Here is a 56,413-nt window from a genome sequence, read left to right on the forward strand (position 1 = left end):
CCGGTATCCCGCGCGGGGCGGAACTCATCCGGCACACCGGATACGACCGGACCTGGGCGCGCTCCGCCGTCATGGAGCTGATGAGCTCACCCGACCGGCCCACCGCGCTGTTCGCCACCGACGACGTGGCCACGCTCGGGACCCTCGACGCCCTGCTCGACCTCGGAGCCCGCATCCCCGACGACGTCTCCGTCATCGGCTTCGACGACGCGGAGTGGGCCACCCTCGTCCGGCCCCGGCTGAGCGTGGTCAGCCAACCGGTCCAGGACCTGGGCGGGCTGGCGGCCGACATCCTGGTCCGCCGCATCAATGGCTCCACGGCCCGGACCCGCCGCCACACCCTCCACACCGCCTATGTCCCGCGCGAGTCGACCGGCCCCGCTCCCGCCCGGGTAAGGAGGTTCCGGATGCCGGGGGAGTGACGTCGAGCGGCGCACCGGGGCGTCCCTCGCGGCCTGGGGTGCGGTGGGTCTGTTCTCGTTTCGGTCGTCCCTCGCGGCCTGGGTGGGGTGCGGTCGGTCTGTTCTCGTTTCGGCCGTCCCCCGCGACCCGGCCCCGCTCGGTCCGCTCCCGCCCCGGCCGCGTGGCGGTCCGGGTCATGTCCGGCCGGCCTCCGGGCCCTAGGAGGGCGCTCCCGTCCGCAGGCCGGCCATGACGAGGTCCAGGAGGCGGGTGACCCGCGGCTGCCACTCGCCGCCCGGATCGATCATCCAGAGGCCGGCGATGAGCAGGAGGAAGTCCTCGCCGGTCACTCCCGGGCGGATGGTGCCGGCTTCCTCGCCGGCCCGCAGCAGGGCCTCGGCCGCGTCGGCCACGGGGGTGGGGGCCGGTTTCTCCGGGCTCCCCGGGGCGCCGGTGACCTGGCGGATGGCGTCCGCGAGGCCGGCCTTGGCCATGGCGAACCGGGCGAGGTGGTCCATCCACTCCCGCAGGGCGCGGTCCGGCTCCCGGGTCTGGAGCAGCTGGGCCGCGGAGTCGGCGACCTGCTGCATCTCGTGGCGGTAGATCTCCAGGACCAGGGCCTCGCGGTTGGGGAAGTTGCGGTAGAACGTGCCCTGTCCGACGCCCGCCTTCTTGGCTATCAGGCTCAACGGGGCGTCCGCGCAACGCGTCAGTTCGGCCAGGGCCACTTCCAGGATGCGCTCGCGGTTGCGCTGCGCATCCGAGCGCAGGGGCGCGTCCTTGTTCTGCCGCACTCGTCCTCCTCGTCAGCCCGGTTCCGCGAACCGGCCTTGCTGAGCGGACAGTTGTCCGCTACGTTTCTCATTAACGGACAACTGTCCGTTTGAGTCCAGTTCAGGGGCGGACGCGATCCGGGCCGGACGGCCGCCCCGGGGTTCCTTCCCCGTGTCCGCATGATGACAAGCCGGCACCGCCCCGTACAGCGCCACCCCGCCCAGGTTCACGCCCGCCGGACCGTCCCGCCGACGCGCTCCGGACATGCGAAAGAAGGCTGATCATGGCCCCGCCCACCACGTCGACGTACAGCGCCGTCACCCTGAACGTCAACGGCGAGAAGCACGCGCTCTCCGTCGACCACCGCACCACCCTGCTCGACGCGCTGCGCGAGCGCCTCGACCTGACCGGCACCAAGAAGGGCTGCGACCAGGGACAGTGCGGCGCCTGCACGGTACTGATCGACGGCCGCCGGGCCGTCTCCTGTTTACAGCTCGCGGTGGCGGCCGAGGGCCGGGAGATCACCACCATCGAAGGGGTCGCCGACGGCGACCGGCTGCACCCCGTGCAGCAGACGTTCCTCGACCTGGACGGCTACCAGTGCGGCTACTGCACGCCGGGCCAGATCTGTTCGGCCATCGCCGTGATCGAGGAGCACGCCGCGGGCTGGCCGAGCGCCGCCACCGGCGACGTCCGCCCCGAGGCCGGGCCGCCACCGCTGACCGACGACGAGATCCGCGAGCGGATGAGCGGCAACCTGTGCCGCTGCGGCGCGTACGTGTCGATCGTCCGGGCGGTCGCCCGGGCGGCCGCGGCCGACGAGCGCGTCGCGACCGGTGAGCGCGTCGCGGCCGGTGAGCGCGTCGCGGCCGGTGAGGAGAGCGCGGCATGAGGGAGTTCGGCTACCAGCGCGCGTACGACGTCGCCGGCGCGGTGGCGCTGCTCGACGCCGATCCGGACGCGCGGTACGTCGGCGGCGGCACCAACCTCGTCGACCTGATGAAGACCGGCGTGGAGCGGCCCGGCCGCCTCGTCGACATCCGCGAACTGCCGCTGGACGACATCGAGCCGGCGCGGGACGGCGGGCTGCGCATCGGCGCCACCGTCACCAACAGCGACCTCGCCGCCCACCCCGAGGTCCGGCGCCGCTACCCGGCGCTGGCGCAGGCCGTGCTCGCCGGTGCCTCCGGGCAGCTGCGCAACATGGCCACGGTCGGCGGGAACCTGCTCCAGCGCACCCGCTGCGGCTACTTCACCGACACCACCAAGCCGTGCAACAAGCGCGTCCCCGGCAGCGGCTGCCCCGCCGTCAGGGGCGAGCACCACAACCACGCCGTCCTGGGCGCCTCCGAGCACTGCGTGGCCGTGCACCCCTCGGACCTGGGCGTGGCACTGACCGCCTTCGACGCCGTCGTCACCTACGAGACCGCCGACGGGCCCGGCGAGACGCCGATCGGCGCGTTCTACCTGCCCGTGGGCGACACCCCGCACCGGGAGACCGCCCTGCCGCCGGGGGCGCTGATCACCGGCGTGACGCTGCCGCCCGCCCCCGTGGCCGCGCACTCGCGTTACCGCAAGGTGCGCGAGCGCGCCAGCTACGCGTTCGCCGTCGGCTCGGTCGCCGCCGCGCTCGACGTCCGGGACGGCGTCGTACGGGAGGCGCGCCTGGCCCTCGGGGCGGTCGCGTCCCGGCCCTGGCGCGCCACGGCCGCCGAGCGCGTTCTCACCGGCGCACCGGCCGACGCCGCGACCTTCGCCGCCGCCGCGGACGCCGAACTGGCCGCCGCCCGGCCGCTGCCCCACAACGCGTACAAGGTGACCCTGATGCGCAACCTCGTGGTCGCCGTGCTCAGCGAACTCACCGAGGAGGCCGCCCGATGACCACCACCACCGCGGCCGCGACCGCGCACCCTGCCGTCGGCACCGCGCACACCCGGGTGGAGGGCCGGGACAAGGTCACCGGAGCCGCCCGCTACGCGGGCGAGATCCCCTTCGCCGGGCTCGCCCACGGCTGGCTGGTGCTCTCCACCGTCGCCCGCGGCCGGATCCGCTCCGTGGAGGACGGCCCCGTCCTGCGCATGCCCGGGGTCCTCACCGTCCTGCACCACGGCAACGCCCCCCGCGTCGACATCGACTTCGTCAGCATGCTGGGGACCCGGCCGGACCCCACCGCCGCCCTCTTCCAGCACGACCGCGTGCCGCACGCGGGCTGGCCGGTGGCCCTGGTCGTCGCGGAGACGCCCGAACAGGCCAGGGAGGCGGCGGAGACGCTGGTCGTGCACTACGAACAGCAGCCGCACGACGTCGCCTTCACCGGAGACCACCCGGACGCCCACCCGGTGGACGGTCACATGCCGGCGGTGACGGAGAAGGGGGACCTGGAGGCACAGCTCGCCGCGTCCGCCGTCGTCCTGGACGCCGAGTACACCACGCCGGAGGAACACCACAACCCGATGGAGCCGCACGGGGCGACCGCCCTGTGGGACGGCGGCCGGCTCGAGGTCGTCGACTCCAACCAGGGCACCACCTGGGTCCAGAACGAGCTGGCCCGGATGTTCTCGCTCGACCCCTCCTCGGTGCGGGTGCGCTCCGAGCACGTCGGCGGCGGCTTCGGCAGCAAGGGCGTACGCGCGCACCAGGTGGGCGCGGTGATGGCCGCGACCGTCCTGCGGCGCCCGGTGCGGCTCGTCATGACGCGCCGCCAGATGTTCTCCCTGGCCGGCTACCGCAGCCCCACCGTGCAGCGGGTCAGGCTCGGCGCCGACGCGGACGGACGGCTGCGCGCCCTGGAGCACACCTCGCTCAGCGTCACCTCCACGGTGCACGAGTTCGTCGAGCCGAGCGCCGGGGTGGCCCGGGTGATGTACGACGCCGACGCCCACCACACCGCCAACCGGGTCGTACGCCTCGACGTGCCGACCCCCACGTGGATGCGCGCGCCGGGCGAGGCGCCGGGTTCGTACGCGCTGGAGGCCGCGCTCGACGAACTCGCCGAGAAGTGCGGCGTCGACCCGATCGAACTGCGCCTGCGCAACGAGCCCGACAAGGGCCCCGTCTCCGGACTGCCGTTCGGCAGCCGCAACCTGGTCGCCTGCTTCCGGGAGGGCGCCCGCCGCTTCGGCTGGGCGGGCCGGGACCCGCGCCCCGGCCTGCGCCGGGACGGACGCTGGCTGCTCGGCACCGGTACCGCGGCGGCCTCCTTCGGCGCGGGGGCCGCACCCTCCACGGCGGCCGTGACCGCCGAGGCCGACGGCACCTTCACCGTGCGGATCGCCGCCGCGGACATCGGCACCGGCGCGCGCACCGCGCTCACCCTGATCGCAGCCGACGCCCTGGCCACCACGCGGGACCGCGTCCGGGTGCGGATCGGCGACAGCGACTTCGGCCCGGCGATGATCGCGGGCGGCTCCATGGGCACCCGCTCCTGGGCGTGGGCGGTCGAGGCCGCCGCACGCGACCTGCGGGAGCGGCTCGTCCCGGGCGGCACCGTGCCGCCCGAGGGCATCACGGCGCGCTCGGACACCTCCGCCGCCGTCGGCGCGCTGCCGCCCGTGGAACGGCACTCCTACGGGGCGCAGTTCGCCGAGGTCGCCGTGGACGTCACGACCGGCGAGGTGCGCGTACGGCGCATGCTCGGCATCTTCGCGGCCGGACGTATCGTCAACCCGCTCACGGCACGCAACCAGCTCGTCGGCGGCATGATCTGGGGCATCTCCATGGCCCTGCACGAGGAGGCCGTCCGCGACGGCGACCTGGGCGCCCACGTCGGCGCCGACCTCGCCGGCTACCACTTCGCCGCGCACGCCGACGTGACCCGCGTCGAGGCCGACTGGGTGGACGACGTCGACCCGGACGACCCGGTCGGCATCAAGGGCGTCGGCGAGATCGGCGTCGTGGGCGCCGCGGCCGCCGTCGCCAACGCCGTCTGGCACGCGACCGGCATCCGCCACCGGAACCTGCCCATCCGGCCCGACCGCGTCCTGCGGCCCGACCGCGTCCTGCGGGCCGCCGGCGGAGCGCCGGATGCTTGACCTCGCCGAGGAACTGGAACGCTGGGTCGCTCAGGGCAGGGACTTCGCGGTGGCCACCGTCGTCACCGTCGACGGCAGCGCGCCGCGCGGCCCCGGCGCCGCCCTCGCCGTAGACCGCGACGGCACGGTGATCGGCTCGGTCTCCGGCGGCTGCGTGGAGGGAGCGGTGTACGACCTGTGCCGCCAGGCGCTGGGGGACGGCCGCACGGTGACCGAACGGTTCGGCTACAGCGACGAGGACGCCTTCGCGGTCGGACTGACCTGCGGCGGGACCGTCGAGGTGATGGTCACCCCGGTCGCCGCGCAGGCACCCGTCAGGGCGGTGTTCGCCGCGGCGCTGGCGTCCGCCGCCCGGGGCCGGCCGGCGGCCCTGGCCCGGGTGGTGCGGGGCCCGGCCGGCCTCCTGGGCCGCGCCCTGCTCGTGCGCCCCGACGGCTCGTACGAGGGCGCGCTGGGCGGTCACCCGCACCTGGACCGCACCGCGGCGGCCGAGGCGCACGCCCTGCTGGAGGCCGGGCGCACCGGTACGGTCGGCCTCTCGGAGGACGGATCGCACTGCCCCGGCGGTCTCACCCTGCTGGTCGAGTCGAGCGTGCCGCCGCCGCGCATGATCGTGTTCGGCGCGGTGGACTTCGCCGCGGCGCTCGTCCGCGCGGGGAAGTTCCTGGGATACCGGGTGACCGTGTGCGACGCCCGGCCGGTCTTCGCCACCCCGGCCCGCTTCCCCGAGGCGGACGACGTCGTGGTCGACTGGCCGCACCGCTACCTGCGGAGCACGCCGACCGACGCGCGCACCGTGCTGTGCGTGCTCACCCACGACGCCAAGTTCGACGTGCCCCTGCTGGAGACGGCCCTGCGGCTGCCGGTGGCGTTCGTCGGCGCGATGGGTTCGCGCCGCACGCACGAGGACCGCGACCGGCGGCTGCGCGACGTGGGCCTGACCGAGTCGGAGCTGGCCCGGCTGCACTCGCCGATCGGGCTCGACCTCGGCGCCCGCACGCCGGAGGAGACCGCGCTGTCCATCGCGGCGGAGATCGTCGCGGTCCGGCGGGGCGGCACGGGGCTGCCGCTGACCGGATCGGGCACGCCGATCCACCGGGACGGGGCGGAGCGGACGGCCGCGGCGGCGGCCTGAGACCCGAACCCCGTGGTGGCCCTGCCCGGAACCGTCCCTGCCCCGCTCCGGGCAGGGACGGCAACCGGCCAGGTTCGTCGTTCTCCGAGGAGACCGCCCCCGCCGTGCGCCACGCCGCGCCCACCATCTTGGAGGGCCGCGGCGGGCGACGGCGGGGGCGTACCGGGATGCGTCAGAGCGCGGTCATGACGTGCTTGATCCGGGTGTAGTCCTCGAAGCCGTAGGCGGAGAGGTCCTTGCCGTAGCCGGACTTCTTGTAGCCGCCGTGCGGCATCTCCGAGACCAGCGTCATGTGGGTGTTGATCCACACGCACCCGAAGTCCAGGGCCCGGGACATCCGCATCGCGCGGGCGTGGTCGCGGGTCCAGACCGAGGAGGCCAGCGCGTACTCCACGCCGTTGGCGCAGGCGAGGGCCTCCTCCTCGTCGGTGAAGGACTGCACGGTGACGACGGGACCGAACACCTCGTTCTGCACGATCTCGTCGTCCTGGCGCACCCCGGTCACCACGGTCGGGGCGTAGAAGTAACCGCGCCCGCCCACCCGGTGGCCGCCGGTCGCGACGGTGGCGTGCCCCGGCAGCCGCTCGACGAACCCGGCCACCCGGGCCAGCTGGTCCGCGTTGTTCAGCGGACCGAAGAACATGTCCTCGTCGTCCGTGCCGCCCCCGGTGCGCAGGGCCTCGGCGGCCTTGGTCAGCTCGGTGACGAACGCGTCGTGCACCGAGGCGTGCACCAGCACCCGGGTCGCGGCGGTGCAGTCCTGGCCGGCGTTGAAGTAGCCGCCCGCGGCGATGCCCTCGGCGGCCGCGGTGAGGTCGGCGTCCGCGAAGACCAGCGCCGGCGCCTTCCCGCCCAGCTCCAGGTGGACCCGCTTGACGTCCCGGGCCGCCGAGGCGGCGACCTCCATGCCGGCCCGCACCGAGCCGGTGATCGCGGCCATGGCGGGCACCGGGTGCTCCACCATCAGACGGCCGGTGTCCCGGTCGCCGCACACCACGTTGAACACCCCGGCCGGCAGGTCCAGCTCGCGCAGCACCTCGCCGACGATCCCGGCCAGCAGCACGGTGGAGGCGGGGGTGGTGTCGGACGGCTTCAGCACCACGGTGTTGCCGGCCGCGATCGCCGGCGCGAACTTCCACACCGCCATCATCAGCGGGTAGTTCCACGGCGCCACCTGCGCGCACACCCCGACCGGCTCCCGCCGGACGATCGAGGTCATGCCCTCGGTGTACTCGCCGGCCGAGCGGCCCTCCAGCATCCGGGCCGCGCCCGCGAAGAAGCGGATGGTGTCGACGGCCGGGGCGATCTCCTCGGTGAGGGTCAGCGCGCGCGGCTTGCCGGTGTCGCGGCACTCGGCGTCGGCGAGGTCGCCGGCCCGGGCCTCCACCGCGTCGGCGATCCGCAGCAGCAGCCGCTGCCGGGTCGCGGGGGTGGCGTCCCGCCAGACGGGGAAGGCGCGCGCCGCCGCGGCCATCGCCGCGTCCACGTCCGCCGCGCCGGACAGCGACGCCTGGGCGTACACCTCGCCGGTGACCGGATCGACCACGTCGAGACGGCGGCCGTCGGCCGCGTCCACGGACGCGCCGTCGATGTGGTTGCGCAGCGCAAGAAGCTCGCTCATGACCTGTTTCCTCTTTCGTCCGCCCCCGGCGGGTGACACGGCCGGTGCGGGGTGTTCCTTCGCCCCGGCCCTGGTGGTGCGGGGGCCGGGGTGGTGGGGTGTTTCTTGCTCGCGGTGCGCCGGGGCCTCAGGGCCTGTCGTTCGGATCACGCCGCAGACGCGGGGTCCGGCACGCGCATCTGCGGCGTTGTCGTCGGTTGCCGATGCTCCGCATCGACGCCCTCCGCCGTGCAGCTGCACGCACCAGCCCCCCGCTCACCGGCGCTCACAGGGCGCTGTCAGGTCCCTGCGACCTGATCCGAACGACAGGCCTGGGCGCCGGAGGGCGTCAGGCCGCCGCGGCGGGCGACAGATGCTCGTGGACGGCCAGCCAGCGGCCCTGCCCGGCGCGGCGGAAGACGATCGTCTCCCGCTCGGAGAGGGACTCGGTGCCGGCCGTGGTGCTCACCGTGGTCGCCACGTCGTGGCTGAAGACGGCGGTGTCGCCGAAGCACTGGACGACCTGGCCGGAGGAGACGCAGTCCACGATCCGGAAGCCGTCCTCGGCGACCCACCGCTCCCACAGCGCGCGGTAGTCGGCCGTGGAGGCGATCCGCTCCGGGGCGGTGTGGAAGACGAAGGTGGCGTCCGGGTCGAAGGCGGCGAAGTAGTCGTCCAGCCGGCCCTCGGCGAAGGCGGCCACCAGTTCGTCGGCGGCGCGCAGGACCTCTTCGGTCATGGGGGGGCTCCTTTGCCCGGTGTCGTACACGTGTGAGGACCCCGGCGGCGGGGCGGCGGGCGCTCCCGCCGCCGGGGAAGCGGGTCAGACCGATGCCCGTGCGGCGACCGGGGCCGACGGGTCGCCGCCGGTGATCGGCGGGACCGGGGTGTCGGAGCTGCGCACCAGGCGCGGCCCGTCCGGCCCGTAGACGGCCCGGGGCTCCGGGAACAGCAGCAGCAGCGCCAGGTAGAGCACGGCGGCCAGCACCAGGCCGACCGGCAGGGAGACGTCGACGCCGCCGGCCACGTCGCCGAGCGGGCCGACGAACTGGCCCGGCAGGTTGACGAAGAGCAGGGCGAGGATCGCCGAGGCGAACCAGGTGCCCATGCCGCGCCAGTTCCAGCCGTGGGCGAACCAGTAGCGGCCGCCGCGCTGGCGCCGGTTGAACACCTGGAGGGAGTCGGCGTCGTACCAGCCGCGACGGGTCAGCCAGCCCAGCATCATGATCACCATCCAGGGCGCGGTGCAGGTGATGATCAGCGTGGCGAAGGTGGAGATCGACTGCGTCAGGTTCATCGCGAACCGGCCGAAGAAGATGAACGCGATCGACAGCACACCGATGAACACGGTCGCCTGCACCCGGCTGAACCGGGTGAACACGCTGGAGAAGTCCAGACCGGTGCCGTACAGGGCGGTGGTGCCGGTGGCCAGGCCGCCGATCAGCGCCAGCAGGCAGACCGGCAGGAAGTACCAGGTGGGGGCGGTGGCGAGCAGGCCGCCGACGTAGTTGGGCGCCGCCGGGTCCATGTAGGCCGCCGCCTTGGTGGCGATGATCGACGCGGTGACCAGGCCGAACAGGAACGGCAGCAGCGTCGCGATCTGCGAGGCGAACGCCGCGCCGACCACCCGCACCCGCGGCGTCTCGGCCGGGATGTAGCGCGCCCAGTCGCCCAGGAAGGCACCGAAGGACACCGGGTTGGACAGCACGATCAGCGCCGAGCCGATGAACGAGGGCCAGAAGCCCGGCGTCGACACCGACGGGAAAGCACCCTGGTAACCGAAGTCGAAGTCGCCGGCGAAGGCGATGAAACCCAGCACGAACAGCGCCGAGGCCGCGATCACCGCGATTTTGTTCACGAACAGCATGAACCGGAAGCCGTACACGCACACGACCAGCACCAGCACCGCGAAGACGCCGTAGGCCAGGGCGAAGGTGACGTCGTTCTGCGGCAGGTGGACCAGCCGGTGGGCGCCGCCCACCAGCGCGTCGCCCGAGGACCACACCGAGATCGAGAAGAACGCGACCGCGGTCAGCAGCGACAGGAACGAGCCGACGATACGGCCGTGCACGCCGAGGTGAGCGGAGGAGGACACCGCGTTGTTGACGCCGTTGCGCGGGCCGAACACGGCCAGCGGCGCCAGGATCAGCGAGCCGACCACCAGGCCCAGCACGGTCGCCACCAGGGCCTGTCGGAACGACAGTCCGAACAGGATCGGGAAGGCGCCCAGGACACAGGTGGCGAAGGTGTTGGCGCCGCCGAACGCCAGCCGGAACAGGTCCAGGGGCCTGGCCGTGCGGTCGGCGTCGGGGATGCGCTCGATGCCGAACTGCTCGACCTCGTTCAGCGCGGGGGCCTTGCCGCTCATCCGGAGGCCTCCAGCGCCAGCAGGCTGACCAGGTCGTAGGCCACGTGCGAGGCGGCCACCGCGGTGATCTCGGCGTGGTCGTAGGCCGGGGCGACCTCCACCACGTCGGCGCCGACCAGGTTGCAGCCGGCCAGGCCCCGCAGGATCTCCAGCAGCTCGCGGGAGGTCATGCCGCCCGCCTCGGGGGTGCCGGTTCCGGGCGCGTGCGCCGGGTCCAGGCAGTCGATGTCGATGGAGACGTACAGCGGGCGGTCGCCTATGCGCTGGCGGAGCTGGTCGGCGACCTCGTCGGCGCCGCGCCGGTAGACGTCGGCGGAGGTGACGATGCCGAAGCCCAGCTTCTCGTCCTCGGTCAGGTCCTGCTTGCCGTACAGCGGGCCGCGGGTGCCGACGTGGGAGAGCGCGGAGGTGTCGACGATGCCCTCCTCGACCGCCCGGCGGAACGGGGTGCCGTGCGTGTACTCGGCCCCGAAGTAGGTGTCCCAGGTGTCCAGGTGCGCGTCGAAGTGGAGCACCGCGACCGGGCCGTGCCGCTCGGCGACGGCGCGCAGCAGCGGCAGCGCGACGGTGTGGTCGCCGCCGAGGGTGACCAGCCGGGTGCCGTCGGCCTGGAGCGAGGAGGCCGCCTCCTGGATGGTCTCGATCGCCTCGTCGATGTTGAACGGGTTGCAGGCGATGTCACCGGCGTCCGCGACCTGCTGGGTGGCGAACGGCGACACGTCCAGCGCCGGGTTGTAGGGGCGCAGCAGACGGCTGGCCTCACGGACGGCGGTGGCGCCGAAGCGGGCGCCCGGCCGGTAGGAGACTCCGGCGTCGAAGGGGATCCCGACGACGGCCACGTCGGCCCGCTCGACCTCGTCCAGGCGCGGCAGCCGGGCGAAGGTCGCCGGTCCCGCGAAACGCGGCACCCGGGAGGAGTCGACGGGTCCGCGGGGAGTTAGGGGCCCACGTGGGTCGGTCATGGCCTGCTGCCTTCCTGCTCGCTGCGCTCGACTGCGCCGGGCACCTGCTCCGGCGGAGCGCGCCGGGGTACCGGCAGGGCCGAGTCTGGGCGCCGCCCCCTCCGGGAGACAATCGTGACAGGCACAAAGAGCTGAGGTGAATTTGTGGAAGGCGACAAACGACGTCCGGAAGGCGACAAGAAGCGCGGGGTCAGCGTCCGGGAAGTGCTGTCCTACCCGGCGCTCCAGCTGCGGCTGCTGGCCGGCGGCGCGGGCCTGGACCGGTCGGTGTCCTGGGCCCACGCGAGCGAACTGGAGGACCCCACCCCCTGGCTGCTCGGCGCCGAAATGATCATGACCACGGGCCTCGCCCTGCCCCGGTCGGCCGCCGCGCAGCGCGCCTACCTGGAACGGCTGGACGACGCCGGGGTGTCGGCGCTCGCGGTCTCGGTGCAGCTGCACATGCCACCGCTGCGGCGCGCCTTCTTCGACACCGCCGAGGAGCGCGGCATGCCGGTCCTGGAAGTGCCGCTCGCCGTGCCGTTCATCGTGGTCGCGCAGGAGGTCGCGGCGGCGGTGCAGGAGGACGCCCGGCACCGGCTGGGCGCCCAGCTCCAGGTGTTCGGCGCGCTGCGCTGGCTCGCCGCCGAGCAACTGGACACCGCGACGCTCTTCCGCCGCCTGGAGAACCTCTCCGGGTACGACATCCGGCTGTGCAGCCCGCAGGGCCGGCCCCTGCTGCCGGGCGTGCCGGTGCCCGCCCCGGCGCTGGTCCCCGCTTCGGCGGACGCCCCGCCCACCATCCCGGGCGGTTTCGTGCTGCCGGTGCCCTCGCCGGTCGGCGCGGCCGGTTTCCTGATCGCCCTGGAGCGCGACGGCGCCCGCCCGGCCGGCCTCGCCGTGGTCCAGCACATCGCCACGGTGGCCGCGCTCCAGCTCGCGGTGATCCGCACCGAACGCGAGACCCTGCGCCGCGAGGGCACCGAGATCCTCGCCGAGATGCTCCAGGGCACCCTGGACCAGGAGGCCGCCGCCCGCCGGCTGGTCCGTCACTCCCTGACGGGCACCGTCGAGCTCACCGTGGTCCGGGGCGTCACCGAACAGGACCTGCTGCGCGCCCTGGACGACGAGCCCTTCCTGCTGCTCAACCGCGGCGAGGAGCGGTATCTGCTCGGCGCGCCCGACGTGGCCGAGACGGTCGCCGGCCTGCCCGGCGCGGCCGCCGGCACCAGCCGGCCGCTGCCCTGCGGGGCGTCCCTGCGCATCGCGCGGCGCGAGGCCCTCTGGGCGGCCTCGCACGCCGCCGCCTCGGGCCGGCCCCTGGTCCGCTACGGCAGCGACCCGGTCGGCCGCTGGCTCCCCGACGACCCGGCCGCGCTGGACGCCCTGGTCGAGCAGACCATCGGCGCGGCCCTGCGCTACGACGCCGAGCACGACGCCCGGCTGGTGCAGTCGGTGCGCACCTGGATGGAGCGCGACCGGCGCACCGACGAGGCGGCGGCCGCCCTGCACATCCACCCCAACACCCTCACCTACCGGCTGCGCCGCTTCAGCGCCCTCACCGGCCGCGACCTGCTCTCGACCGGGGCGTTCACCGAGGTGTGGATGGCACTGCGCTCGGCCTGGGAGCTGGGGCTGCTGGACTGAACGCCTCCCGCCCGGCCGGGCTGGACCGGACGCTCCCGCCCGGCCGGTGCCGCCCCCACGGCCCCGCCGCACAGGTCGAAGATCAAGCTAACGGAGCACCTGCGTTCCCATGACGGACAGCAGTTGCAGCTTCTCGTGGCTCTCACTGCCGGGAACGGCGGTGTAGACGAGCAGCGCGTGCGACTGGTTCGGGTCGAGCAGTGTCTGGCAGGTCAGCTCCAGCGCGCCGAGCACGGGGTGGGTGAAGTGCTTCACCTCTCTGGGGCGGATGCCGACCTCATGGTCGTTCCACACCTTCCGGAACTCCTCGCTCCGAGTGAGCAGCAGGTCGGCGAGGTGCGCCGCCCGGGAACCGGGACCGCGCAGTGTGACCACCCCGCGCAGGCCCGAGGCGAACATGCGGGTGAGGAACGGGTGCTCGTCGGGAGCGTAGAGCCGTCGCGTGGCGGGGTCGGTGAACCATCGGTAGCCGATGCTGCGGGCCGGGCCCGTGAAGGCGGTCTGGTCGCCGGTGAGCGCAACGCCCAGTGCGGTCTGTCGCAGCGTCTCGCCGAGTTCGGTGACGATCTCCGCGGGCGTGTCGTGCAGGCGGTCGAAGATGCGCAGCAGGCCGGGGCTGATGTGCTCGCCGACCTCACCCCGCGCGGGCGGGTTGTGTCCGGCGAGCCGGAACACGTGGTCACGCTCGTCGAGGGAGAGATGGAGTCCCTGGGCGATGGAGGCGATCATCTGCTCGGACGGCTGAGGGCCACGCTCCCGCTCGAGCCGCGCGTAGTAGTCGGTCGACATGTGGCAGAGCGCGGCCACCTCCTCCCGCCGCAGCCCGCTCGTCCTGCGGCGCCGGCCACGCGGCAGACCGACGTCCTCGGGCTGCAACGACTCCCGGCGGCGCCTGAGGAACTCCGCCAGTCCGCTCCGGTCGATCATCATGCGTGCCTCCTTCGGCGCTGCCTCATTCCTACCGCCCGTGGATCCACGGATCCACGCCCTGGCGATCCCCCTTTGGCGAGCGTGTCGCTGCACAGGCGGGCACCTGCCCTCCGGTGATCCTTCGGGCGATCGCTGCCCGGGGCCCGCATCCCCCGACACGGCTCCGGCCGGGGTGTGGCTCTCCGTATCAGCGGATCGACCAGCCCTGCACAACGCCGCCGTCTTCCACGACGGTGGACGCAACGACACCGCCTCCAGGAGTGAACACATGTCACGCAGGCCCATCGACATCACCGTCCCCGACCTGTCCGGCAAGCGCGCCGTCGTCACCGGAGCGAGCGACGGCATCGGGCTCGGCCTCGCCACCAGGCTTGCCGCGGCCGGGGCCGAAGTGCTCCTGCCGGTGCGCAATCCACACAAGGGCCAGGCCGCGATCACCGCGATCCGCCGGACGACGCCCCAGGCGAACGTGTCCCTCCACGCTCTCGACCTGTCCTCGCTCGCTTCCGTCGCAGCCCTCGGCGAGACCCTGCGAGCGCAGGGAGAACCGATCCACATCCTCATCAACAACGCCGGCGTCATGACGCCGCCCGACCGGCGGACGACCGCCGACGGGTTCGAGCTCCAGTTCGCCACCAACCACCTCGGCCACTTCGCGCTGGTGGCCCAGCTGCTGCCCTTGCTGCGCGCCGGCCACGCACGCGTGACCTCGCAGATCAGCATCGCGGCGAACAGGGGCGCCATCAACTGGCAGGACCTGGACTGGGAACGCTCCTACGACGGAATGAAGGCGTACAGCCAGTCGAAGATCGCGTTCGGGCTCTTCGGCCTCGAACTCGACCGTCGCAGTCAGGCCGGCGGCTGGGGCATCACCAGCAACCTCTCCCACCCCGGGGTCGCTCCGACGAACCTGCTCGCCGCGCGTCCCGAGGTCGGCCGCGACAGGGAAACCGGCGGCAGGAAGCTCATCAGCGCCCTGTCCGCCCGCGGCATCCTTCTCGGGACCGTCGAGACGGCGAAGCTTCCGGCCCTCTACGCCGCGACGGCCGCCGACGCCCAGGGCGCCCGGCTCTACGGACCGAGCGGACCCGGTCACCTCGGCGGCCGTCCTGGCGAACAGAACCTCTACTCCCGCCTCCGCGGCACCGAGGACGCCCGGCGCATCTGGCAGGTCTCCGAAGAGCTGACGAAGGTGCCGTTCCCCACCGGCTGAGGCTCTCGCCCCCGAGCGAGCGAGTGCCACGCCGGCGCCCTCGGTGTCGCCCGCGCGGCCGTGGGCGCGTGGGCCTGCCCCTGGCGCCCGCAGCCCTCACACCGGCTGAGGGGGCGCGCCGGGCGCACGGCGGTGGGCTGATCCACCGTCCCGGCGCGATCCTCGCCCGGATCAACGTGATCGCCGGCCGAGCTTCTTGACGTCCTCGTGCCCGTCGGACACCAGATGCCGGTCGGCGTTCGTAGCGGCGTGTCGCCCGGCCGGTCGCCCGGTCCAGGTGTGGGAGCCGCGCCGGGTGACAGCGGGTCAGCACCCGGTGCCGCGCACCCCGGGTGCCGCAGGCGGGGAACAGTGGTTGCGAATGCGTCAGGTGCCCGGTGGCGGGCCGGCCTCCAGCGCCTCGGCGAGGGCGGCCCGGGTGGCCGGGACCGCGGGGTGGGACGGGCCCAGGAACTCCAGCTGGTCGGCGACCAGGGCCGTCAGCTCGGTCGCCGCCCGCGCCCCGTCGCCCGCCGCCGTCCGCCAGCGGGCCAGGTCCATACGGGTGGACAGGGTATGGGGGTGTTCGGGGCCCATCACCCGCAGGCGGTCGGCCAGAAGCGGTTCCAGCAGCTCCACCGCCTTCGCCGGATCACCCCCGCGCCCCGTCCACTCGGCGATGCCCGTGCGGGTGGCCAAGGTCTCCGGCCCGTCCGGGTCGTCCTCCTGCTGGACCTCCAGCAGGTCCCGCAGCGCACCCAGCACGGCCGGCACGTCCCCGAGCTCGCCCCGGTGCCGCATCGCCGCCGCCCGGGCCCGCAGTACGTCCCGGTGGCCGGGTCCGAGCCGTGCCTTGCTCTCCCGCCACGCTTGCTCGTGCAGCACCAGCGCGCCCTCGTGGTCCCCGGACGCGGAGAGGAAGTTCGCCAGGTGGTTGCGGTTGCTGACGGTGTCGCGGTGGCCGGCGCCCAGCACCCGGATCCGCGTCTCGTACAGGGCCCGCAGTTCCACGACGGCACCGTGCGGGTCGCCGGCCGCGCCCCGCCACACGGCGGCGCTCTGCCGGGTCTGGAGCAGGTTGGGGTGTTCGGGAGGGTAGAGCCGGGCCTGGTCCTCGTACAACGACGCGAAGGACCGGGCCGCGCCGGCCGGGTCGCCGGCCTTGGCCTGCCACCAGGCGAGGTGGCCCCGCGTGTCCAGGCTGATCTCGTCGTCGGGTGCGAACCGGGCGGTGACGTCCTCCTTCAGCCGGCGGAAGTGGCGCAGCGCGGCCGTGGCCTGGCCGGACTCGCCCAGGCTGTGGCCCGTCCTGTACAGCACCGGGTGGGGGACGGGGCTGAGCAGGTCCTCCTGCGCGTGCCCCGCCAGGACGAGGGCGTTCGCCCGTAAGGCCCGGTCCAGGCGGGCGGGGAGCCCGGGCAGCTGCCAGCCCTCCACGAGTGCCTGGGCGGCGGCCGTCACGGCGGTGTGCCGCTCGTGGACGTCCAGGCGGTCCCGGGTGGCCCGCTGCGGGAGGGTGTGGATGCGCACCGAGGTGCCGGCCAGCGGACCCGCCGGGCCGCCCGGGTTCGCGCCGGCCCGCGGCTGCCGTTCCGCGGCGCCGTCGAGGGTGACCAGGCTGAGCCGGCGCAGGTTGTGCAGCGCGTCGTGGACCTCGTCCCGGGCCGCGGCCCCGCGGGCGTGCGGGGCGAGCGCGGCCAGGGTGGGCGTGGCGAGCAGTTCCCCGGGCACGCCGGTGCCGTCCAGCAGGCTCAGCACACGCATGACCGGCCCGGCGACCCCGGCGGGGCGCAGCGCGTCGGCCCGCTCCACCGACAGTGACCAGGCGGCCGACAGGGGCAGCGAGTAGCCGTCCGGGACGGTCCCGGCCTCCTGCGGCACCAGGTTCGCGAGCCGGCTGCCCTCCCGGGCCAGCCGTTCCCGGTAACCGGCCGCGGTCAGCTCGTTGTCGAGCAGGAAGGCGGCGACCTGGGCCAGGGCCAGCGGCAGGTGTCCCAGGTCGTCGGCGAGGGCGGCGAGGTCGGCGGGCGGGCCGGCCTGGGCGCCGAGCCGGGCGGTGAGGTAGGCCAGTGACTCCCTCGCGTCGAAGGGGGAGAGGTCGACGACGGTGCCGCGGGCCTGGAGGGCGGCGTCCCGCCGCCGGGTGGTGACCAGGGTGACGCCGGGCGAGTGCGGCGGCCACAGCCCTTCGAGGTCCTCGGGCGCGTCGAGGCCGTCGATCACCACGCACCAGGTGCGCCGTACCTTCGCCAGCCAGCGCTCCAGCCGGGCGGCGGTGTTCTCCGCGTCCTGCCCGACGCTGCCGGTCAGCTCCTCGGCGGCCGCCGCGAGCTCCGCCACCAGGGCTTCGCGCGACGAGGCCGTCGCCCAGACCACCAGGTCCAGCGTGCCGTCCTCCAGGCGGGCCCGGACGTACTCGGCGGCCGTCTGGGTCTTGCCGACGCCGCCGGCGCCTGTGAGCAGGAACCGTCCCGGTCCCGGTGGCACCCGTACCGGCGGCCGGGACAGGAACGCCTTGGCGGGTTCCGGGAGTGTTCCGAACCGGCGCGGCCAGGTGCGGCCCTGCACGGAGGCACGGGCGTCCGAGACCGTCCGCGAACCGGTGCGGGCCGCGGACAGCCGGTCTTCGAGGTGCTCGTAGTGCCGCTCCCAGGTGCGCAGGTCGGGCTCGCCCGGCAGTCCGCGGCGCCGGTGCAGCACGGTCACCAGCCTGCGTACGGTGTCCCGGCCGGGGGCGTGCGGCCCGGACAGGGCGTCGCCGATCGTGGACCGGGGCAGCGGCAGGCCCGCCGCGGCGGCGGCCGCCTGCAGTTCCCGCACGGAGCCGCCGCCCTGCTCCCGGACATGGGCGCGCAACAGGCCCTTGAACCAGTCGATGGGGTCCTGCCCGCCGCCGGACCCGTCGTGCGGGTCCGGCCCGTTCTCGCCGTCGGTCACCTGTCGATGGTAGGAACGGAGCCGTCGCCGCACCGCCGTTCCCCCGGACCGGTGCCCCGTGCCGGGGCTTCAGTTCCCGGCACCGTTCCGGCACCCGGCGCGCCGGCGGCGCAGGTGGCGGGCGCCGGCCCGGGCGGCGCGGCGTACGGCCGCCACCGCTCCGCCCGCAGCCGCGACGAACTGCAAGTACGGTACGAGATCGGTCAGATGGACAAGTAGCGCGTGGGACAGATGACTTACGTCCATCACTGGACTCTCCTCCCCGGAGGGGCCCGTCCCGGGCGGGTCCCCGGTGACGTACTCCAAGGCTGGGGGCCCGGGGGGTGACCGACGCCGTACTCGGACACCGGTCGGACGGAGAGCGGGCCGGGTCCGGTGTCCGCCGGGGGTCGACGTCCGGAAATGACGGGCGAGTTTGCGCCAGGCGGGGCACGGACATGACCCGGTGGTGTCTGCCGCGGGCGGGCACGGACGTCGGGGAGGGGCGGATCATGGCAGCGGAGATCACGGCGGAGATGTTCCTGAAGGCCTTCAACACCGTGGGCGGAGACAGCAGCGCGGCCGGCACCGCGGCGGCGGACTACGCGACCCTGCGCGGCTGGCGCACCTCGCAGACCGCGCAGGCGGCGGCCGCCGGCGCCGTCGCGATGGCGGTCCCGGTGGCCCATCTGGCGGCGCTGGCGGGCGACTTCGCCGTGCTGTTACGGAAGATGGCCGTCTGCGGCTGGGGCATCGGCTACAAACTGGGCGCCCACGTCGACGCCGAGGACGACCTGGAGGTCATCCTCGGCCTGTGGTCGGGGGCGCTGGAGCCGGACGCGCTGAGCCTGACCGCCGCCGGGGCGGCCGGCACCGCGGGCCTGATCACGCTCAACGCGACGTTCCCCACCTACGCTCAGGCGGTCATGGCCCAGGTCATGACCAAGGGGGCGCACAGCGGGGCGGCGATGGTGGGCGGCAAGCTCGTCGGCAAGTCCGGGGGCAAGGCGCTGGCGAAGCTGTCGAAGCCTTTCCTCCAGAAGATCGCGCAGAAGGTGGCGCTGAAGTTCTCGATGATGCTCGGCTCCAAGGCGGTCACCGGCACCGTCCCGTTCCTCGGAGCGCTGGCCGGCGGCGCGATCAACGCCTACTTCGTCAACGCGTTCGCTGACGCGGCCGAGACGTACTACCGGGCCAAGCTCGCCCACGGGGACCCTCCGGCGGGCGTCGCCGCGGTCCCTGGCCGCTGACGGCCCCCACTGCCGGCGGCCGCGGGCGCCCGCAGGGTGATCCCGTCGCGGTGATCGACCTCATGAGCCGTGGACCGGCCGGCGAGATGACACCGGCCTGGCGCGAGACGTGAACCGCCGCGTTGCCCATCGGGTCACCGGAACGAGCTGGACCAGGCGAACAGTGGTGCGGGGCCTGGGCGTCACCTGCGCGGCCCGCACCCGGTGACGACCCGCAAGCGTTCGTCGTGCACCTGGAGGAACTCCCGTCCGGCCGGGGGACCGGATCGGCAGCCCGGTCGCCGGCAGGGCGCCGGTCACGGTCTGATGCGGCCTCTCCCCGATCCCGGCGGCACGTCCGGGCGGCAATGTCCGGTTCTCGCCCGTCCGAGTTAAATGCCTGGACTGGTCGCTGCTGGTGAAGGGAAGCTTGCCAGTCTCGACCTCCGGGGGTGTGATGGGGCAGCAAGACGTACCTGGGACGACGCCGGGCAGGGGCGCGGTCGTGCTCGCCCTGCGCTGCTACGGCCGGGAACTGTTCCGACTGCGACGGCTGGCCCTCCCCGCGCTGCTGCTGCCGGCCGTGGGCAACATCGGCACCCGTTATGTCGCGCCTCTGCTGGTCGCCAAGCTGGCGGGGCAGGCCGCCGGCCGCGGTGGGCTCACCCTTGCCTCGGCGCTGCCGTACGTGCTGGGCTTCGGTGTGGTGCTGCTGCTCGCCGAGACCGTGTGGCGGATCGGGCAGCACTGCCTGAACCGTGTGGACGCCCTCGGTATGGAGCACCTGTACGTCATCGGCATGGACGAACTCTTCGCCCGGGACGCGGCGTTCTTCCACGACAACTTCGCCGGCTCCCTGACCAAACGGGTGCTGAGCTTCGGCAGGCGCTTCGAGGATTTCGTCGACACGGTGACGTACCGGATCGTGGGCAGCCTCGTGCCCCTGGTGTTCGGCGCCGTGGTGCTGTGGCGCTACGAACCGCTGCTCGTCGCCGGCCTGCTCGTGATGATCACGCTGACCGTGGTGGCCACGACACCCCTGATCCGGCGCCGTCAGGCGCTCGTCAACGACCGTGAGGCGGCGATCGCCCGGGTCTCCGGCCATGTCGCCGACAGCCTCACGAACATGGAGACCATCCGGGCGTTCGCGGCCGAGCCGCGGGAGGCCGAGGAGCACCGCCGCCGCGTCGCGGACTCCCGGCGCCTGACGCTGAGGTCGTGGGACTACGGCAACCTGCGCGTCGACACCCTGGTCGCCCCCATGTCCGTGCTGACCAACGTGCTGGGCCTGCTGATCGCCGTCGCCTTCGGCGGCCCCGGCCTGGGGGTGGAGGGAATCGTGGTCGCCTTCACCTACTACTCCAACGCCACCCAGATCATGTTCGAGTTCAATCAGATCTACCGGCGCCTGGAGAGCTCGATGACCGAGGCCGCGCAGTTCACGGAGCTGCTGCTGGAGCCGGCCACCGTGCTCGACGCGGCCCGGCCCGAACCGCTCGCGCCGCGGGACACCGGTGTCCGCTTCGAGGCGGTCACGTTCGCCCACGCCGGTGCGAAGCCGATCTTCCAGGGCCTCGACCTGGATGTGCCCGGCGGCGCACGGATCGGTCTGATCGGAAGGTCGGGCGGCGGCAAGACCACGCTCACCCGGCTGCTGCTGCGGATGGCGGACATCGACGGCGGACGCATCCTGATCGGCGGCCAGGACATCAGCGGGCTGCGCCAGGCCGACCTGCGCTCACTGATCGCCTACGTCCCGCAGGAGCCCGCCATGTTCCACCGCAGCCTGCGGGACAACATCGCCTTCGCCCGGCCCGGCGCCACCGACGAGGAGATCCACGCCGCGGCCGAGGCCGCGCATGTCACCGAGTTCGCCGACCAGCTCCCCGAAGGCTTCGCCACTCTGGTGGGGGAGCGGGGAGTGAAACTCTCGGGCGGCCAGCGCCAGCGGGTCGCCCTCGCCCGAGCGCTGCTGCGTGACGCGCCGATCCTGCTGCTGGACGAGGCGACCAGCGCGCTGGACTCGGAGAGCGAACTCCTCGTCCAGGACGCCCTGTGGCGGCTGATGGAGGGACGCACCGCTCTCGTGGTCGCCCACCGGCTGAGCACCGTCGCCGGCATGGACCGTCTCGTCGTCCTCGACCGCGGAAGCATCGTCGAGCAGGGCACCCACGCGGAACTGCTCGCCGCGGACGGCGCCTACGCCAGGCTGTGGCAGCACCAGTCGGGCGGCTTCCTCGGCGGGACCGCCGAACCGGCCCCCGGCGACGGCATGCCGGGAGCCGACCCGACCGGACTGTCCGCACCGGCGCCCGGTCGGAGCCAGCCCGCTGCCACAGGGCCATGACCACGTCACGCTCCTCCGGTCACGGGCGACGGTACCGGCTCGTTCGACGTCGAGATCGAGGCGGCGACCGTGACCAGGCCGCACGGCCTGGTCCTCACCGACTTCGACGACGACGGCGACTTGGACATCGCCACCGCCTCCGTCGCCCCAGCCGGCGGTGTCGGCGTGGCGCTCGGCAACGGTGACGGCACGTTCAGAAGGTGACCGGCAACCCGGTCGGCAAACGCGCGATGAACGCCCTGATCGCAGGCAAGTTCAAGTCCAAGTCCCTGGACATCGCCGCCCCCTGAGCACCCCGGCATCCGCCGGCCGCCGCCGCGCAGGCGAGGCGATGCCGGCGGGTCGGGCCAGGCAGCGGCGGACCGGGTTCCTGGACCGTCGAGTCGATCGGCCCTCCCCCGTTCGTTTCCGCGCGCCGTTCCTCTAGGCTCCAGGAGGTCATCAACCACCGCATGACATCTGCCCGGTGACGGAGCCGGCGTGGGGTGCGCGTCCCCGCTCCACGTCACCACTGGACGGCTTTCAGGCGCAGCCACGGGTCGGCACATCCGGACGCCGACGACCCCGTGTGGCCGCGTCCCGCCGGGCGGCGAAAGGGATGCGTCGTGCCTTCGGCTTCGGCGAACTACCGTACTCTGCTGCGCACTTCGGGTGCGGCGGCCTTCTTCCTGCCCTCCGCCGTCGGGCGGCTGGGCATCGCCATGACGGGGATCGGTATCGTCTGGCTGGTGCACGCACGCACCGGGTCGTATGCCGCCGCGGGACTCGTCACCGGCGGATTCGCCGTCGCGGACGCCGTCGCCGGGCCCCAAATCGGGCGCCTTGCCGACCGGTTCGGGCAGGCGTGGGTCCTTGCCTGCGCGCTGGGCGCACATGCCGGGGCCGTGGCGCTGCTGCTCGCCGGCGCCGTTCCGGACCTCGTCGCCGGAGCGCTCGTCGGGGCGACGCTGCCCCAGCTCAGCGCCCTGTCCGCCGCTCGCTGGTCCGCCCTGCTCTCCGGCGACCAGGCCGCCGCGCTGCCCACCGCCTTCGCCCTGGAGGCCCTCACCAACGGCGTGTCCTACCTGGTCGGCCCGGCCCTGGTGAGCGTTCTCGGCGCGGCGGGCCGCCCGGGCGCCGGGGTGCTGCTCGCCGCCGTGCTCGTCGTCGGCGGCGGGCTCGCCCTCGCCGCCCAGCGCCGCACCATGCCGCCCCTCACCGGCCACGCCGAGCGCCGGCACGCCGGACGCGCCCTGCTCCGCTCCGCGTTTCTGCGGCAGGTCGCGCTCGGTCTCGCGCTCGGGGTGTTCTTCGGCGCGATGCAGGTGTCCGTCACCGCGTACGCCGTCGGCCGCGGCACGCCGGACGCGGCAGCGCTGCTCCATCTCGCCTTCAACTGCACCGGTCTTGTGAGCGGGTGGGCCTATGGAGTATGGCGCCACGGCGGCTCACCCCGGCGACGCCAGGCCGCAGCTGCCGCCTGCCTCACCCTCGCGAGCCTCCCGCTGACTCTCCTCGACGCGCCCCTCGCGGTCGGCGTCACCCTTGCCGTGGCCGGACTCGTCGTGCCGGTCCTGCTGATCCTCTCCTCCGTCCTCATGGAGTCGGCGGTCCCGCGCGCTGTCCTCACCCAGGCGTTCACCTGGGGCAACTCCGCCGGCGCGGCAGGCCTGGCGGGCGCCGCGGCGGTCGCGGGGCGGGTGGTGGACGCGAGCGGCGCGCACGGCGGATTCGGCGTGGCGGCGGGGGCCGCGGCGGTGATGGCGGTCCTGGCGCTCAGCGGGCGGCGGGACGCATCACCGGGCGCGCCGAAGTCGTCCGTACCCACGGACGCCACGGTGCCGAACCAGCCGCCCACACAGCAGGATTCGTCCACGAACCGCGAGGCACCCTGAACTCCGTGCCCCGTGACGGGCGCCCCGCCACTGCCGTACGCGTAGCACCTGCCGAGCGAACCGTCCGGCAACTGCATGGCCACCACCGGCCCGTGCCTCGACACACCGAGGTCAGCGTCATCGGTTCGGCCGGTAGTAGGCGTCGATGGGGGCGCGCGCCTCCTCGAACAGGGCCGGACCGTCCTGCGGCACCGTCGGCCAGTCGCCCGACGGCGGGTTGAGTTCCACGAGTTGTGCGGTGGAGAGCGCGTAGACGACCCGGCCGATGCCGGAGCGGACGATGCCGCCGGCGCACATGGTGCAGGGCTGGCAGCTGGTGTACAGGGTGGTGCGGGCGGCCGCGGCCGGGTCGAGTTCGCGGGCCGCCCAGCGGGCGAGCTTCAGTTCCGGATGGGCGGCGATGTCGTCGTCGCGCCGTACCGTGTTGTGGGCTTCGGCGAGGATCGCGCCGTCCGGGTCGGCCAGCAGGGAGCCGTACGGTGCGTCCCCGGAGGCGACCGCGCGGGCGGCGATGCCGATGGCGCGCCGCAGGAGGGTTTCGTCGGCCATGGTGATCACGATGGGGTCCTCCGGTGTGTGGCCACGGCGGCGAGCGCCTGCCGGGCCGCGTGGGGCCGACGGGTCTCCTCCGGATCTCCGTGGCAGGGGTCGAGTACGACGGTGTCCGTGCCGGGCAGACGGAGCTGGTCGACATCGTCGAGGATCTGCTCGATGGTGCCGACACCGGCGGTCCGCTCGCGGTCGTCGACCGGTGTGCCGGTCACCCGCAGGGCGATCCGGGGCGCGAACGCCGGCAGCGAGTGGTGCGCCAGGACCGACCGCATCAGGGGGAGGGGGTGTCCTGGCCGGCCGGCCTCACCACGAGGTTGCGGCCGGGCACGGCGGTGCTCGTCCTGCCCTGCCGGCACCCGCCGCTGGTGGCTCGGCGGTTCCGGGCCCCAAGTCCGGTACGTCTACGCCGAGTCGCATGGGTCGAAGCTATCCCGGTGATCAGCAGATGCGGAACCGCATCTTCCCGGCGATGACGGCCACCCTCCGTGGTTCTGCCGGTAGAGTCGCGATGTGGCCGTGAATCTTGACGACATCGACTGGGCGATCATCGAGCAGCTGCAACGGGAGGCTCGCCTCTCCCTCAGCGAGTTGGGGCGGCGCGTGAACCTCAGCTCGTCGGCCACCACGGAACGGGTCCGGAATCTGGAGTCGTCGGGAGTCATCACCGGCTACCACGCCGCGGTCGACCTGGCCAAGATCGGTTATCCCGTGCTCGCCGTCGTCCGCCTCAAGTACCCCGGCAACCGCCACCAGCCGCTGCGTCGGCTGCTCGCCGAGCGGCGGGAGATCCTGGAGTGCCTGCGCACCACCGGCGACGACTGCTACACGCTGAAGGTGGCCGCATCCTCCATGGAGCGTCTGGAGACGCTCGTGGACGAACTGGCCGGCTTCGGCAGCACGACCACGAGCGTCGTCTACAGCCAGACGCTGCCCTACCGCGCACCCGACCGGCCCTGACGGCCTTCGACGGGCTCGTCGACGAAAAGTGCCGAACGGCGACTCATCCGCCGGCGGACGTGCGCACCGGCCATGACCGCGCGGCACCGGTCAGTGCTGCCTGAGCGGACCGCTGCACGCCGAAGCGGTCCAGCTTGCCCGAGTCGTTGTAGGGGAGGCCCGGCAGGAGCAGGTACTTGTCAGGGCACATGACCGCGGGAAGCAGCCGCAGGGTCCGCGACTTCTTGCAGGCGTCCAGGACGAACTTGAAGTAGGAGGTGACCAGGGACACCACCGTCACCTCCGCCGACGTGACCAGCTCGACGAATTCCACCGGGTCGGCGATCACGTCCGACGGCACCAGACAGGCGGTCGCTCCCGTCGCCAGGGCGCCCCCGAGCTCCCAGATGGAGGCGTCGAAGCTCAGGGAGTGGACGACGCTCCAGCGGTCGCTGCCGGACAGGTCGAAGAGGGGCAGCGTGTCGCTCAGAAAGGCCAGCACGTTGTCGTGGGTGATGACGCACCCCTTGGGGCGTCCGGTCGAGCCTGACGTGTAGGCGACGTAGGCGCCCCGGACCATCCTTGCCCTTCCGTGAGAAACGGCCGCAGAGCACTGCCGCCGCGGTGGGTCGGTCGCCCCGGGGCGCGGACGGATCAGCCGGCCGTGCCGACGGTGATCGCCATGTGGGACATCGCCATGACGACGTGGGCCGGAGCGCCCTCCCGGGTCACGACTCCGACGCGTACGGGCGGTTCACGGGTGAAACCGAAGCGGTGCCCTGTCAGGGCGCGCACCGGGGGCCCGGCCGGCGCGGCGGACGAGGGGTCCGGCTCGCCGGCCGCTTCCCGTAGCTCCACCGGCAGCGTTCCGGATCTCACCAGGATCTGACGCGGGCTCCCGTCGCTCGCCACCGCGTACCGCGTCCGCATGGACTCATGGGTCTCGATGAGCCGGGCCAGTGCCTCGCGGACTTCCTCGATGTCCACGCCGTCCGGGACCGGGACGACGACGTCGAGGTTCAGGTGCTCGTCCCGGGGCGCCAGGCGCATGATGATGTCCCAGATGAAGCGTTGCCCCCAGGTGAGCTGTGCCTCCCCGTCGCGGTGGCCGTGGAAGACGATCGAGAGATCACCGTGCACTGGCATGGAGCCGGCCCTTCATGTCGCGTCCTCGGGGTTGCACGGCACCGCCTCGGCTCGGCGGTCGCGGCCCGCGCGGGGTCTCAGCTGCGACAGCGCGGTGCCGAGGCCCAGCACTCCTCCGGCCAGCGTCACGGCGTAGCCCGCGTGACCGTTCTGCCAGTCCGCCGCGTGACCGGCGAGGACCTGTCCGGCGGCGTTCCCGGTGATCAACGCGGAGCTGGCCCAGCCGAGGGACGTGGTGAGGAGTCCCGGCGAACTCCGTTTCTCCACGAGCGTCATGGCCAGGATGATCGTCGGCGCGACCGCCAGTCCGGCGGTGAGACCGAAGACGAGCCGCAGCGCCGGGACCTCGGCGAACAGCAGGGGCACCACCGTGACGGAGAGCACGGCGAGGGAGACGTCGAGCAGGCGCTCCGCCGTGTACGTCTCCTTGAGGGAGCCGATCACCCCGCCGCCGACGGTCGAACCGATGGCGTATGCGGCGAGCGTCCACCCAGCCCACTGCTGCTGCCCGGCATCGAGCGCCACAGCGACCGTGGCCACGTCGAAGGACCCCAGGTGCACACCTACGAACAGGAGCAGCAGCAGGACGGCCCAGATGTTCGGCGGGAGGAAGCCGCTGCCGCGGGTTCTGCCGGCTTCCGCTGCCGACACGGCCGGTTCGGTCCCTCGTTGCACCGCCAGCAGCCAGGCACTCGCCGTCGCCGTCAGCGCCGCGATCAGCAAGGTCGCCGCCGGGAACAGGAAAGCCGCCAGGAACGTCGCCAGCGGTGCGCCCATCGCGATGACGACGGCGTCGATCATCGACTCCATGGCGAAGGCGGTCCGCAGCAGGGGACTGCCGTGGTGGAGCGCCGACCAGCGTGCGCGGACCATCGCCGACACCATGGGGTTGGTGGCGCCCGCCAGCAGACTGAAGCAGACGGATGCCCACAGGGGGGCGTCGGACATCACCGTCGCGATCAGGCCCAGGGCGACGCACAAGTACGCGGTTCCCAGGACGAGCAGCACGCCGTGCTGTCCACGGCGGTCGGCCGTGCCGGATATCCGGGGCGCGCATATCGCCCCGGCGAGGAAGAAGGCGCCGGTCAGTACCGTCGCGTCGACCAGGGAGCCGCCGTATCCGTTCACCATCAGGATGATCCCCAGCGGGGTCATCGACATGTCGAACCGGTACAGCACACCCGTGGCGACGAATGTCTTCGCGCCGCGCCGGCGCAGGACTGTCGCATATGGGCTCTCTGCGTGCTGCACATCGCTGGCGGGCCCAGCCGTTCTCTCGGGCAAGGCGGCTCCTCGGTGGTCGGGACGTGTGGCGACGGCGCTGCTACTCGCCCCAGTCCTCCTCCACTTCCGGAGCGAGGGCCACGAGCAGCGGTTCGACGCCGACCACTTCCAGTTCGCTGCGGCACTCGCCGCATTCGATGATTTCGTTGACCACGAGGTCGTCTTCGTGCTGGATGACGCCTTCGCACGCCGGACAGACGATTTTCAGGGAGTTCGATCCGGTCATCGTTTCCGCTGCCATGGTTTCTGTCGCCTCACTTCTCTGTGTCGTCCTGCGCTCGTACAGCCGCTGGTAGTACGGGAGGTGGAACCGGAGGTATTCGGCGAGCAAGGGGTGATTATCGACCGTGTGCTCGTAGCGCGTGGCCAGATCGGTGAAACCCGTGGTACGGCCGGTGTGTTCGTGCCAGCGGCTGGTGCGTTGCCAATCCGGCGGCATCCGGCGGCATCCGGGGGTTCCAGGTGACGGCTTCCGGCACGAAGGGCAGGCCGACCGCGTCGCAGTACGCGCGCACCGTGGCCGCCGGGGCCGTGACGAGGTCGGCCGAATCGATCACCACGGGGTCGCTACCGGTTGCCGTGTGCACCGCATCGCAGATTTCCGCCAGCCGGGCGAATCCGTCCGTCGGTCTGCACCGCCGCCTCGATGGCACGGTTGAGGCCGTCCAGCCAGTCCGCGTCGCGATCGGCGCCAGAACCCGCAACCGGCCCGCTGGCGGCAGTACTTGGGATCTCCAGGTAATCGGTCTCGTGCGGTGCAGGGTGCGTGATCGAGCGGGCCGCTTCGCGTGCGGCTGGTGCGGAGCGGCTTCCGCCAGGGTTGGGTGGCGACGGACTGCCCGTCGGCGTCCGCGGGATGAGCAGGGCGTGCAGGTCGGCGTCCGCGGGACGAGCAGGGCCGAGGCCCCCGGCCTGCTGGGGCGGCCGGCCGAGGTTCCGGACCCTCGCGACCCTCGCGGGGGTGCGCCACCGCCTGGGCCGCTGGAACGGTCGGCGAGGCCGGCTCGCCCTCGGCGATCCCACCGTGATGCCCGGCTGACCGTTCACGGCAGGCGGCTGCCGGTCGCACGAAGACCTCCGGTGCGGTGCAGTCCTGGACAGCCCCACCACACCGGAGGTCCTCGCCGTGATCAAGACCCGTGAGCGCCGACAACGCTCGGGATCAGCACGCCTGGTCGCTCGTCGTCGCCGCAGAGGTGCGCGGCCGGGATGTGACGAGCACTCACGTCGGCGGTCAGAGGGTGATGACGTCCAGATCCGACGGGGCGATGATCGAACCCCGGTAGCCGATCGCGTCGGCAGCCGTCCGCGCTTTCGCGGAGAACACGGCAGGGGCCTGCGGAAGCGGCGTGTAGTGGCAGAGGACGAGCCGTCGCGCGCCCGCGGCTTTCGCCACCTGCGGGAGGTCCGATACATCGGAGTGCGCCTGGAGCATGTGGGTGCGCAGGTCCTCCGCCTGGGCTTCCGGGAGCGAGGCGGTGATCCGGTCGATGAGCGAACTGTCCATCACCTCGTGCACGAGGACGTCGCAGTCGTGCGCGAGCCGGATGAGGTTGGCGTCGGGGGCGGCGGTGTCACCGGAGAAGACGACCACCTTGCCGCTCGCCTTGACGGTGAAGCGGTAGGCGTAGGCGTCCTTCACCTCAGGGCCGTGGAAGACGCGGGTCGCGTCCACTACGACGTTGTCGTCCTCCATGACCCGGACGATCGCCGAGGAGCCCGGCACCTTCACCTCGTGCGCACGCAGGCTGGGATAGTCGGCGAAGCCGCCGGCGGCTTCGTAGAGCCGCACGTCCTGACCGAACGTGGTCGTGAGTCCGGTGAGCTTCTGCTTGACGCCCGGCGGCCCCCAGAGGGTGAGTCCGCCGAGGGCGCTGCGCGCGTAGGTCCAGCCGTGCAGGACCAGGTCGGGGAGGCCGGACGTGTGGTCGACGTGGTGGTGGGTGAGGAACACGTTCTCGAGGTGCGCGAATCCCAGGCCCGATGCGACCAGTTGGCGGGCCGTGTCGAGTCCGCAGTCCACGAGGTAGACGCTGCCGCCGGCGACCAGGGCCAGGGCGGGTTTCGCGTGTCCGACGTTGACGACGGGCCCGCCGTCGACGCCCAGCATGACGATCCGGTCGGCGCCGGAGTCAGCGGCTGCCGCCGTGTCCGCCGCGGCGGGCGACGCCGACCACAGGCCAGACGCCGTCAGCCCGCCGGCCACGACCAGTCCCGTCTGTACGACCCGGCGCCGGGACACCGGTGACGCATCGGCTCCCGCCTCCGTGCCGTCGGGTGACGGTCCGGGCGGTGCGGAGCGGAGGGACGGGTCAGTACACATGTCGGCTGCTCTTTCCGTACGGCCGTCGTCGACGGCGGGGACGATGCGGGGGCGGGTGCGGTCGGTCGCGGGCCGTGGGGGTTCACGGCCGGCTGCCGCGGCCATGGTGGGGGCGTCACGGTCGTGGTGACGAGAGAAGGGGCAGGGAGCAGGCGGGCGGGCTGCCGTCGGGCACGGCGGGAATCCCCGGCCGAAGGGGGGGGGCGACTCTGCCGGTCGCGGAGATCACTGCTTCAACGGGTGGGGGCTTCTGGCGGCGCCGTGAGGGGCTGCCCGCCGGGACGAAGGACGTTGGCGGCGCCGCCGCTGTCGTGCGGGCTCGTTCTGCGCTGGTACGCCAGGAGGCCGAGGAACCCGGCGAGGAAGCCGCTGATCAGCCCGGAGACGGCGTGATGGGCTGCGTTGGCCGCCGGGCCGTCGGGCATTCCGACGACGATGTAGTTGGCCAGTGCGCTCATGACCGCGCCGATGACGCCTCCGATCAAGCCACTGGTCAGCGCGGTGGACGTCGGCCCTGCCCGGTGCCCGGAATCCACGTGGGTGGCGCCGGTGCGGGACGCGGGTTCGGAGCAGGGTGGCTCGAGGGCGGAGGAGGACGTGTCGTCGGACGGGATCATCGTTGATTCCTTGGGTGTGCGGGTGTTTCTCGAGGCCGCGCCGCCGTCGCCCGCAGTCGCGGACCGCCGAAGCGACCGGACCAGGGCGGCACGGCGGCCGAAAGGCGCAACGGCCGGCTCCCGGTGGGGGCGGCCGCCTGCGGGCGGTGAGGCTGATGCCGAACCCGGGCAGACGACCGTCGCGAGCGACGCGACGGTGGGTGGCGGTGTGGCGGCGTGGTGGCGTGGCGGTGTCGGTACGGCGGCGGCAGGGGGTGGTGCGGCGGCGGGCAGGGGGTGGTGCGCCGGACGTGCTCCCGGCCCCTTCGGCGGGCCCGGAATGTCAGTAAGCCTGACATGGCTTTCGGTACCTCGACAAGACGCGCGGCGAACAAAGTCGTGGCGTCCGCCGCACGTGAACCAACCGGCCCGGAACCAACCGGCCCGGCCCGGGCCCGCCACCCGGATCCAAGAACCGTCACTCGGCACCCCGGTACGGCGTGGGCGAAGTCCTCGCCACGGCGCCGATGAGGGCCGGCCTCCGCTGGAACTGCGGGCCCTCGGCGCCGTGCTCGGCGACCGGACCCGCCACCGGCGCCGGCGTTCTCCGCCCGCTGGGTGGAACCGGCCCGTTCGGAGTCGCGGCCATGGGCGTGCCATCCGCCGCCGTCGGCGATGCGTCCGGCCTTCTTCGTGTCCAGGTGGACGATGTGGCCCGGGCGGCGGGTCACGGTGCGTCCCGGCGGGCGCCGGTCGGCGGACTCGTCGGGTTCGAGGGACCGGCGGTGGTTGACGCCCGAACGCGCCGGCCCCGGTCCACGGCGCGTTCGCCGGCCTGCACGCCCCGGCCCGCGAGTCGGAGCGCGCGGGTGCGGCGGCGCTGGACGGGCCTTCGGCGGCCCTCGATGCGCAAGGGGGCGTTCGCGCCCGTCACCGGAGCACCTCGCTGCTCGGGCCGGCCGCGATCACGGTGCGGAGGGGGAAGGCGACGAGCAGCGCGACCGCGACGAGGAGTCCGCTCACCCAGAGCGGCCCGAGGTCCCCGGCTGTGGTGCTGAGGGTGGTCGCGGCGATGAGCGGTCCGGCGGCGGCGCCGGTGCTGAGTGCCCCGGTCGCGTAGGAGCCGGCCATGGTGGGAGCTCCTGCCGCCTCGTGGAGGATCCGGGTGATCAAGGTGCTGCCCAGCGCGAAGGACAGCGCACCCTGGACGAACACGAGGGCGAGCAGAGCGGCCGGCCGGTCGGCCAGCACGGCCAGGGCGGGCCAGCCGACGAGCACCAGCGGACCGCCGACCGCGAGGACCGGGCCGGGGCGCTGGTCGGACAGCCGTCCGGCGACGGTGACGCCGACGAAGGAGCCGGCACCGAAGAGCACCAGCACGACGGAGATCCACAGCTCCCCCAGCCCGGCGGTGCCGGTCACGACGGGGGCGAGGAAGGTGAAGCCGGCGAAGGTTGCCGCGTTCACCAGCGCGCCGAGCAGCATGACCGAGAGCAACCGCACCCTTCTGAGCTGCGCGAGCTCCGCTCGCAAGGCCGGTGCGCCGGTCGCGTCCGTGTGTCCGCGGCGCGCTGGGAGTCCGGTGAGGACGCCGATGGCTGCGGGCAGGCAGAGCGTGGCGACGGCCCAGAACGCGGCCCGCCAGCCCAGCATGGCGCCGAGCACCGATCCCCCGGGGACTCCGGCGACCGTGGCCACCGTGGTGCCTGACAGCAGCAGGGCGAGCGCGCGTCCCGTCCTGTCCGCGGGCACCAGTGTGGCGGCGGTGGTCAGAGCGACCGCGAGGAACCCGGCGTTCGCGAGCGCTGCGATCACCCGGGACGTGAACAGCACCCAGAAGTGCGAGGTGGCGGCGCCCACGGCGTGGGCCGCCAGGAAGGTGAGGACGAATCCGAAGAGGCTGGAGCGTGCCGGCCAGTTGCGGGCAAGTGCTGCCATGAGCGGGGCACCGACGGTCATACCGATCGCGAAGGCCGAGGTGAGCGTGGCTGCCGTCCCGACGGTGACGTCGAGGTCCGAGGCGATGTCCGGCAGGAGGCCGGCGAGCATGAATTCCGAGGTGCCCATGGCGAAGACCGCCAGGGCCAGCAGGTACAGCGGGAAAGGCATCGAGTGGCTCCGGGGTGAGGAGAAGCACGAGAGGGTCATCTCGTCACCGCGGTCAGCATCCGAGGGCGCACCCGCCCGGCCGCGGAACGCGACGGGACGGCAGGACTGTGGACTCAGTGGCTCAGGGGGCTGACGGCGTGACCGAAAGCCCCCACCCTGTCCGACTCAGGACTCGACACGGCCCGCACGCTACCCGACCGATGCCCGCCGAAGCACCTTCGTTCCGGCGTCGGCCTGGGCCACCGACGTCATGAGCCGCAGCGGCTAGCGGTTGGCGAGGAGGCCATCCACCAGAGCTCGGAGTCCTTCCAGGTAGGTGTCCTCACCGGTGAGCGGCACCCAGCGGTCCGCGACCTGCGCCAATCGGGGCAGCTCATCGGGGTCGAGATCGCCGAAGACCTGTTCCCGGTAGGTCGCCCGGTCATCGGCTGCCCGCCGCCGGGCCGCCGCGGCCCGGACCACGATCTCTCCGGCGGTGTAGTACCAGATCGCGCGATAACCGTGCACGGCCCGCTCGGGGGGCAGTCCGCACACGACCAGGCCGTCGATGATCTGCTCGACGAACCAGAGCGCGGAGGTGGACATCAGGTCGTCGGCGGTCAGCACCTCGACGATCCAGGGACAGGCGGCGAGCGCCTCGTGGATCGCGGCGGCGGCGACGACGACCCGCTCGCGAGGGTGGTCGGGCAGTTCAGGCCGGCGCAGCGCCCGCGCGGCGTAGTCGTCCAGCAGCAGGACGAGCAGTTCTTCCTTGTTGCGGACGTGGTGGTAGAGCGCCATCGGCGTACTGCCGATCGCCGCGGCCAGCCGCCGCATGGTCAGCCGGTCCACGCCTTCCTCGGTCACGATCCGGCGGGCTGTCCCGATGACCTCCTCGCGCGAGATCCGGGGAGGTCGCCCGAGGGCTTTTCTGCGCGGTGCGGACGGTTGCGGCATGCCCGTCATCATCCCCCAGGTATCGACATCGACGATCCGTCAGGCTACTTTCCTTACATGTATAAAAACTTATGGGGGCGACCCCGGTCGGTGCTGGCGGCAGCAGCCGTCGCCCAGTTCGTCTTCGCGCTGGACATGTCGGTGGTCAACGTCGCGTTGCCCGCGATCCGCACCGCGTTGGGATTCGCGCCGCTCGACCTGTCGTGGATCGTGCACGTCTACGCGCTCACCTTCGGCGGACTCCTGTTACTGGGGGGCCGCGCTTGTGACCTGTACGGTCACCGTCGACTGTTCGTGGTGGGCCTGGCCGTCTTCGGGCTGTGCTCGCTGGCGGGCGGGCTGGCCCGGACGCCCTGGCACCTGATCGCCGCCCGGGCCGGCCAGGGGCTGGGTGCCGCAGCGGCCGCCCCGGCCGCACTGGGGATGCTCACCACCGCCTTCCCCGAGGGCCCTCGGCGGGTCCGGGCACTCGGGGTGTGGAGCGCGGTGAACGCCGCAGGGGGAGCGCTGGGGGTACTGGCAGGCGGTCTGTTGGCCGAGTACGCGGGGTGGCGCTGGGTGATGCTGGTCAACCTGCCCATCGTGGCGGCGGCACTAGCGCTGGTTCCGGCGGGCGTGCCCGCCGCGGCACGGCCCGGCCGGCGCGGGAGGCTGGACGTACTCGGCGCCGTCCTGGCGACCGGCGGAGTCGGGCTGCTGGTGTTCGGCGTGGTCCGCACCGACATCCGGGGATGGGGGTCCCCGGGCACCGTGGCGACGCTCGCCGCCGCGGCCGCGCTCCTGACCGCCTTCGTCCTCGCCGAGTCCAGGGCCCCCGCGCCGCTGCTGCGCCTCGGCCTGCTGCGCAGCCGCTGGGTGGCCGGCGCCAACGTGCTGGTGTTCCTTGCCGCGGCCGGGCAGTTCGCGGCGTTCTACCTCGTGTCCCTGTACATGCAACAGGTCCTGGGCATGGGCGCCGCGGCGACCGGCGCCGCGTTCCTGCCGTTCTCCGTGAGTCTGGTCGCGGGCACCGTCATCGCGACCCGCGTCACCGCGGCACGCACCCCCCGGGCTGCTCTGCTGCCCGGCGCTGTACTGGCTGCGGTGGGCCTGGCCTGGTTCGCCTTCATCAGCCCCGGCGGCGGCTTCTTCACCGACGTGCTCGGCCCCTGCCTCATCTCCGGCGTCGGTGTCGGACTGGTCCTGGCCCCGGTCGCCGCCGCCGCGACCACCGGGGTCGCCTGCCGCGAGGCCGGCATGGCCTCCGGGCTGTTCAACAGCTCCCGCCAACTGGGCGGCTGCGTCGGTCTGGCCGCCCTGGCCACCATCGCCGCACACCGCACCGGCACGGCCACCGACCCCGCCGCGCTCAACAACGGCTACGCCCTGGGGCTGGCCGTCACCGCCGGCCTCTTCGTGGTCGCGGCAGTCGTGGCGATCGGCGTGCTGCCCCGGCGCCCGGCCGCCGCTCCTGACCCGCGACCCGCCGCCCCCGCGAGGAACCGACTGGAAGGAACGCCGTCATGACGACGACCCCCATCGACCTGTTCGCCTGCGCGCTGCGACTCCGCCCCGACGGCGAGGTCCGGCCCGCCGAACGGCAGATGACGAGCAGCGACTCCGGCGCCTGGCAGATCGCGACGTTCCACGTGGAGACCGACGCCGACGTCCACGCCGACCACTGGGAGATGCACCCGGAGGCCGAAGAGGCGGTGTGCTGCCTGACCGGCGGCGTCCGCCTCCACTTCCGCCCCACCACGCCCGGCGGCGCCGAGGACATGGTGCAGTTGCGGGCAGGCACCGCCGTGATCGTCCCCCGCGGCCGCTGGCACCGCCTGGAGCTGAACGCCCCCAGCGACCTGATGTCGATCACCCTTCGCCACGGCACCCGACTCGAAAAGCGCACCGGCGCCCACTGACCGGAAGGTGGCCCGACGGACTTGCTGCCGGGCCACCACAAGTCCCGCCCAGTCCTGACAGAGTTCCAACGGTGCGCCGTTCGACAGCCCTCGCCGACTGCGCGGGCGCGCTCGGAAGACGGCACGGCTGGCCACCGTCCCCGGGCAGCCGGTCGGAGAGCGTCGGGCGGACCCACCGTGCCCGGCAGAGCCACCGGTACCGCACCCCGGCGAATCTCGCCGAAGCCGCCGCTCCGGCGAACTCGCACCGAGGGCCGGCCGGGCGGCCGACGCCCTCGTCCAAGGGCGCGCGTCGACGAGGCGTACGGCACCGCCGGGCGCTGAGCCGGGGTTGCGTGCGCGCGCCGCATCCGTTCCGTGTCGTCGTGTTCCTTAGACGCGGTGAACACCGTCTCGCGTAGTGCCGGTTCCACCGTCACGCCCCCTCCGTCACGACGCCGGCCCCGGGGCGCTCAACCGAGCGGGGCAGCAGCGCGTCACGCCCCGGCCACCGGAACACCAGGCGGCAGTGCTCCTTGTCCAGGACGTCCCCGGCGGGCAGCAGATCGTCGGGCGTGCCGGCCGGGTGGACCGTCAGGGCGGGGTCGGCGTGTTCGCCGTTGTCGTCGGCGCGCACGTGGCGGTCCCAGGACCGGACCGTGCCCGCCAGCTGCTCGGCGAGCTGTGGGCCCTGCTTCCCGAAGGCGTGGACGACCCACTCCCACTCCTTGTCCTCCGGGCGTTCGCCGTCCTGGGTCTGGACGTGGATCAAGCAGGCGAGCGAAGCGTCGCCGACGACCGCGGGTGCGTCACGGTCCTTCGCGATGCCGGTCACACCCTCCTTCGGGTCCTGGTGGGCGGCCAGCCGGCAGAAGGCGGGCAGGGTGGTCGCCGCGTACAGCTGGAGGGAGCCGAAGAAGACGCCCGCCCCCATGACCACACCGGTGGCGACCTCGTGCCGCGGCCCGCGCAACGCCTCCTCCAGGCCTGCCGTCGGGGCGGCGGCACCGTCGTCGAAGCGGAGCGTCAGGCCGCCGTCGAGAAGGGAGACGACCGGGGTGGTGCGGGCCTGCTGCCCCCGGTCGCGGACGAAGCCGCAGTAGGTGAAGTGGCGGGCGTGCAGCACCTGGCCGCGCCGCTCGAAGGCGATCGCCCGGGTGTAGCCGCCGATCTCCAGCGGAAGGACGAGACGTCCGCCCTCGGCCAGCTGCTCCCGCCAGGCCGGGGCGATGTCCCAGCAGCTGTAGGTGATCACGCTGCCGTCGAAGCCGCCGCGGGGCACGAGGTGAGCGGGTGCGCCGAGGGCCGCGTCGGCTTCCACGACGGCGACGCGTCCGCTGCCGGCCTCCGTGGTGAACCGGCGGGTGCGGCGCACGACCCACGGGTCGATGTCGACGGTGACCACGCGCCCGTCGGGTCCGGCGACGTGGGCGATCAGCTCGGCGTTGTAGCCGCCCGATCCCGCCTCGAGCACGATCGCACCCGGCTTCAGGCACAGGTTCTCGATCATGTCGGCCTGGAGCCACGCCGAGGACACCGAGCTGATCGCCGCTCCGGTCTCGTCGCGCCGGGTGACCACGGCCCGGTCGCCGCCGTCGTACGCGGCCGAGAGGTTCGCTTCCGGGGCGAAGCGGTGGCGCGGCACGGTCCGCAGCGCGTCGCGGACCGGCTCGGACGGGGCCCAGCCGCCGTCGATCACCGTCTCGGCCATCGCCTGACGCAACCGGACCGCCTCGGCCGGCTCACCCGGCACCATCGGCTGCTCGACGGCGATGGGGTAGGAGACCACGGGCGGCAGGTCGGGAATGACTCCGGGCCACACGGCATCCAGCGCCTGCGCGGCCGGGACGAACACGGCGCCGACGCAGGCAAGAGCGTGCGGGTCGAAAAACTCCCAGCGGTCGAACAGTTCCGGTTCCCGGTTGTCCGGGGTTCCCGTCCACGCGGTGATACGGACGACCGCCGTGAGCCGCGCAATGCCGTGACGGTCGTCGGCCAGCACCGTCACCACGTGCGCATCCGCCGGATCGGCGACCAGGCCAGTCTCCTCGGCGAGTTCGCGCACCGCCGCCGCGGCGAACTCCTCCGCTGCGGTGATCTTGCCACCAGGCAGCTCGAGCATGCCGTGCCGGGACCGGCCGAGCAGGACCCGCCCGGCTTCGTCGGTGACGACGGCGAGGGCTCCGGTCAGGGCGTGCCCGGTGGTCGGCCTCTTCTCGACGGCCCGGGTGCCGGTGTGGCAGGGCCCGCGCAGGACCAGGAAGGCCAGACCGTCCGCGTCCAGCCGCTCCGCCGTCTCCCATCCGGCGGCGACCAGGGCGATCTCGTCCTCGTCCAGGGCGATGCCGCGCCGCTCCGCAGGCGTGTGCTCCGCAACCGGCGTGATGACGACGAGAGCGCCGCCGTCCCGCAGCCGCTCACCCAGCCCGTGGATGACGCGACCACGGTCCTGCACGAACGGGTACATCAGCCGCAGCACGACCAGGTCGTACCCCTTCTCGTGCAGCGGGGCCGGGTCATCGCGCTCGATGTCCAGCCGCAGCCAGCGCACGCCCTCGACGTCGGCGTGCTCCGCGCGGGCCCGGGCGATCGCACTGGCGGCGAAGTCGACGGCGTCCACGGTGTATCCGAGGGCGGCGAGACAGACGGACATCTCCCCGGTCCCGCAGCCCACGTCGAGCGCCCGCCCGCCGCCGTCGGGGGCAGGGGCGTGCTCGGCGAGCAGATCCCGCTCGCGCTCACCGACCCGCCGGAACCCCTTGCCGTCGCTGTAGTGCTGCTCCCACCGATCGCGGGCGATGTACGTCACCGTGCTGCTCCTCGTGTAGCGGGGTGATGGCCAGGGCGTTGTGCGGCGCGGAGCCGGGCCGGGGTGCGCCGGCCGCGCTCCACCAGCCCGGGATCGCCGTGGGCGGCGCCGTAGGAGACACCGGAGACGGCGTCCAGGGCGGAGAGGACCGTGAGCTGGGCCTCTTCCTCCGCGGTGAAGGGGCGGCCGTAGCCGTCCATCACGGTCTCCAGAAGGTCCGGACGGCCGTGCCAGGCATCGGACAGCCGCACGAAGTCCCGTACCGCCGGCCCTTCCTCCGACCTCTCGAAATCGATCACGGGCAGGGCGTCGGCGGCTGCGTCCCATCGCAGATTGCGGAGCTGGAAGTCGCCGTGCGTGGGCACCGCCTCCCGGACGGGCAGGTCGGCGGCCCTGTCGGCTGTGGCGCGGACGAACTCCTCGTCCCCGGGAGCGAGATGGGGCCGGGCTCCGCCCAGGTGCCGCCCCAGCTTGCCCAGAGGCACGGTGCCGGCGGCGGCCTGACGGGGTGGGGAGCTGTGGCGGATGGCAGCTGCGAGCCGCCCGATGCGGTGGAAGATCCGGCGCTGCTGCTCGGGCGGGTGGACGGCACCGTGCAGGGACCGGCCCCCCCACCGCGGTTGAGCACCACGGCCGGCAGCCCCGCATCGGCGGCCACCAGCCTGGGCGCGGCCGCGCCCTGTGCCAGGCAGCGTCGTGCGGGCGGTCACGTCGACAGGGCCGTCCAGAGCTGTGAGCAGCCCGGCCAGGGCGTCACGCTCGTCAGGGCGGCGGCCGAGGTATGCCTCGACGGTCCTGCGGATCGCGGAAGAGCTGGGTGGCATGAGCGTCGTCTCGCCTTCGACGTGAGGGGGCGGTTCTGTGGGTCGGGCCGGGGAACTCGCACCGGTGGGTCAGCCCGCCGCCTCCTGATCGGGCGGTTGGGTGCCGCGGGAGCGGCCGCGGCCTTGGGCAGGTTCTCGGTTCCGCATCGCTGCCTGGTTCGATCTACGTCAATGCGTTCCCCTCCGTGGACATGATGGCGGTGTCGGTGTGTTCGGTGTCGGTGTGTTCAACGACACCGCCGCGATGTCGAACGCCCGCTCTTTCGGACGGGTTGAGCACCCCGGGATTGAGCGGTTCTCCGAAGGTGCTCAGTGCACCGACCCTTGGCGCGCAAGAGCACACGCTCGCTGGCTGATTGGCCGAAACGCCGACGCTCAAGCGCTGTGGCTGTGCGTGATCAGAGACGCCTGTCTATGGGCTCCAGGTCCGCCGGGTTACGGCCTGGTGGCGATGATCGCCTCGGTGCGGATCACCTCGTCGAAGCGCCCGGACGACGGGGAGGTGAGGAGCGCCGCGACCAGGTCCTGCTCGAAGTCGTCCTTCCTGCCGTCGCGCTGGGCGGGGCTGGAGCAGGAGAGGCAGAGCGTGACGGGCTCCCGGCCGGTGGTGGTCACGGTGTAGGTCTCCCGCAGGACGGCCCCGACCACGGCCCGAAGCACCGTCAGCCGCCCCCGGACAGGGGGACATCCTGTGAAGTGAACCAATCTGGAGACTATGAAGCATCCAAGCCCCGTGTCAATGGTTCGGCGATCACCCAGAACGCGGTCTCGGCGCGCGCAAGTTGCTGGTGAACGAGGTACTGGTCGACTGCGCTGCTCTCCTCTCGCCTACAGCAATCTGATTTATTCTGATCCGATGTGAGCGAACATGTTGACGGTGTGAAGACCGTGCACCACAGTGCAGTTGCGCGGATCGCCGTATGCGTCCGTGCGGCGGGCGCCGCAGGAGCCCACGAGACGCCTCCCCGCTCCCGCACGCGGCGCCACCGTCTTTTCTGACGCACCAGTACGGGAAGGGACCTCCGTCATGCGTTCATCTCACCAGTCCTCCGCGCGGACCGGGAGCGTCGCGCTGCTGACCGCGCTCACCGCCCTGTCGGCCGTGCCGGCCGCGCCCGCCCACGCCCATGGAGGGCATGGCGGGACCGCACTGCCCGCGGCCTGCTCCGGTACCGCGCCGATCGTGTGCCACTTCGATGTACCGCCCGGGAACTACGACGTGACAGCCCTGCTCGGTGGAGAGGGGGCGGGCAGCACCGACGTGACCGCGGAGCAGAACCGGGCCGTCCTCGCGGAGACGGCCACCGAGGACGGCCGCCCCGTCCGGCGCAGCTTCACCGTCAACGTCCGTGCGGCGGAGGGCGAACCGACCGGTGAGGTCGGCAGCGAGGGCCTCGACCTGCGCTTCGGTGGATCGGCACCGCTGCTGTCGGGGCTGCGCGTCACACCGGCCCGGCACACCCGACAGATCCTGATCGCCGGTGACTCCACGGTCTGTGATCAGCCTGCCGCCCCCTACTTCGGCTGGGGCCAGGAGCTGCCGCAGATGCTGCGCCGGGGTGCCGTGGTGGCCAACTACGCGGACTCCGGCGAGAGCACGGTCTCCTTCCTGGACAACCCCCTGCTCTTCGACCAGCTCGCATCGAAGATCCGGCGCGGTGACCTGGTCCTCATCCAGCTCGCCCACAACGACAAGACGACCACCGCGGAGGAGTACCGGGCCAACCTGGCCGAGATGGCGCAGCGGGTTCGCGCGCACGGCGGTGAACCCGTCTTCGTCACCCCGATGGTGCGGCGCCGTTTCAACCGCGACGGCACGCTCAACTCGGTGGCCCTGCACGTGATGGCGGCGAACCTGCCGGTGGAGATGCGTGCGGTCGCGGCCGAGCTGGAGGTGCCTCTGGTCGACCTCACACAGATGTCGAAGGACCTCGTCGAGAGCCTCGGCGTGGAGGGGTCCAAGGCCCTCTACCTGACCGACGTGAACGGTGACAACACTCACCTGTCCGCCTACGGGGCGACCACCTACGCGGACCTGGTGCTCGGCTCGCTGCGCGACCAGGGCCTGGTCCCCGAGCGGTTGGTGCGCTGACCGCCGCACGCACGCCGGCCGGGCTCCTCCCTTGGCATGGATATGCCTACTTCGAGCCGGCCCGGCCCGGCCTCGGACACGCCTGCTGAGTTCTGGAATCGATCATCTAGGCTGGCGCGGTGACGGATGAGCAGGAGCGGGTGCGGCCGTCGGGCGTGTGGGCCACCGCGGTGGGGGTGGCCAGGGTGCGGGCGCTGGAGACCCAGCGGGAGAACGCGCTGTTCCGCGACCCGCTGGCACAGGCCTTCGCCACCGCCGGCGGCCTGTGGCCCTCCTCGCCGTCGCTGCCCGGTGACGAGGCCGCGCGACGCCGCCGGATGGCCGTGGCGTTCTCCATCGTCATCAGGACGAAGTTCCTCGACGACCTGTTGCGGCAGGCCTCCGCGTCCGGCATCCGGCAGGTCGTGCTGCTCGGCGCCGGCATGGACAGCCGGGCCTTCCGGATGAACTGGCCCGAGGGCACCCGGCTGTTCGAGGTCGACACCGCCGCGCCACTGGAGTTCAAGGCTTCGGTGCTGCGCCAGGAGCGGGCCGTCGCACGCTGTGAGCGGATCACCGTCGCGGTGGATCTGCGTGAGGACTGGCCGGGCGCGCTGGCCGCCGCAGGACACGACCCGGCCATGCCGACCGTATGGATCGCCGAAGGGCTGCTGATCTATCTGCCCGAGGACGCGGTGGAGTTGCTGCTGGCCCGGATCGGCACGCAGTCGGCGGCAGGCAGTCGGATGGGGCTGACGTTGGCCTCGCGCGGCGTGATCGAGCGCTTCGGCGCGGACGCCGCGCCGGGATCGGCGGCGTCCATGTGGGTCTCGGAGATGCCCGACGACCCGGTGGACTGGCTGGCCGGGCACGGCTGGGAGGCCGACAGCCACACCCTGCGCGAGCGCGCTGCCGCCTACGGCCGCCCGCTCAGCACCCCGTCGCGGCGCGAGGAGCGGCCCGGCGGACTGATCTCGGCGGTCCGCCGGTAGAGCGCCGGATGTCCTTCGGGGCGTGCGGCAGGGGTTCCGGTTCAGGCGTTGTAGCCACCGTGGGCGTCCAGCACCGCGCCGGTGACGTACGACGCGGCGGGGCTCGCCAGAAAGGCGATCGCCGCGGCGATTTCTCCGGGGTGGCCCATGCGTTGCAGGGACAGCGAGCCGACCAGGGCCTTGAGGGTCTCGGGGTCCGGCCCTTCCATGCCGCCCTCCATCAGTCCGGCCTCCACGACGTTGGCCGTGATGTCCCGGGGTCCGAGGTCCCGCGCGACCCCCATGGTGTACCTCTCGATCCCTGACTTGGTCGCCGAGTAGTCCGCGAGGCCCGGGGCACCGACCCGGGAGCCCAGTCCGGAACTCACCGTGATGATGCGGCCGCCCGCGCGCAGCACTCGGGAGGCGGCCCGGATGACGGCGATCACGCCGAGGTAGTTGGTGGCGTGCATCCGGTCCAGTGCGGCGGTGTCGGCGTCCGGGTCGTCCACCGTGCGGCCCTGCTCCACCGAGATCGCCGCGTTGTTGACGAGGATGTCCAGGCCGCCGAAGTGCGCGACCACCTCGTCGATCAGCTCCGGCGCCCGACTCGTGTCCGCCTGGTCGGACTTGAAGGCGACGGCCATCCCTCCCTTGCCGCGCACCTCGTCGACGACAGCCTGCGCCTGCTTCTCGGAGTTGACATAGGTGAAGGCGATGTCGGCGCCCTGCTCGGCCAGCAGCCGCACGGTCGCGGCTCCCAGCCCGCGCGACCCTCCGGTGACCAGCGCGACCTTGCCCGTGAGTGGCTTGCTCATTCTTCCCACCTCGTTGATTGACCCATACCGTCAGTCGCAACACTAATTGTTACGACAGTCTGTTGCAACCATAAGCGTTACGACTGTGCTGTCGTAACATGGAGCGTTGCGGTCGGGAGGAGGGGTGCATGAGCGCCAACAGCAGGTTGACCATTGCCGCCCACGCGCTGGCCTGGATCGGTCTCTACCAGCGCCAGGGCCATGAGGTCGCCACCTCCGAGCAGATCGCGGCCAGCGCGAACACCAACCCCGTGGTGATCAGGCGGCTGCTCGGCGAGCTGCGCAGGGCCGGGCTCGTGGAGTCCCGGCGGGGCGTGGGCGCGGGCTGGTCGCTGGCGCGCGAGCTGGAGTCGATGACCCTGCTCGACGTGTACGAGGCAGTGGAACCCGGCCCGCTGTTCGCGATGCACCGCACCACCCCGGACCAGGGATGCGTGGTGGGCTACGGCATCCAGCCGGCGATGCAGGGCATCTACGACGGCATCGAGGAGACCCTGAGACGCGAACTGGCCCGCGTCACGCTGGCGAACGTACTCCGGGACGTACTGGCGGCACCTCGCTAGCCTTCCCGTTACGCGCTGACATCACCGAGATCCCCATCCGTGCACAGGCCGGGGAACAGCCGGGCAATCAGTGTGTCCGGCGGATCATCGGATGCCTTCCTGCGGCGCCCGGGTACCGATGGGGCCGACGACGAACAGCACGTCCCTCTGTGACCAGGGCACTTCGACAAGACCAAGTCACGAGCTCGTAGGACGCGGTCTCATACTGCAAAGGTCTTCGGCGTGACCGGAGCCGGAGTGGGAGCGGGTGCGGGTGCGGAAGGGCCCGGAGCGGGTGCCGGACGGTCCTGGACGCGCAGATGGCGGCTGACGTCGCCCACCAGATGGATACGGACCCGTCGCTCCGTGAACCGCCAGCGTCCGTCCCGGCGCTCGAAGCGGTCGTTGTAACGCCCCGCGGCCACCGGCTGCAACGGGAAGCCCGGCAGGGCCTGGAACACCGTGACGTAGGACCGGGCGGCGGCGACTCCCGCCTCCTCGTCGACATCGACGGCGATGTTGGTCGTGACGTGGTGGGTGCGCGGAGTGCCGTCCTCATGGAGGATCACGCTGTCCCGGAGCATCTTCTCCACTCCCGCGTCCCGCCCCTGGACCGGTACGCCGCTGCCGATGAACACGGCGTCGGCGAACAGTTCACCCGCACCGGCGAAGTCTCCGGTGTCGACCAGTTCCGCGTACTCGGCGATCAGGTTGGTTATGGCAGCTGTGTCCGCAGTCGTGCTCACGATGCCGAGAGTACCTGTCGAGTGGCCACCGGCAGGGGGATTCCGGTCGCCGCCCTCCGGAGGGCGGCGACGGCCGACCCCGACCGGGCCGTCCGGCGCCTCGTGTACCGGGGCGCCGCCGGGTCTCAGGCGCTGGACCACTTCTGGTTGCTGCCGCCGGAGCAGGACCACAGCTGGAGCCGGGTGCCGTTGGCCGTACCGTTGTCCCGTACGTCCGTGCACTTGTCCGCGAGAGCACTGACCAGGTCATTGCGGATGTTCAAGGTGAACAGCTGCGCCGGACTCCCGTCGCAGGCCGCCAGTTCCAGGTCCGTCCCGTCCGCGGTCGAGGCGCCGGCGAGCTGCACGCACATACCGAGCGTGCGCATGGTTCCGTCCGACGCGAACGTCCAGCGCTGCGAGGCGGATTGAGAGCAGTCCCAGATCATCAGCCGCGCGCCCTGCGCGGCCTTGCCGCCCACGACGTCGATGCAGCGCCGCGACGCGTGGCTGACCACGTTCACCCCCGGCGCGGCGGCCGGAGAGGTCGTCCTCGTCCGGGGCTCGTCCTGCGCCGAGGCGGTGGCGTGTTCGCCCGGAGACGCGGAGTCCTCGCTCGACGCACTGCTCCCCGGCGGGGCCGACGTGGGCTCGGCGGAGCCGTCGGGCTCCTTGCCGACCCCGGTGCCGGACGCGCTCACGGAAGGCGCCGGCACGCCGCCGAGCCCGTCGACGACGTCTGTGCCGTGCCCGTTCGAGCCCGCGCCCACCGACGTCCTGTCACGCTCCGGGCTCTGATCACGGTCGGCCAGGCCCAGGGCCAGCAGGACACCGCCCGCCGACAGCAGCCCCACGATGCCCACCACGGCCAGGGCACCCCGGAACCCCTCGCGCCGGGCCTTGCCACCGGTGTCCGGGGCCGCCGGCTTGAGCGGTACGACGATGTCCGCGGCGGTGCGCCCGTCCGCCTCGCCGCGACGTGCGAAGCCGCCGGGCCGGTCCGCGGCGGATCCGTCCGCCGGGGCGTCGGCCGCCGAGGACGACGCCGTGGGGAAGCGGCCGGTACTCCTCCGCGACCCGAGCGAGGAGAACTGGGTGAGCCGGGGCACAGAGGTGCCTTCCCCGGCCGTATCGGGCGCCCGGTCACCGCTCGCCGACGCGGCCGGCGCGGCCGGCGCGGTAGGTGACGCGGGCTGGGCGTCCTCGGCCGCGGGGCCGTCCGGGGCGGGTACGGCATCGGAGCCGACGCGTCTGGTGCTGCCCGGCACTCTCTTGGGGAGATCTCGTGCCGACCGGGGCGTGTGTGGAGGCTTCATGTGATCCTTTCGAGCGGAGCGCGGGGCATGGGACACGGGCGCGGCCGTCTTGCGTTCGGTCTCCGGCCGGCCTCGGGGGCGGTCGGGCCTTCCCCCGCATGCAGCGGTTCTGTCGCTGTTCCGGTGCACCCCTACGGTGTGTGACATGTGACTCATACCGGCCCGCGAGTGACGACTCAAACCGGCGCATCGGGCGGCGCGGCCGAAGATGCCGGACGGGCCGCGTCCGTCCTGTTCCGGGGAGTCCGAGAGCGCATGAGCAGGAAGGTGTCGTCGTTGCCGGCGGGGCCGTTCCGGCAGAGCTGACCTCAGAGAGTGTCGGACGGGTGTCCGTGTGAGCCGAGGACGGTACCGGGGCCGACGCCGGTCAGGTCACAGCTCGCGTCCCACAACCGCGTCGCGACGCAGGTGTCGGCGAGGTGGTTCCACACCGGTTCACGTCGGGGCGCGCCGCGCAGGCCGAAGACGCGCGGGCCCCACAACTGGCCTCCCCGCACGGCCGGGTCGAGCACCGCCCGGACCGCGGGCCACGCGCCGGCATGCTTGCCCTGGACGAGGAGGGCAGCAGGTGCCGCGCTCAGCCGCGCGCCGGTCGTCTGCACATGGATCGGCGGCCGTGACGGGGTGAGGGAGTCCAGCGCGCCGCCGGGATGGACCACCACGCTCGCCACCGTGCTGCCGACAGCGCGCAGGCGGCGGTCGAGTTCGACACCGAAGTACATCTGCGCCAACTTGGAACGCCCGTAGGTGCGTTGGGGCTGGTAGTCCTTCCAGGACTGCAGGTCGTCCAGGTCGAGCCGCTCCGACTTCGCCGCGAAACTGCCCACGGTCACGACGCGGGCCGCCGGTGCGGCCGACAGCAGCGGCATCAGCCAGTGGGTCAACGCGAAGTGCCCAAGGTGGTTCGTGCCGAACATGAGTTCGTGGCCGTCCCCCGTCTCCGCGCGCGGCGGGTCGTCAAGCGCGACGCCGGCGTTGTGGACCACCGCGTCCAGGCGGTCCACCTCCAGTGATTCCGCCACTGTTCGCAGCGACGGGAGGTCGGCGAGGTCCAGCCGTACCGTCCGCACCCGCGCACCGGCGACACGCGCACGTATCGAAGCCGAGGCGACCTCGGCCTTCGTGGGGTTCCGGCTGCCGAGTACGACGGTCGCTCCGGTCGCCGACAACTGCTCCGCGACGAAGTACCCGATGCCGGCGTTGCCGCCGGTGACCAGGAAGACGCTGCCCTCGACACGCGGCAGCCGTTGGACGTTCCAGGGCGGGGTGGAGGATACGGACGGCATGGCGACGGGACTCCCTTGCTGCTGAAGACGGCTGCGGGCGGCTGCCGGGCAACTCGACGCCCACGGTTCCAGCGGCCACCGACACATCGCCGAGGGATCACCGACAGTCCCGCCGGACGGCCGATGCCCCACCGACACGGGGCCGGCGTCATCGCCGTCGACGGCACCGTCTCCTACGCCCTTGCGTAGCCGCCCGACACCGACGTCGACGAGATCGTCGTACGTTCCACCCGCCGGCGCTGAAACCACCGCACCGATCGGAGAACCCCATGACCACGCCCCCACCCCCTGGGACCTCACCGGACGGTCCCCCACGCGCGGGGAGTGGCCATGCGGCGGGGGCGCCCGGGCCGGGCCCGTTGTCCTGTCCGGGGGAGTGCGGACCGCCACAGGTGGTGATCTCGCACGGGCTCGAACGCCGCCGCCGGTCACCGTGTCAGGAGCGTCGGCCCTTCCTGTTCCAGAACTCGACGAGGGATGCAGCGGTCGCCTCGGGGCAGTGGATGCTGGGGGAGTGCCCGCCGGCGGGGACGGTGAGACGTTCGGCCTTCAGCTGTGCCGCCATGCCGTCCAGCTCTCGGACGGACCAGGAGTCGTCCGGTTCGCCCGCCAGAACGAGCTTGGGGATGTCGCATCTCGCCAGATCGGAGAGGGACGAGACGGGATCGAGCATCCATCGAGCAGCACAGGTGAGGCTCTGCGCAGCGGTGCGTGTCCAACGGTCATGCATCAGCTCCTCAGCGTCCTGACCTGCCTGGGCGGGACGCACGAAGGTCCAGATGTCGTCCTTCGGCATCGATGCCAGGGCGTCGATGAGGAGCTGAATCCGCTGACGATGACGGGCGGACGGCGTGGACGGACCGGAGTTGAGCAGAGTCAGAGTGGCCCAGGGCATGGCCGGTTCGACGTCGGCCCCGAGGAGCACCGCTTCCCGAGCTACGAATCCTCCGAACGAGTGGCCCACGAGGTGTACGGCACCGTCCCCCAGTGCCCGGGTCTGGGCGATGACATCAGCCGCCAGCTCGGCCGGAGCATAGGCCGACGAGGAGCTCGGGCCCTCCGTCTCGTACTGGCCCCGACCGTCGACAGCCACGGCGCGGTATCCGGCTGCGGCAAGCAGGGGCAACAGGGGGGCGAAGTCCTCCTTGCTGCCTGTCAGGCCCGGCAGCAGGAGCGCTGCCCCTTTGCAGGTGCCGTGTCGGGGGGCGGCTTCCAAGCAGGCGAAGCGCCCCCGGCTGGTGTGAAGGTCTGTGCGGTCGACGGCTTCGGGAAGCGCTGCCGTCAGAAGTTGGCTCATGGGAGGGGGAGTGTAGGGCGAGCGCTCTCCGCCGTCGGACGTCAACCCCCGACGCGCAGGTACCAACCGCCGAAGCGGCCCACGAGACCAGGGGCGCCGCGCACGCGCATCCGTCCTTCCTGCGCCAGGGTCTCCCACGTCAGAACCGCGTCGGTGCTGCCGTACCCCTGTGCCGCGAGTGCGTTGACGCGTTCCTCGATCTTGCGCAGGTGCCGGCCGATGCGCTGGATGGCCCGGTTGATGCCGCGAAGCCACAAGAGAGCCACGACAAGAACGAGGACGGCCACGTAGAAGGCGGGCGCGCCGAAGTTCAACTTGTCGGAGACGACCAGTAAAGCGGAGATGATGCCCGCGAAGCCGATCATCTGCATGCGTCCGGCGACACGGTGGATGATCTCCTCCCGCAGTGTGCGGTATTCCTCGAGGAGCAGTGCGATCTCCTGTGACGTCCCGCGCGGCTGGGCGTGACCTGGGGCGCCGCTTGCCTGAGACGGCAGGCCTGCTGATGTCATGAGTACCCCCGAAGCGCTACTGCGTGGTGTGCGTTCTGCACGATTCTGCCCCATCCGCCTTGTCGCATACGAGATGCGGCAAGGGCCGGCGCATGGGCATGCCCATGGGGAGGCCCATGGACAGGACGGGCACTCGGGGCCTGTTCGCACCCCGCGCCCGTGGACGGGGCATTTCGCCCCCGGCTGCAGCAGCCGCCCGCCATGAACGGCCCGCCGGGCCTCACGGTGGGACACGAAGATCTCGGTGCGGTGCGGGCCTGCCGGTGTGTCGCGGCGGGACAATGGGCGCTTTCCGCGAGATTCTGCCGCCGGGCGGCGCGGAGTACCGGCTCCCCGCCCCTTCCCCTGCCCGCCCTACACCCCGGGGATCCGCCATGGCAGCACCGCACGCCCCGTCCACCGAGGACGGTCACCGCTTCGACGACCTGCGCGCACTCTTCATCAACTGCACGCTCAAGCCGTCACCCCGACTCAGCCACACCCAGGGACTCATCGACAAGAGCCGGGCGATCATGGACGGGCGCGGGGTGACCACGGAACTCATCCGTGCGGTCGACGAGGACATCGCCCCGGGCGTCTATCCCGACATGACCGAGCACGGCTTCGGCACCGACGCCTGGCCGGCGCTGTACGAGCGGGTTCTGGCCGCGGACATCCTGGTGCTGGCGGGGCCCATCTGGCTGGGCGACAACAGCTCCGTCACCAAGCAGGTCATCGAGCGCCTGTACAGCTGTTCGAGCCTGCTCAACCCCCAGGGGCAGTACGCCTATTACGGGCGCGTCGGCGGCTGTCTGATCACCGGTAACGAGGACGGCGTGAAGCACTGCGCCATGAACATCCTCTACAGCCTGCAGCACCTCGGCTACACCGTCCCGCCGCAGGCGGACGCGGGCTGGATCGGCGCGGCGGGGCCCGGCCCGTCGTACCTGGACCCCGGTTCGGGCGGCCCGGACAACGACTTCACCAACCGCAACACCAGCTTCATGACCTGGAACCTGATGCACCTCGCGGCCCTGCTCAAGCGGGCCGGTGGCATCCCGGCCCACGGCAATCAACGCTCGGAGTGGGATGCCGGCTGTCGGTCGGGGGCGGACAACCCCGAGCACCGCTGACCAGCACCGGCAGCCGGGGTCTCGTGCCGGTCGCCGTGGTCCGAACCCTGCCGGCACCTCCTCCACTCCCGCACCGGCACCTGCTGGACGAGGTTGTTGGCGGACCCGCCTCGGGCCGCGCCCCGGGGAACCGGGGCGCGGCGGCGGGTTCGTGGTGCGGCACCGTGCGGAGCGGGAACGGGACGCCGTACCGGGTCCGGTCAGTCGTCGGGCAGGGTGCCGGTGCGTGCCACCTCGGAGTACCAGCGGGCGCTGGCCTTCGGGATCCGCGTGCCGGTCGGGTAGTCCACGTAGACGGCGCCGAAGCGCTTGCCGTAGCCGTGCCCCCACTCGAAGTTGTCCAGCAGCGACCACAGGAAGTACCCGCGGACGTCCGCTCCGTCCGCGACGGCCCGGTGGACGGCGGCCAGGTGGCCGCGCAGGTAGGCGATACGGGCGGGATCGTTGACCTGGCCGGAAGGGTCGGCGTAGTCGTCGCAGGCGGTGCCGTTCTCGGTGATGGCCAGCGGCAGCCCGGGGAAGTCGGAGGCCAGCCGCCGCAGCAGGTCGTACAGGCCGGTCGGGTCGACGGCCCAGCCCTTCATCGGCGTGGTGTCGCCCGGGGGCTGGTGGAAGGCGACCTCGTCGGCGGCCGGCCACGGGCTGTGGGCGCTGTTGCCGTGCCCGTCCGAGGTGTGGCTGCCGCTGCCGTCGGCCCGGGAGACGAGGGTGGGCGTGTAGTAGTTGACGCCGAGGAGGTCCAGCGGCTGGTGGATCAGCGCCAGGTCGCCGTCCCGCACGTACGACCAGTCGGTCAGTGCGGCGGTGTCCTTGAGCAGGTCCTCCGGGTAGGCGCCGCGCAGCATCGGCCCGGTGAAGACCCGGTTGGCCAGCGCGTCGATGCGGCGCGCCGCGTCGGCGTCGGCGTCGCTGCCGGTGAGCGGGCGCACCTGGTGGAAGTTGAGGCTGACCAGGCACCGGGCGTCGGCGGGGATGCGGTCGCGCAGTGCCTGGACGGCCAGGCCGTGGGCCAGGTTGAGGTGGTGGGCGGCGCGCAGGGCGGCGACCGGGTCGGTGCGGCCGGGGGCGTGCACGCCGGAGCCGTAGCCGAGGAAGGCGCTGCACCAGGGCTCGTTGAGGGTGGTCCAGTTCTTCACCCGGTCGCCGAGTGCGTCGGCGGCCAGGGCCGCGTACTCGGCGAACCGCTCGGCGGTCGCTCGCTCCGGCCAGCCCCCGGCGTCCTCCAGTTCCTGCGGCAGGTCCCAGTGGTAGAGGGTGGCGACGGGCTGGATGTTCTTCTCCAGCAGCTCGTCGACGAGGCGCCGGTAGAAGTCGAGCCCTTTCTGCGCGGCAGGGCCGCGGCCGGTGGGCTGGATGCGCGGCCAGGCGAGGGAGAAGCGGTAGGCGCCGACGCCGAGGCCGGCCATGAGGGCGACGTCCTCGCGCCAGCGGTGGTAGTGGTCGGTGGCGATGTCACCGCTGTCGCCGTTGCGGACCCGGCCCGGGGTGCGGGCATAGGTGTCCCAGATGGACGGTGTGCGGCCGTCCTCCGCGACGGCGCCCTCGATCTGGTACGCGGCGGTCGAGAAGCCCCACAGGAAACCTTCGGGGAAGGTGCGGGAGGCGTCCGGGGCGGACGCGGTCTGCTGCTGTGCTGCGGTGACCACGTGGATCCTTCCGAGTTGAGGTGGTGCGGCGGGTCAGCCCTTGACGGCGCCCGCCATGATGCCGCTGACGATCTGCCGGCCGAAGACGACGAACATCGCCAGCAGCGGCAGCGTGCCGAGCAGCGCGCCCGCCATGATCAGGGACTGGTCCCGGACGTATCCGGCGCTGAGCTGGGTGAGGGCGACAGGAACCGTCGGGTTGGTCATGTCGAGCACCACGAACGGCCAGAAGAAGTCGTTCCAGGCGTGCACGAACGTGATCATGAAGATGACCGCCATCGCCGGGCGGGCCACGGGCAGCACGATGCTCCAGAAGATCCGCAGCGAGTGCGCGCCGTCCACGCGGCCGGCCTCGACCAGTTCGTCCGGCAGCGCCTCCGACAGGTACTGCCGCATGAAGAAGACACCGACCGCGCTCACCAGGGTGGGGAAGATGACGGCGGGCAGCTCCTGCGACCAGCCCAGCTCGGACATCATCATGAACAGCGGTACGACGCCGAGCTGCGGCGGCACCATCATGGTGCCGATCACCAGCATGAGCAGGACGTTGCGGCCTTTGAACCGCAGCTTGGCGAAGGCGAACCCGGCCAGCGTCGCGAACATCACCGTGGACAGGGCGATGACACCGGCCACGACCGTAGAGTTGATCATGGCCTTGCCCATCGCCGCCTCGTCCCAGGCACGGGCGAGGTTGCTGAAGAGGTTGGGGCCGGGCAGGAACGGCGGCGGCGTCTGGCTGACCCGGGTGTTGTCGGTGGAGGCCGCCACCATCGTCCAGTACAGCGGGAAGACCGACAGGATCGCCGTGATCGCGAGCAGGACGTAGGCGAGCGGGCCCGCGTGATGCTGGCGGCCGGCGCGCCGGCCCGGCATCCGGATGCCGCCGCGGACGAAGGCCGTCTTCGACGCGGTCTTCGAGGTGGCCCGGTCCGACGCGTCCGTCCGGACCGGGAGGCTGTCTGTGGTCATGGAGACTCCTGGTCGATGGGTCAGGACGTACGGGCACGCAGGCGCTTGATCAGCAGATGTGTCACGAAGACGAGGACGAGCAGCAGGAACATCACCCAGGCGACGGTCGCCGAGCGGCCCATCTGGTAGTTCTTCCAGCCCTCCTCGTACAGCAGCAGGCCCAGCGTCTGGTACTGGTTGTCGGCGCCACCCGTCACGCCGTTGGGCCCCTGCCCGAAGATCAGCGGCTCACCGAACAGCTGCGTCGCGCCGATGGTGGAGAGCACGATGGTGAAGACGATGGTGGAGCGGATCCCCGGCACGGTGACGTGCGTGAACTGCTTCCAGCGGGAGGCTCCGTCGATGGCGGCGGCCTCGTACCGGTCGGCGGGGACGGCCTGCATGGCGGCCAGGTAGAGCAACGCGTTGTATCCGGTCCAGCGCCAGATGACGATGGTCGAGATCGCGAGCTGGGCCGGCCACTTGTCGGCCTCCCAGTCCACCGGGTCGACGCCGACCAGACCGAGCGCCCAGTTGATCATGCCGAAGTCGCGTTCGAAGATCATGGTGAACACGAGGGCGGCGGCGCCGACCGAGGTGGCGTAGGGGACGAGCGTGGCGACGCGGAAGAAGAGCGAGCCGCGCATGCGGTAGTTGAGCAGGTGGGCCAGGCCGAGCGCCATCAGCAGCTGCGGCACCGTGGAGATGACACCGATCGTGACGGTGTTCCCCAGTGCGTTCCAGAAGCGGTCGTCGCCCCAGAGCTCGACGTAGTTGTCGAACGCCACCCACTCCATGACGTCGAGGGTGGCCAGTTCCACCCGGTGCAGGGAGATCCAGGAGGTGTAGAGAAGGGGATAGAGGCTGAACGCGGCGAACACGACGAAGAACGGTGCGACGAAAGCGTACGGTGCGCCCTTGACGTCCAGCCGGTGCAGCAGCGCGCCGCGCCGCCGGCCCGTGCCTTCGCCGCCCGGCGTGCGGGACGGTCCGCGACGCCCCTCGCCGCCGACCTGGGCCTTGGTGGTGGAGGTGGCCACCGGACTTCCTTCCTTCGAGAGCTTCAGGTGCGAGCCGGTTGCCGGGCCCGGGCCCGCCGGTGACGTGCGGGCGGGCCCGGGCGGCCGGAAGGGCGACGGGTCAGCCGACCGCCTTCTCGATGCGCTCCGCGGTGGTCTGCCATGCCTCGTCACGCGAGGCGTCCCCCTGCTCGATCAGGGCCAGGCCCTGGGAGAAGGTGTCCTTGATCGTGCCGTCCTTGCGGCCGAGGACCTGCTTGTCCGGGATCTCCCGGGCGGCCTCGCCGAAGATCCGCCCGATCGGGGCGTCGTCGAAGTACTCGGCGGTCACCTTCTGCACCTCGGGGGAGTCCAGGGCCTCCTGCGAGGACGGAACACTGCCCTGCTCCTGGAAGATGTGCGCCTGCTGCTCGGGCGCGGTCAGCCAGGCGACGAGCTTCTTGGCCTCCTCCTTCACCGGGCTCCGCTCGACCACACCGAGGAAGGAACCGCCCCAGTTGGCGCCCTTGGGAGCCTTGGCCACGTCCCACTTGCCCTTGTTCGCCTCGCCGGCCTTCTCGCTGATGTGGCCGAGCATCCAGGCCGGGCAGACGGCCGTGGCGAACGTGCCGTTGGCCAGGCCCGGATCCCAACCGGGCTGGAACTGCCGGAGTTTGGCGGTCAGACCCTCCTCGGCGGCGTCGGCGGCGAGGTTCCAGGCCTCCTTGACGACCGGGTTCGTCTCGTAGATCAGGTCGCCCTCGGCGTTGTAGTACTGCTCGGGGTATCCGTAGACCATGGCGTTGAACAGGCCGCTGGCCGCGTCCGTGTACGCCACGTCACCGCCCTCGAAGTTCTTCTTGAAGGTGCGGCCGACGTCGACGAACTTCTTCCAGTCGCCCTCCCACAGCTCGGCGACCTCCTCGCGCTCCGTGGGCAGTCCGGCCTTCTCGAAGTAGTCCTTGCGGTAGCAGACGGCCATCGGGCCGATGTCGGTGCCCAGGCCCAGCACCTTGCCGTCCTCGGTGGTGATCTGGGACAGCTTCCACGGCAGGAAGTGGTCCGTGCCCGTCACACCGGAGAAGTCCGCGAACTTGTCGGCCTGGGTGTCGACGATCTCCTTGGCCCGGCCGATCTCGATGCCCTGGATGTCCTTGAGGCCCTTGCCCGCGGCCAGCCTGGTCTGCAGGGCGGTGTAGTACGTCTGCTCGTCGCCGGCCACCTCGGCCTTGATGTCGACGTTCGGGTTCTCCTTCTCGTACTGCTCGAAGAGGCCCGTCTCCTTGAAGCCCATCACCCCGTACAGCCCCACGGTGATGGTGACCTTGCCGTCCTTCTTGCCGCCGCCCGTCACCGATGCGTCACTGCCGCCGCAGCCGACGACGAGCGCGAGCGCACCGGCGGCCGCGACGACCCCGGCCGCTCTTGTGCGTAATGACCTGCGAAGCGTGCTCATGTGTCTTCCTCCAAGCGATGGGCGCCGGCGCACCGGGGCGGCGGGTATGCGATGGCTTTGGGGCTGTGGCGGACACGGCAGGCGATGGGAACGTACCCACCTGAGGGATGGGAACGTGCCCAACTGGCGGTGGGAACGTGCCCACCGGCGGTTGGAAGACTCGTGGCAGCGAACGGCTATGTCAATGACCTGAAGGCGATTCGTTGCCCGGCCGAACACCCCGCGTCGGTGAGCGACTCCGGGAGACCGGTGCCGGCGCGGTGGCGTCTGCCACAATTACCGCTGGTCACGTCCGCGGCCGGTGCCGCCGCGGTTGCCGCCGGGAGGGACACATGCCAGGGAACGACCAGCCCACGATCAAAACGGTCGCCGCCCGTGCCGGGGTGGGGCGGACCACGGTGTCCCGCGTCATCAACGGCTCGGACCTCGTCAGCGCCGATGCCCGCGCGCGGGTACTGGCGGCGATCGAAGAGTTGAACTACGTTCCCAACTCGGTGGCCCGCGGCCTGGTGACCAGCCGCACCGACGCGGTGGCCCTGGTGATACCGGAGTCGGAGAGCCGGCTCGGCTCGGAGCCGTTCTTCGCCGCCCTGATCCGCGGCGTCAGCGGTGCGCTCGCCGAGACGCGGACCCAGCTGCAACTCACGCTCGTCCGCGACCGGTTCGAGAGGGACCAGCTGGCCGCGACGGTGGCCACCCGCCGGGTCGACGGTGTGCTGCTGGTCTCGGTCCACGCGCGTGACCGGCTGCCCGGGATGCTGGAGGAGATGGGGCTGCCGACCGTGCTGGCCGGCCGCCGCGACGAGCGGGAGCGGCTCAGTTACGTCAGCTGCGACAACGCCGGGGGCGCCGCCGCGGCCGTCCGGCATCTGCTGGACAGGGGCCGCCGCCGCATCGCCACCGTCACCGGGGCACTCGACATGGACGTCGGCCGGAGCCGGCTCGCGGGCTGGCGCGAGGGCCACCGCGAGGCCGGACTGCGGGCCGACGAAGCCCTGGTCGAGGCGGGGGACTTCACCGAGGAGGGGGGCCGTCGGGCCATGCGTTCGCTGCTTGAACGCGCGCCGGACCTCGACGCCGTCTTCGCCGCCTCCGACCTGATGGCCGTCGGCGCCCTGGCCGAACTCCGTCGCCTAAAGCGGCGGGTGCCGGACGATGTCGCCGTCGTCGGTTTCGAGGACTCCATCCTCGCCCGCCACACCAGCCCGCCGCTCACCACAGTGCGTCAGCCCGTGGAGGAACTGGGCCGGACGATGACCCGGATACTGATCGACATCACCCGGCACGGCGCGGACCGACAGCAGGTGACACTGCCGACGGAGCTGGTGGTGCGCGAGTCGTCCTGACGTGCTCCCCGGCCTCCAGACCAGGGAGCACGTCGATGCGCCGGCGGGACGGCCACGCGGGGAGACCTCCTCGGCGACGGCACGGGAGGCCCACGCGGGGTACCCCGCGCGGCGCGCCGCCGTGGCCGCCTGGGGGACCGTCGCCTGCCGATTCCTCGCTTCCTGTCGGCGTACGCATCATGCTCAACCTGGTACACGCGAACGTGCACCGCTCGCCATGCCGGAGCACAGCCGGTCCGTGGCCCCATGGCCTGGGCCCAAGGTCGCTGTCGAGATGGGTCCATCGGCCGATGCCCGCCCCCACCACTGAAGTGATCATGAGGGTTGTCCGCTCGAGCCGAGGAGGGGCCATGCGGGTGGAGCAGGTGAACTGGGCCGAGGTCCCGGCCGGGTTGCTGCGTCGGGGTACGCCGGCCGACGAGGTGGCGGCAGTGGCCCGCCGCTGTGCGGACACCGGGGTGCCGGTGGAGTGGTACATGAAGGAAGCCCCGCGAGTGGAGATCCACGTCCCGGCGTTCCGGATCGCCCGCACACCGGTGACGGTCAGCCAGTGGGCACTCTTCGCGGCGGCCACCGGCCGACCGGTCCCAC

Annotated in this window: 50 protein-coding genes and 1 pseudogene (2 of these 51 cut by a window edge); 20 read left to right on the plus strand and 31 right to left on the minus strand. The window is 72.4% G+C overall.

Translation table 11 applies throughout. The features are described from left to right. On the plus strand, positions 1–422 hold the end of the coding sequence (locus tag ACZ3KJ_RS24570; RefSeq protein ID WP_467530066.1) for a LacI family DNA-binding transcriptional regulator. 676 nt of this gene lie to the left of the window's left edge; 422 of the gene's 1,098 nt are visible here — the last part of the coding sequence; the start codon falls outside the window, past its left edge; its stop codon occupies positions 420–422. Between the two features lie 198 nt (positions 423–620). Here ACZ3KJ_RS24570 and ACZ3KJ_RS24575 read toward each other — a convergent pair whose 3' ends face one another. Next, positions 621–1,196, minus strand: coding sequence for a TetR/AcrR family transcriptional regulator (locus tag ACZ3KJ_RS24575; protein ID WP_467530067.1), 576 nt, complete (start codon positions 1,194–1,196; stop codon positions 621–623). Between the two features lie 263 nt (positions 1,197–1,459). On the opposite strand from ACZ3KJ_RS24575, the gene ACZ3KJ_RS24580 reads away from it, so the two are divergent. Genes ACZ3KJ_RS24580 through ACZ3KJ_RS24595 form a run of 4 tightly spaced genes read left to right on the plus strand, consistent with a single transcriptional unit; the run spans position 1,460 to position 6,342 of the window. Next, positions 1,460–2,068: a 2Fe-2S iron-sulfur cluster-binding protein gene (locus tag ACZ3KJ_RS24580; protein ID WP_467530069.1), complete on the plus strand. Its 609-nt coding sequence runs from the start codon at positions 1,460–1,462 to the stop codon at positions 2,066–2,068. After that, positions 2,065–3,057, plus strand: coding sequence for an FAD binding domain-containing protein (locus tag ACZ3KJ_RS24585; RefSeq protein ID WP_467530071.1), 993 nt, complete (start codon positions 2,065–2,067; stop codon positions 3,055–3,057). The genes ACZ3KJ_RS24580 and ACZ3KJ_RS24585 overlap by 4 nt, the downstream gene beginning before the upstream one ends. Continuing rightward, positions 3,054–5,207, plus strand: a complete 2,154-nt coding sequence (locus ACZ3KJ_RS24590; RefSeq protein WP_467530073.1) for a xanthine dehydrogenase family protein molybdopterin-binding subunit — start codon at positions 3,054–3,056, stop codon at positions 5,205–5,207. Before ACZ3KJ_RS24585 ends, ACZ3KJ_RS24590 begins: the two co-directional genes overlap by 4 nt. Next, positions 5,200–6,342, plus strand: a complete 1,143-nt coding sequence (locus ACZ3KJ_RS24595) for an XdhC family protein (protein WP_467530074.1) — start codon at positions 5,200–5,202, stop codon at positions 6,340–6,342. The genes ACZ3KJ_RS24590 and ACZ3KJ_RS24595 overlap by 8 nt, the downstream gene beginning before the upstream one ends. A 172-nt stretch (positions 6,343–6,514) precedes the next feature. Here ACZ3KJ_RS24595 and ACZ3KJ_RS24600 read toward each other — a convergent pair whose 3' ends face one another. From ACZ3KJ_RS24600 to speB, 4 genes are all read right to left on the minus strand, one after another. After that, positions 6,515–7,963: a gamma-aminobutyraldehyde dehydrogenase gene (locus ACZ3KJ_RS24600; RefSeq protein ID WP_467530075.1), complete on the minus strand. Its 1,449-nt coding sequence runs from the start codon at positions 7,961–7,963 to the stop codon at positions 6,515–6,517. Positions 7,964–8,291: 328 nt separating this feature from the next. Beyond that, on the minus strand, positions 8,292–8,681 hold the full coding sequence (locus tag ACZ3KJ_RS24605; protein ID WP_467530076.1) for a nuclear transport factor 2 family protein: 390 nt from the start codon (positions 8,679–8,681) through the stop codon (positions 8,292–8,294). A gap of 84 nt (positions 8,682–8,765) precedes the next feature. After that, positions 8,766–10,310 carry a purine-cytosine permease family protein gene (locus ACZ3KJ_RS24610; RefSeq protein WP_467530078.1) on the minus strand — a complete coding sequence of 515 codons (1,545 nt, stop codon included), beginning with the start codon at positions 10,308–10,310 and terminating at the stop codon, positions 8,766–8,768. Further along, positions 10,307–11,272: an agmatinase gene (gene speB, locus ACZ3KJ_RS24615; protein WP_467530079.1), complete on the minus strand. Its 966-nt coding sequence runs from the start codon at positions 11,270–11,272 to the stop codon at positions 10,307–10,309. Before speB ends, ACZ3KJ_RS24610 begins: the two co-directional genes overlap by 4 nt. A gap of 144 nt (positions 11,273–11,416) precedes the next feature. On the opposite strand from speB, the gene ACZ3KJ_RS24620 reads away from it, so the two are divergent. Then, a complete protein-coding gene (locus ACZ3KJ_RS24620; protein ID WP_467530081.1) occupies positions 11,417–12,898 on the plus strand; it encodes a PucR family transcriptional regulator in 1,482 nt (493 codons plus the stop codon). Positions 12,899–12,985: 87 nt separating this feature from the next. On the opposite strand, the gene ACZ3KJ_RS24625 is transcribed toward ACZ3KJ_RS24620, so the two are convergent. Further along, entirely contained in the window at positions 12,986–13,828 is an 843-nt protein-coding gene (locus ACZ3KJ_RS24625; RefSeq protein ID WP_467530083.1) for a helix-turn-helix transcriptional regulator, read from the minus strand. Positions 13,829–14,096: 268 nt separating this feature from the next. On the opposite strand from ACZ3KJ_RS24625, the gene ACZ3KJ_RS24630 reads away from it, so the two are divergent. Continuing rightward, positions 14,097–15,041 (plus strand): SDR family oxidoreductase, encoded by a 945-nt coding sequence (locus ACZ3KJ_RS24630; RefSeq protein WP_467530084.1) that lies wholly within the window; start codon positions 14,097–14,099, stop codon positions 15,039–15,041. 366 nt (positions 15,042–15,407) lie between these two features. Here ACZ3KJ_RS24630 and ACZ3KJ_RS24635 read toward each other — a convergent pair whose 3' ends face one another. Both ACZ3KJ_RS24635 and ACZ3KJ_RS24640 read right to left on the minus strand, forming a co-directional pair. Then, a complete protein-coding gene (locus ACZ3KJ_RS24635) occupies positions 15,408–17,957 on the minus strand; it encodes a tetratricopeptide repeat protein (protein WP_467530085.1) in 2,550 nt (849 codons plus the stop codon). A gap of 69 nt (positions 17,958–18,026) precedes the next feature. Beyond that, entirely contained in the window at positions 18,027–18,203 is a 177-nt protein-coding gene (locus ACZ3KJ_RS24640) for a hypothetical protein (protein WP_467530086.1), read from the minus strand. 245 nt (positions 18,204–18,448) lie between these two features. Between ACZ3KJ_RS24640 and ACZ3KJ_RS24645 the strand changes: the two genes are divergently transcribed. The 4 genes from ACZ3KJ_RS24645 to ACZ3KJ_RS24660 all read left to right on the plus strand — a co-directional run bounded on the left by ACZ3KJ_RS24645 (position 18,449) and on the right by ACZ3KJ_RS24660 (position 23,386). Beyond that, positions 18,449–19,186, plus strand: coding sequence for a hypothetical protein (locus ACZ3KJ_RS24645; protein ID WP_467530087.1), 738 nt, complete (start codon positions 18,449–18,451; stop codon positions 19,184–19,186). A gap of 436 nt (positions 19,187–19,622) precedes the next feature. Then, entirely contained in the window at positions 19,623–21,512 is a 1,890-nt protein-coding gene (locus ACZ3KJ_RS24650) for an ABC transporter ATP-binding protein (protein ID WP_467530089.1), read from the plus strand. Positions 21,513–21,581: 69 nt separating this feature from the next. Continuing rightward, a complete protein-coding gene (locus ACZ3KJ_RS24655) occupies positions 21,582–21,716 on the plus strand; it encodes an FG-GAP-like repeat-containing protein (RefSeq protein WP_467530090.1) in 135 nt (44 codons plus the stop codon). A gap of 401 nt (positions 21,717–22,117) precedes the next feature. After that, on the plus strand, positions 22,118–23,386 hold the full coding sequence (locus tag ACZ3KJ_RS24660) for an MFS transporter (protein ID WP_467530091.1): 1,269 nt from the start codon (positions 22,118–22,120) through the stop codon (positions 23,384–23,386). Between the two features lie 117 nt (positions 23,387–23,503). Here the strand turns inward: ACZ3KJ_RS24660 and ACZ3KJ_RS24665 are convergent, their stop codons facing one another. Both ACZ3KJ_RS24665 and ACZ3KJ_RS24670 read right to left on the minus strand, forming a co-directional pair. Next, positions 23,504–23,944, minus strand: coding sequence for a nucleoside deaminase (locus ACZ3KJ_RS24665; protein ID WP_467530093.1), 441 nt, complete (start codon positions 23,942–23,944; stop codon positions 23,504–23,506). After that, positions 23,941–24,219 (minus strand): annotated as a pseudogene (locus ACZ3KJ_RS24670) (LLM class F420-dependent oxidoreductase); the annotation flags it as partial. The gene ACZ3KJ_RS24665 and the pseudogene ACZ3KJ_RS24670, both read right to left, overlap by 4 nt. 229 nt (positions 24,220–24,448) lie before the next feature. On the opposite strand from ACZ3KJ_RS24670, the gene ACZ3KJ_RS24675 reads away from it, so the two are divergent. Continuing rightward, positions 24,449–24,895 (plus strand): Lrp/AsnC family transcriptional regulator, encoded by a 447-nt coding sequence (locus ACZ3KJ_RS24675; protein ID WP_467530095.1) that lies wholly within the window; start codon positions 24,449–24,451, stop codon positions 24,893–24,895. A 43-nt stretch (positions 24,896–24,938) separates the two neighbouring features. Here the strand turns inward: ACZ3KJ_RS24675 and ACZ3KJ_RS24680 are convergent, their stop codons facing one another. The 8 genes from ACZ3KJ_RS24680 to ACZ3KJ_RS24715 form a co-directional block, all read right to left on the minus strand. Then, the gene (locus ACZ3KJ_RS24680) at positions 24,939–25,454 is read right to left on the minus strand and encodes an AMP-binding protein (RefSeq protein ID WP_467530097.1); all 516 of its coding nucleotides are present in this window, start codon (positions 25,452–25,454) and stop codon (positions 24,939–24,941) included. A gap of 74 nt (positions 25,455–25,528) precedes the next feature. Beyond that, positions 25,529–26,020 carry a condensation domain-containing protein gene (locus ACZ3KJ_RS24685; RefSeq protein ID WP_467530099.1) on the minus strand — a complete coding sequence of 164 codons (492 nt, stop codon included), beginning with the start codon at positions 26,018–26,020 and terminating at the stop codon, positions 25,529–25,531. 12 nt (positions 26,021–26,032) lie between these two features. After that, positions 26,033–27,181, minus strand: a complete 1,149-nt coding sequence (locus tag ACZ3KJ_RS24690; RefSeq protein WP_467530100.1) for an MFS transporter — start codon at positions 27,179–27,181, stop codon at positions 26,033–26,035. Between the two features lie 163 nt (positions 27,182–27,344). Then, complete coding sequence (locus ACZ3KJ_RS24695) at positions 27,345–27,743, minus strand: alpha-aminoadipate/glutamate carrier protein LysW (protein WP_467530101.1); 399 nt, start codon at positions 27,741–27,743, stop codon at positions 27,345–27,347. A 795-nt stretch (positions 27,744–28,538) separates the two neighbouring features. Continuing rightward, complete coding sequence (locus ACZ3KJ_RS24700; RefSeq protein WP_467530103.1) at positions 28,539–29,732, minus strand: MBL fold metallo-hydrolase; 1,194 nt, start codon at positions 29,730–29,732, stop codon at positions 28,539–28,541. Positions 29,733–29,860: 128 nt separating this feature from the next. Then, positions 29,861–30,244, minus strand: a complete 384-nt coding sequence (locus tag ACZ3KJ_RS24705) for a hypothetical protein (RefSeq protein ID WP_467530105.1) — start codon at positions 30,242–30,244, stop codon at positions 29,861–29,863. A gap of 909 nt (positions 30,245–31,153) precedes the next feature. Beyond that, complete coding sequence (locus ACZ3KJ_RS24710) at positions 31,154–32,332, minus strand: Cmx/CmrA family chloramphenicol efflux MFS transporter (RefSeq protein ID WP_467530107.1); 1,179 nt, start codon at positions 32,330–32,332, stop codon at positions 31,154–31,156. A 264-nt stretch (positions 32,333–32,596) separates the two neighbouring features. Then, complete coding sequence (locus ACZ3KJ_RS24715) at positions 32,597–33,268, minus strand: TetR/AcrR family transcriptional regulator (protein ID WP_467530109.1); 672 nt, start codon at positions 33,266–33,268, stop codon at positions 32,597–32,599. Positions 33,269–33,325: 57 nt separating this feature from the next. On the opposite strand from ACZ3KJ_RS24715, the gene ACZ3KJ_RS24720 reads away from it, so the two are divergent. Then, positions 33,326–34,774: an MFS transporter gene (locus tag ACZ3KJ_RS24720; RefSeq protein WP_467530110.1), complete on the plus strand. Its 1,449-nt coding sequence runs from the start codon at positions 33,326–33,328 to the stop codon at positions 34,772–34,774. After that, entirely contained in the window at positions 34,771–35,166 is a 396-nt protein-coding gene (locus tag ACZ3KJ_RS24725) for a cupin domain-containing protein (RefSeq protein WP_467530112.1), read from the plus strand. Before ACZ3KJ_RS24720 ends, ACZ3KJ_RS24725 begins: the two co-directional genes overlap by 4 nt. A gap of 415 nt (positions 35,167–35,581) precedes the next feature. Here the strand turns inward: ACZ3KJ_RS24725 and fxlM are convergent, their stop codons facing one another. The 3 genes from fxlM to ACZ3KJ_RS24740 form a co-directional block, all read right to left on the minus strand. Continuing rightward, on the minus strand, positions 35,582–37,954 hold the full coding sequence (gene fxlM / locus ACZ3KJ_RS24730) for a methyltransferase, FxLD system (protein WP_467530114.1): 2,373 nt from the start codon (positions 37,952–37,954) through the stop codon (positions 35,582–35,584). Beyond that, positions 37,951–38,778 (minus strand): phosphotransferase, encoded by an 828-nt coding sequence (locus ACZ3KJ_RS24735; RefSeq protein WP_467530116.1) that lies wholly within the window; start codon positions 38,776–38,778, stop codon positions 37,951–37,953. The genes fxlM and ACZ3KJ_RS24735 overlap by 4 nt, the downstream gene beginning before the upstream one ends. 435 nt (positions 38,779–39,213) lie before the next feature. Next, complete coding sequence (locus tag ACZ3KJ_RS24740) at positions 39,214–39,426, minus strand: hypothetical protein (protein WP_467530118.1); 213 nt, start codon at positions 39,424–39,426, stop codon at positions 39,214–39,216. A 379-nt stretch (positions 39,427–39,805) separates the two neighbouring features. On the opposite strand from ACZ3KJ_RS24740, the gene ACZ3KJ_RS24745 reads away from it, so the two are divergent. Both ACZ3KJ_RS24745 and ACZ3KJ_RS24750 read left to right on the plus strand, forming a co-directional pair. Continuing rightward, positions 39,806–40,870: a rhamnogalacturonan acetylesterase gene (locus ACZ3KJ_RS24745; RefSeq protein WP_467530119.1), complete on the plus strand. Its 1,065-nt coding sequence runs from the start codon at positions 39,806–39,808 to the stop codon at positions 40,868–40,870. Between the two features lie 155 nt (positions 40,871–41,025). After that, a complete protein-coding gene (locus tag ACZ3KJ_RS24750; protein ID WP_467530301.1) occupies positions 41,026–41,841 on the plus strand; it encodes a class I SAM-dependent methyltransferase in 816 nt (271 codons plus the stop codon). A gap of 41 nt (positions 41,842–41,882) precedes the next feature. On the opposite strand, the gene ACZ3KJ_RS24755 is transcribed toward ACZ3KJ_RS24750, so the two are convergent. Beyond that, positions 41,883–42,638 carry an SDR family NAD(P)-dependent oxidoreductase gene (locus ACZ3KJ_RS24755; protein ID WP_467530120.1) on the minus strand — a complete coding sequence of 252 codons (756 nt, stop codon included), beginning with the start codon at positions 42,636–42,638 and terminating at the stop codon, positions 41,883–41,885. Positions 42,639–42,766: 128 nt separating this feature from the next. Here ACZ3KJ_RS24755 and ACZ3KJ_RS24760 point away from each other — a divergent pair, with 128 nt between their 5' ends. Next, positions 42,767–43,201, plus strand: coding sequence for an Rrf2 family transcriptional regulator (locus ACZ3KJ_RS24760; RefSeq protein WP_467530122.1), 435 nt, complete (start codon positions 42,767–42,769; stop codon positions 43,199–43,201). A gap of 200 nt (positions 43,202–43,401) precedes the next feature. Here the strand turns inward: ACZ3KJ_RS24760 and ACZ3KJ_RS24765 are convergent, their stop codons facing one another. The 5 genes from ACZ3KJ_RS24765 to ACZ3KJ_RS24785 form a co-directional block, all read right to left on the minus strand. Next, on the minus strand, positions 43,402–43,926 hold the full coding sequence (locus ACZ3KJ_RS24765) for a nuclear transport factor 2 family protein (protein WP_467530123.1): 525 nt from the start codon (positions 43,924–43,926) through the stop codon (positions 43,402–43,404). A gap of 125 nt (positions 43,927–44,051) precedes the next feature. Beyond that, positions 44,052–45,014 (minus strand): ricin-type beta-trefoil lectin domain protein, encoded by a 963-nt coding sequence (locus ACZ3KJ_RS24770; protein WP_467530124.1) that lies wholly within the window; start codon positions 45,012–45,014, stop codon positions 44,052–44,054. 515 nt (positions 45,015–45,529) lie between these two features. After that, entirely contained in the window at positions 45,530–46,507 is a 978-nt protein-coding gene (locus ACZ3KJ_RS24775; RefSeq protein ID WP_467530125.1) for an SDR family NAD(P)-dependent oxidoreductase, read from the minus strand. Between the two features lie 436 nt (positions 46,508–46,943). Beyond that, positions 46,944–47,804 carry an alpha/beta fold hydrolase gene (locus tag ACZ3KJ_RS24780; RefSeq protein ID WP_467530127.1) on the minus strand — a complete coding sequence of 287 codons (861 nt, stop codon included), beginning with the start codon at positions 47,802–47,804 and terminating at the stop codon, positions 46,944–46,946. A 41-nt stretch (positions 47,805–47,845) separates the two neighbouring features. Beyond that, on the minus strand, positions 47,846–48,316 hold the full coding sequence (locus ACZ3KJ_RS24785) for a hypothetical protein (RefSeq protein WP_467530129.1): 471 nt from the start codon (positions 48,314–48,316) through the stop codon (positions 47,846–47,848). 374 nt (positions 48,317–48,690) lie between these two features. Here ACZ3KJ_RS24785 and ACZ3KJ_RS24790 point away from each other — a divergent pair, with 374 nt between their 5' ends. Then, positions 48,691–49,428, plus strand: a complete 738-nt coding sequence (locus tag ACZ3KJ_RS24790) for a flavodoxin family protein (protein ID WP_467530130.1) — start codon at positions 48,691–48,693, stop codon at positions 49,426–49,428. Between the two features lie 200 nt (positions 49,429–49,628). On the opposite strand, the gene ACZ3KJ_RS24795 is transcribed toward ACZ3KJ_RS24790, so the two are convergent. The 4 genes from ACZ3KJ_RS24795 to ACZ3KJ_RS24810 form a co-directional block, all read right to left on the minus strand. Then, positions 49,629–51,074: a GH1 family beta-glucosidase gene (locus ACZ3KJ_RS24795; protein WP_467530131.1), complete on the minus strand. Its 1,446-nt coding sequence runs from the start codon at positions 51,072–51,074 to the stop codon at positions 49,629–49,631. Between the two features lie 33 nt (positions 51,075–51,107). Beyond that, the gene (locus ACZ3KJ_RS24800; protein WP_467530133.1) at positions 51,108–52,043 is read right to left on the minus strand and encodes a carbohydrate ABC transporter permease; all 936 of its coding nucleotides are present in this window, start codon (positions 52,041–52,043) and stop codon (positions 51,108–51,110) included. 20 nt (positions 52,044–52,063) lie between these two features. Then, on the minus strand, positions 52,064–53,062 hold the full coding sequence (locus ACZ3KJ_RS24805; protein WP_467530135.1) for a carbohydrate ABC transporter permease: 999 nt from the start codon (positions 53,060–53,062) through the stop codon (positions 52,064–52,066). A gap of 100 nt (positions 53,063–53,162) precedes the next feature. Beyond that, a complete protein-coding gene (locus ACZ3KJ_RS24810) occupies positions 53,163–54,476 on the minus strand; it encodes an ABC transporter substrate-binding protein (RefSeq protein WP_467530136.1) in 1,314 nt (437 codons plus the stop codon). A 332-nt stretch (positions 54,477–54,808) separates the two neighbouring features. Between ACZ3KJ_RS24810 and ACZ3KJ_RS24815 the strand changes: the two genes are divergently transcribed. Further along, positions 54,809–55,822, plus strand: coding sequence for a LacI family DNA-binding transcriptional regulator (locus ACZ3KJ_RS24815; RefSeq protein WP_467530138.1), 1,014 nt, complete (start codon positions 54,809–54,811; stop codon positions 55,820–55,822). Between the two features lie 350 nt (positions 55,823–56,172). Then, a protein-coding gene (locus ACZ3KJ_RS24820; RefSeq protein ID WP_467530140.1) for a formylglycine-generating enzyme family protein crosses the window boundary here: on the plus strand, positions 56,173–56,413 show its 5' end (the start). The gene runs 494 nt beyond the window's last position; only the first 241 of its 735 coding nucleotides appear in the window; its start codon is at positions 56,173–56,175; the stop codon falls past the right edge of the window.

This window comes from Streptomyces sp. NPDC003248 (assembly GCF_055563235.1).

Coding starts and splice junctions, on each gene's coding strand:
- ACZ3KJ_RS24680 (WP_467530097.1), bottom strand. CDS start 25,454: ATGGTCCGGGGCGCCTACGTCGCCTACACGTCAGGCTCGACCGGACGC.
- ACZ3KJ_RS24645 (WP_467530087.1), top strand. CDS start 18,449: ATGGCAGCGGAGATCACGGCGGAGATGTTCCTGAAGGCCTTCAACACC.
- ACZ3KJ_RS24735 (WP_467530116.1), bottom strand. CDS start 38,778: ATGCCACCCAGCTCTTCCGCGATCCGCAGGACCGTCGAGGCATACCTC.
- ACZ3KJ_RS24745 (WP_467530119.1), top strand. CDS start 39,806: ATGCGTTCATCTCACCAGTCCTCCGCGCGGACCGGGAGCGTCGCGCTG.
- ACZ3KJ_RS24605 (WP_467530076.1), bottom strand. CDS start 8,681: ATGACCGAAGAGGTCCTGCGCGCCGCCGACGAACTGGTGGCCGCCTTC.
- ACZ3KJ_RS24760 (WP_467530122.1), top strand. CDS start 42,767: ATGAGCGCCAACAGCAGGTTGACCATTGCCGCCCACGCGCTGGCCTGG.
- ACZ3KJ_RS24715 (WP_467530109.1), bottom strand. CDS start 33,268: ATGCCGCAACCGTCCGCACCGCGCAGAAAAGCCCTCGGGCGACCTCCC.
- ACZ3KJ_RS24780 (WP_467530127.1), bottom strand. CDS start 47,804: ATGAGCCAACTTCTGACGGCAGCGCTTCCCGAAGCCGTCGACCGCACA.
- ACZ3KJ_RS24640 (WP_467530086.1), bottom strand. CDS start 18,203: ATGGACGTAAGTCATCTGTCCCACGCGCTACTTGTCCATCTGACCGAT.
- ACZ3KJ_RS24710 (WP_467530107.1), bottom strand. CDS start 32,332: ATGCCTTTCCCGCTGTACCTGCTGGCCCTGGCGGTCTTCGCCATGGGC.
- ACZ3KJ_RS24695 (WP_467530101.1), bottom strand. CDS start 27,743: ATGCCGCCGGATTGGCAACGCACCAGCCGCTGGCACGAACACACCGGC.
- ACZ3KJ_RS24785 (WP_467530129.1), bottom strand. CDS start 48,316: ATGACATCAGCAGGCCTGCCGTCTCAGGCAAGCGGCGCCCCAGGTCAC.
- ACZ3KJ_RS24815 (WP_467530138.1), top strand. CDS start 54,809: ATGCCAGGGAACGACCAGCCCACGATCAAAACGGTCGCCGCCCGTGCC.
- ACZ3KJ_RS24685 (WP_467530099.1), bottom strand. CDS start 26,020: ATGCCAGTGCACGGTGATCTCTCGATCGTCTTCCACGGCCACCGCGAC.
- ACZ3KJ_RS24705 (WP_467530105.1), bottom strand. CDS start 30,244: ATGATCCCGTCCGACGACACGTCCTCCTCCGCCCTCGAGCCACCCTGC.
- ACZ3KJ_RS24790 (WP_467530130.1), top strand. CDS start 48,691: ATGGCAGCACCGCACGCCCCGTCCACCGAGGACGGTCACCGCTTCGAC.
- ACZ3KJ_RS24800 (WP_467530133.1), bottom strand. CDS start 52,043: ATGACCACAGACAGCCTCCCGGTCCGGACGGACGCGTCGGACCGGGCC.
- ACZ3KJ_RS24595 (WP_467530074.1), top strand. CDS start 5,200: ATGCTTGACCTCGCCGAGGAACTGGAACGCTGGGTCGCTCAGGGCAGG.
- ACZ3KJ_RS24625 (WP_467530083.1), bottom strand. CDS start 13,828: ATGATGATCGACCGGAGCGGACTGGCGGAGTTCCTCAGGCGCCGCCGG.
- ACZ3KJ_RS24720 (WP_467530110.1), top strand. CDS start 33,326: ATGTATAAAAACTTATGGGGGCGACCCCGGTCGGTGCTGGCGGCAGCA.
- ACZ3KJ_RS24600 (WP_467530075.1), bottom strand. CDS start 7,963: ATGAGCGAGCTTCTTGCGCTGCGCAACCACATCGACGGCGCGTCCGTG.
- ACZ3KJ_RS24610 (WP_467530078.1), bottom strand. CDS start 10,310: ATGAGCGGCAAGGCCCCCGCGCTGAACGAGGTCGAGCAGTTCGGCATC.
- ACZ3KJ_RS24650 (WP_467530089.1), top strand. CDS start 19,623: ATGGGGCAGCAAGACGTACCTGGGACGACGCCGGGCAGGGGCGCGGTC.
- ACZ3KJ_RS24755 (WP_467530120.1), bottom strand. CDS start 42,638: ATGAGCAAGCCACTCACGGGCAAGGTCGCGCTGGTCACCGGAGGGTCG.
- speB (WP_467530079.1), bottom strand. CDS start 11,272: ATGACCGACCCACGTGGGCCCCTAACTCCCCGCGGACCCGTCGACTCC.
- ACZ3KJ_RS24690 (WP_467530100.1), bottom strand. CDS start 27,181: ATGTCGATGACCCCGCTGGGGATCATCCTGATGGTGAACGGATACGGC.
- ACZ3KJ_RS24700 (WP_467530103.1), bottom strand. CDS start 29,732: ATGGCCGCGGCAGCCGGCCGTGAACCCCCACGGCCCGCGACCGACCGC.
- ACZ3KJ_RS24775 (WP_467530125.1), bottom strand. CDS start 46,507: ATGCCGTCCGTATCCTCCACCCCGCCCTGGAACGTCCAACGGCTGCCG.
- ACZ3KJ_RS24580 (WP_467530069.1), top strand. CDS start 1,460: ATGGCCCCGCCCACCACGTCGACGTACAGCGCCGTCACCCTGAACGTC.
- ACZ3KJ_RS24590 (WP_467530073.1), top strand. CDS start 3,054: ATGACCACCACCACCGCGGCCGCGACCGCGCACCCTGCCGTCGGCACC.
- ACZ3KJ_RS24725 (WP_467530112.1), top strand. CDS start 34,771: ATGACGACGACCCCCATCGACCTGTTCGCCTGCGCGCTGCGACTCCGC.
- ACZ3KJ_RS24630 (WP_467530084.1), top strand. CDS start 14,097: ATGTCACGCAGGCCCATCGACATCACCGTCCCCGACCTGTCCGGCAAG.
- ACZ3KJ_RS24585 (WP_467530071.1), top strand. CDS start 2,065: ATGAGGGAGTTCGGCTACCAGCGCGCGTACGACGTCGCCGGCGCGGTG.
- ACZ3KJ_RS24810 (WP_467530136.1), bottom strand. CDS start 54,476: ATGAGCACGCTTCGCAGGTCATTACGCACAAGAGCGGCCGGGGTCGTC.